General features: G+C 48.1%; 52 protein-coding genes and 1 pseudogene (1 of these 53 running past the window's edge). 14 read left to right on the top strand and 39 right to left on the bottom strand.

What is annotated here, in order from left to right:
• The 11 genes from ndk to trmJ all read right to left on the bottom strand — a co-directional run.
• Window positions 1-429, bottom strand: partial view of a nucleoside-diphosphate kinase gene (gene ndk, locus K0504_RS17020; RefSeq protein WP_220105362.1) — the 5' portion only. Its footprint begins 3 nt before the window's first position; 429 of the gene's 432 nt are visible here — the first part of the coding sequence; its start codon is at window positions 427-429; the stop codon falls past the left edge of the window.
• A gap of 205 nt (window positions 430-634) precedes the next feature.
• Window positions 635-835 carry a Fe-S cluster assembly protein IscX gene (iscX, locus tag K0504_RS17015; RefSeq protein ID WP_220105361.1) on the bottom strand — a complete coding sequence of 67 codons (201 nt, stop codon included), beginning with the start codon at window positions 833-835 and terminating at the stop codon, window positions 635-637.
• A gap of 17 nt (window positions 836-852) precedes the next feature.
• Complete coding sequence (fdx, locus tag K0504_RS17010) at window positions 853-1,191, bottom strand: ISC system 2Fe-2S type ferredoxin (protein ID WP_220105360.1); 339 nt, start codon at window positions 1,189-1,191, stop codon at window positions 853-855.
• Window position 1,192: 1 nt separating this feature from the next.
• Window positions 1,193-3,061 (bottom strand): Fe-S protein assembly chaperone HscA, encoded by a 1,869-nt coding sequence (hscA, locus tag K0504_RS17005; protein WP_220105359.1) that lies wholly within the window; start codon window positions 3,059-3,061, stop codon window positions 1,193-1,195.
• Window positions 3,062-3,091: 30 nt separating this feature from the next.
• Window positions 3,092-3,619 (bottom strand): co-chaperone HscB, encoded by a 528-nt coding sequence (gene hscB, locus K0504_RS17000; protein WP_220105358.1) that lies wholly within the window; start codon window positions 3,617-3,619, stop codon window positions 3,092-3,094.
• A 31-nt stretch (window positions 3,620-3,650) separates the two neighbouring features.
• Entirely contained in the window at window positions 3,651-3,974 is a 324-nt protein-coding gene (iscA, locus tag K0504_RS16995; protein WP_220105357.1) for an iron-sulfur cluster assembly protein IscA, read from the bottom strand.
• Window positions 3,975-3,992: 18 nt separating this feature from the next.
• Complete coding sequence (gene iscU, locus K0504_RS16990) at window positions 3,993-4,376, bottom strand: Fe-S cluster assembly scaffold IscU (RefSeq protein WP_220105356.1); 384 nt, start codon at window positions 4,374-4,376, stop codon at window positions 3,993-3,995.
• A 30-nt stretch (window positions 4,377-4,406) separates the two neighbouring features.
• Complete coding sequence (locus K0504_RS16985) at window positions 4,407-5,621, bottom strand: IscS subfamily cysteine desulfurase (protein ID WP_220105355.1); 1,215 nt, start codon at window positions 5,619-5,621, stop codon at window positions 4,407-4,409.
• Between the two features lie 42 nt (window positions 5,622-5,663).
• Window positions 5,664-6,143: a Fe-S cluster assembly transcriptional regulator IscR gene (iscR, locus tag K0504_RS16980; protein ID WP_220105354.1), complete on the bottom strand. Its 480-nt coding sequence runs from the start codon at window positions 6,141-6,143 to the stop codon at window positions 5,664-5,666.
• Between the two features lie 104 nt (window positions 6,144-6,247).
• Entirely contained in the window at window positions 6,248-7,057 is an 810-nt protein-coding gene (gene cysE, locus K0504_RS16975; protein ID WP_220105353.1) for a serine O-acetyltransferase, read from the bottom strand.
• A gap of 14 nt (window positions 7,058-7,071) precedes the next feature.
• Window positions 7,072-7,848 carry a tRNA (cytosine(32)/uridine(32)-2'-O)-methyltransferase TrmJ gene (gene trmJ, locus K0504_RS16970; RefSeq protein ID WP_220105352.1) on the bottom strand — a complete coding sequence of 259 codons (777 nt, stop codon included), beginning with the start codon at window positions 7,846-7,848 and terminating at the stop codon, window positions 7,072-7,074.
• A gap of 148 nt (window positions 7,849-7,996) precedes the next feature.
• Between trmJ and suhB the strand changes: the two genes are divergently transcribed.
• Window positions 7,997-8,800, top strand: a complete 804-nt coding sequence (gene suhB / locus K0504_RS16965; protein WP_220105351.1) for an inositol-1-monophosphatase — start codon at window positions 7,997-7,999, stop codon at window positions 8,798-8,800.
• A gap of 508 nt (window positions 8,801-9,308) precedes the next feature.
• Here the strand turns inward: suhB and secF are convergent.
• The 6 genes from secF to K0504_RS16935 form a co-directional block, all read right to left on the bottom strand.
• Window positions 9,309-10,256: a protein translocase subunit SecF gene (gene secF / locus K0504_RS16960; protein ID WP_220105350.1), complete on the bottom strand. Its 948-nt coding sequence runs from the start codon at window positions 10,254-10,256 to the stop codon at window positions 9,309-9,311.
• 10 nt (window positions 10,257-10,266) lie between these two features.
• Window positions 10,267-12,117 carry a protein translocase subunit SecD gene (gene secD / locus K0504_RS16955; protein ID WP_220105349.1) on the bottom strand — a complete coding sequence of 617 codons (1,851 nt, stop codon included), beginning with the start codon at window positions 12,115-12,117 and terminating at the stop codon, window positions 10,267-10,269.
• Between the two features lie 21 nt (window positions 12,118-12,138).
• Window positions 12,139-12,474 carry a preprotein translocase subunit YajC gene (gene yajC / locus K0504_RS16950; protein WP_220105348.1) on the bottom strand — a complete coding sequence of 112 codons (336 nt, stop codon included), beginning with the start codon at window positions 12,472-12,474 and terminating at the stop codon, window positions 12,139-12,141.
• Between the two features lie 17 nt (window positions 12,475-12,491).
• Entirely contained in the window at window positions 12,492-13,637 is a 1,146-nt protein-coding gene (gene tgt / locus K0504_RS16945) for a tRNA guanosine(34) transglycosylase Tgt (RefSeq protein WP_220105347.1), read from the bottom strand.
• A gap of 56 nt (window positions 13,638-13,693) precedes the next feature.
• A complete protein-coding gene (gene queA / locus K0504_RS16940; RefSeq protein WP_220105346.1) occupies window positions 13,694-14,755 on the bottom strand; it encodes a tRNA preQ1(34) S-adenosylmethionine ribosyltransferase-isomerase QueA in 1,062 nt (353 codons plus the stop codon).
• 201 nt (window positions 14,756-14,956) lie between these two features.
• The gene (locus K0504_RS16935; RefSeq protein WP_220105345.1) at window positions 14,957-16,570 is read right to left on the bottom strand and encodes a trypsin-like serine protease; all 1,614 of its coding nucleotides are present in this window, start codon (window positions 16,568-16,570) and stop codon (window positions 14,957-14,959) included.
• Between the two features lie 136 nt (window positions 16,571-16,706).
• Between K0504_RS16935 and K0504_RS16930 the strand changes: the two genes are divergently transcribed.
• Together K0504_RS16930 and K0504_RS16925 are read left to right on the top strand one after the other, a co-directional pair.
• Window positions 16,707-17,135, top strand: a complete 429-nt coding sequence (locus K0504_RS16930; RefSeq protein ID WP_220105344.1) for a CBS domain-containing protein — start codon at window positions 16,707-16,709, stop codon at window positions 17,133-17,135.
• A gap of 514 nt (window positions 17,136-17,649) precedes the next feature.
• Window positions 17,650-18,237, top strand: coding sequence for an acyl carrier protein phosphodiesterase (locus K0504_RS16925; RefSeq protein ID WP_220105343.1), 588 nt, complete (start codon window positions 17,650-17,652; stop codon window positions 18,235-18,237).
• Window positions 18,238-18,337: 100 nt separating this feature from the next.
• Here the strand turns inward: K0504_RS16925 and aceA are convergent, their stop codons facing one another.
• The gene (gene aceA, locus K0504_RS16920; RefSeq protein WP_220105342.1) at window positions 18,338-19,645 is read right to left on the bottom strand and encodes an isocitrate lyase; all 1,308 of its coding nucleotides are present in this window, start codon (window positions 19,643-19,645) and stop codon (window positions 18,338-18,340) included.
• Window positions 19,646-20,306: 661 nt separating this feature from the next.
• Between aceA and ppk2 the strand changes: the two genes are divergently transcribed.
• Window positions 20,307-21,110, top strand: a complete 804-nt coding sequence (ppk2, locus tag K0504_RS16915; RefSeq protein ID WP_220105341.1) for a polyphosphate kinase 2 — start codon at window positions 20,307-20,309, stop codon at window positions 21,108-21,110.
• 96 nt (window positions 21,111-21,206) lie between these two features.
• On the opposite strand, the gene K0504_RS16910 is transcribed toward ppk2, so the two are convergent.
• The 5 genes from K0504_RS16910 to K0504_RS16890 all read right to left on the bottom strand — a co-directional run bounded on the left by K0504_RS16910 (window position 21,207) and on the right by K0504_RS16890 (window position 27,449).
• Complete coding sequence (locus K0504_RS16910) at window positions 21,207-21,728, bottom strand: DUF2846 domain-containing protein (RefSeq protein WP_220105340.1); 522 nt, start codon at window positions 21,726-21,728, stop codon at window positions 21,207-21,209.
• 205 nt (window positions 21,729-21,933) lie between these two features.
• On the bottom strand, window positions 21,934-22,653 hold the full coding sequence (phoU, locus tag K0504_RS16905) for a phosphate signaling complex protein PhoU (protein ID WP_220105339.1): 720 nt from the start codon (window positions 22,651-22,653) through the stop codon (window positions 21,934-21,936).
• Window positions 22,654-22,688: 35 nt separating this feature from the next.
• Entirely contained in the window at window positions 22,689-23,504 is an 816-nt protein-coding gene (gene pstB, locus K0504_RS16900) for a phosphate ABC transporter ATP-binding protein PstB (protein WP_220105338.1), read from the bottom strand.
• Between the two features lie 30 nt (window positions 23,505-23,534).
• Window positions 23,535-25,184, bottom strand: coding sequence for a phosphate ABC transporter permease PstA (pstA, locus tag K0504_RS16895; protein ID WP_220105337.1), 1,650 nt, complete (start codon window positions 25,182-25,184; stop codon window positions 23,535-23,537).
• 24 nt (window positions 25,185-25,208) lie between these two features.
• Complete coding sequence (locus tag K0504_RS16890) at window positions 25,209-27,449, bottom strand: ABC transporter permease subunit (protein WP_220105336.1); 2,241 nt, start codon at window positions 27,447-27,449, stop codon at window positions 25,209-25,211.
• A 282-nt stretch (window positions 27,450-27,731) separates the two neighbouring features.
• Between K0504_RS16890 and K0504_RS16885 the strand changes: the two genes are divergently transcribed.
• The 3 genes from K0504_RS16885 to K0504_RS16875 all read left to right on the top strand — a co-directional run bounded on the left by K0504_RS16885 (window position 27,732) and on the right by K0504_RS16875 (window position 31,875).
• Window positions 27,732-28,235 carry a glycine cleavage system protein R gene (locus tag K0504_RS16885; protein ID WP_220105335.1) on the top strand — a complete coding sequence of 168 codons (504 nt, stop codon included), beginning with the start codon at window positions 27,732-27,734 and terminating at the stop codon, window positions 28,233-28,235.
• Between the two features lie 75 nt (window positions 28,236-28,310).
• Window positions 28,311-30,386: a polyphosphate kinase 1 gene (gene ppk1 / locus K0504_RS16880; protein ID WP_220105334.1), complete on the top strand. Its 2,076-nt coding sequence runs from the start codon at window positions 28,311-28,313 to the stop codon at window positions 30,384-30,386.
• Window positions 30,376-31,875, top strand: a complete 1,500-nt coding sequence (locus K0504_RS16875) for a Ppx/GppA phosphatase family protein (RefSeq protein ID WP_220105333.1) — start codon at window positions 30,376-30,378, stop codon at window positions 31,873-31,875. Before ppk1 ends, K0504_RS16875 begins: the two co-directional genes overlap by 11 nt.
• A 6-nt stretch (window positions 31,876-31,881) precedes the next feature.
• Here the strand turns inward: K0504_RS16875 and K0504_RS16870 are convergent, their stop codons facing one another.
• From K0504_RS16870 to K0504_RS16835, 8 genes are all read right to left on the bottom strand, one after another.
• Complete coding sequence (locus K0504_RS16870) at window positions 31,882-32,199, bottom strand: hypothetical protein (protein WP_220105332.1); 318 nt, start codon at window positions 32,197-32,199, stop codon at window positions 31,882-31,884.
• A gap of 306 nt (window positions 32,200-32,505) precedes the next feature.
• Entirely contained in the window at window positions 32,506-33,474 is a 969-nt protein-coding gene (locus K0504_RS16865) for a PstS family phosphate ABC transporter substrate-binding protein (protein WP_220105331.1), read from the bottom strand.
• A 121-nt stretch (window positions 33,475-33,595) separates the two neighbouring features.
• Complete coding sequence (gene phoR, locus K0504_RS16860; RefSeq protein WP_220105330.1) at window positions 33,596-34,897, bottom strand: phosphate regulon sensor histidine kinase PhoR; 1,302 nt, start codon at window positions 34,895-34,897, stop codon at window positions 33,596-33,598.
• 17 nt (window positions 34,898-34,914) lie between these two features.
• Entirely contained in the window at window positions 34,915-35,604 is a 690-nt protein-coding gene (phoB, locus tag K0504_RS16855; protein WP_220105329.1) for a phosphate regulon transcriptional regulator PhoB, read from the bottom strand.
• Between the two features lie 270 nt (window positions 35,605-35,874).
• The gene (locus K0504_RS16850; RefSeq protein ID WP_220105328.1) at window positions 35,875-36,843 is read right to left on the bottom strand and encodes a porin; all 969 of its coding nucleotides are present in this window, start codon (window positions 36,841-36,843) and stop codon (window positions 35,875-35,877) included.
• A gap of 137 nt (window positions 36,844-36,980) precedes the next feature.
• Window positions 36,981-37,940, bottom strand: coding sequence for a porin (locus tag K0504_RS16845; RefSeq protein ID WP_220105327.1), 960 nt, complete (start codon window positions 37,938-37,940; stop codon window positions 36,981-36,983).
• Window positions 37,941-38,256: 316 nt separating this feature from the next.
• Window positions 38,257-39,432, bottom strand: a complete 1,176-nt coding sequence (locus K0504_RS16840; protein ID WP_220105326.1) for an ABC transporter permease — start codon at window positions 39,430-39,432, stop codon at window positions 38,257-38,259.
• Window positions 39,432-40,205, bottom strand: coding sequence for an ABC transporter ATP-binding protein (locus K0504_RS16835; RefSeq protein ID WP_220105325.1), 774 nt, complete (start codon window positions 40,203-40,205; stop codon window positions 39,432-39,434). Before K0504_RS16835 ends, K0504_RS16840 begins: the two co-directional genes overlap by 1 nt.
• A 120-nt stretch (window positions 40,206-40,325) precedes the next feature.
• Between K0504_RS16835 and K0504_RS16830 the strand changes: the two genes are divergently transcribed.
• Both K0504_RS16830 and rdgC read left to right on the top strand, forming a co-directional pair.
• The gene (locus K0504_RS16830) at window positions 40,326-40,955 is read left to right on the top strand and encodes an MBL fold metallo-hydrolase (protein ID WP_220105324.1); all 630 of its coding nucleotides are present in this window, start codon (window positions 40,326-40,328) and stop codon (window positions 40,953-40,955) included.
• Between the two features lie 104 nt (window positions 40,956-41,059).
• Window positions 41,060-41,977, top strand: a complete 918-nt coding sequence (rdgC, locus tag K0504_RS16825) for a recombination-associated protein RdgC (protein ID WP_220105323.1) — start codon at window positions 41,060-41,062, stop codon at window positions 41,975-41,977.
• Between the two features lie 43 nt (window positions 41,978-42,020).
• Here the strand turns inward: rdgC and K0504_RS16820 are convergent, their stop codons facing one another.
• Window positions 42,021-42,863 carry an HDOD domain-containing protein gene (locus tag K0504_RS16820; protein WP_220105322.1) on the bottom strand — a complete coding sequence of 281 codons (843 nt, stop codon included), beginning with the start codon at window positions 42,861-42,863 and terminating at the stop codon, window positions 42,021-42,023.
• Window positions 42,864-43,053: 190 nt separating this feature from the next.
• Between K0504_RS16820 and trhP the strand changes: the two genes are divergently transcribed.
• Window positions 43,054-44,442, top strand: a complete 1,389-nt coding sequence (gene trhP, locus K0504_RS16815) for a prephenate-dependent tRNA uridine(34) hydroxylase TrhP (RefSeq protein WP_220105321.1) — start codon at window positions 43,054-43,056, stop codon at window positions 44,440-44,442.
• A 193-nt stretch (window positions 44,443-44,635) separates the two neighbouring features.
• Window positions 44,636-46,633, top strand: a complete 1,998-nt coding sequence (locus tag K0504_RS16810; RefSeq protein WP_220105320.1) for a GumC family protein — start codon at window positions 44,636-44,638, stop codon at window positions 46,631-46,633.
• Between the two features lie 13 nt (window positions 46,634-46,646).
• Here K0504_RS16810 and K0504_RS16805 read toward each other — a convergent pair whose 3' ends face one another.
• Window positions 46,647-47,870, bottom strand: coding sequence for an EAL and HDOD domain-containing protein (locus K0504_RS16805; RefSeq protein WP_220105319.1), 1,224 nt, complete (start codon window positions 47,868-47,870; stop codon window positions 46,647-46,649).
• A 168-nt stretch (window positions 47,871-48,038) separates the two neighbouring features.
• Window positions 48,039-49,406, bottom strand: coding sequence for a DNA repair protein RadA (gene radA / locus K0504_RS16800; RefSeq protein WP_220105318.1), 1,368 nt, complete (start codon window positions 49,404-49,406; stop codon window positions 48,039-48,041).
• 84 nt (window positions 49,407-49,490) lie between these two features.
• On the opposite strand from radA, the gene K0504_RS16795 reads away from it, so the two are divergent.
• Window positions 49,491-51,950, top strand: coding sequence for a PilZ domain-containing protein (locus K0504_RS16795; RefSeq protein WP_220105317.1), 2,460 nt, complete (start codon window positions 49,491-49,493; stop codon window positions 51,948-51,950).
• A 5-nt stretch (window positions 51,951-51,955) separates the two neighbouring features.
• Here K0504_RS16795 and serB read toward each other — a convergent pair whose 3' ends face one another.
• Window positions 51,956-53,008: a phosphoserine phosphatase SerB gene (gene serB / locus K0504_RS16790; RefSeq protein ID WP_225918201.1), complete on the bottom strand. Its 1,053-nt coding sequence runs from the start codon at window positions 53,006-53,008 to the stop codon at window positions 51,956-51,958.
• 94 nt (window positions 53,009-53,102) lie between these two features.
• Here serB and K0504_RS16785 point away from each other — a divergent pair, with 94 nt between their 5' ends.
• Window positions 53,103-53,744, top strand: coding sequence for an AhpA/YtjB family protein (locus tag K0504_RS16785; protein ID WP_220105316.1), 642 nt, complete (start codon window positions 53,103-53,105; stop codon window positions 53,742-53,744).
• Here the strand turns inward: K0504_RS16785 and K0504_RS16780 are convergent.
• The 4 genes from K0504_RS16780 to K0504_RS16765 all read right to left on the bottom strand — a co-directional run bounded on the left by K0504_RS16780 (window position 53,741) and on the right by K0504_RS16765 (window position 56,719).
• Window positions 53,741-54,241, bottom strand: coding sequence for a GNAT family N-acetyltransferase (locus K0504_RS16780; RefSeq protein WP_220105315.1), 501 nt, complete (start codon window positions 54,239-54,241; stop codon window positions 53,741-53,743). The two genes, K0504_RS16785 and K0504_RS16780, sit on opposite strands and share 4 nt — an antisense overlap.
• 1,085 nt (window positions 54,242-55,326) lie before the next feature.
• Entirely contained in the window at window positions 55,327-55,740 is a 414-nt protein-coding gene (locus K0504_RS16775; RefSeq protein ID WP_220105314.1) for a hypothetical protein, read from the bottom strand.
• On the bottom strand, window positions 55,737-56,270 hold the full coding sequence (locus K0504_RS16770) for a hypothetical protein (protein ID WP_220105313.1): 534 nt from the start codon (window positions 56,268-56,270) through the stop codon (window positions 55,737-55,739). The genes K0504_RS16775 and K0504_RS16770 overlap by 4 nt, the downstream gene beginning before the upstream one ends.
• 17 nt (window positions 56,271-56,287) lie before the next feature.
• Window positions 56,288-56,719, bottom strand: coding sequence for an outer membrane protein assembly factor BamE (locus tag K0504_RS16765; protein WP_225918200.1), 432 nt, complete (start codon window positions 56,717-56,719; stop codon window positions 56,288-56,290).
• Between the two features lie 546 nt (window positions 56,720-57,265).
• Here K0504_RS16765 and K0504_RS16760 point away from each other — a divergent pair.
• Window positions 57,266-57,671: pseudogene (locus K0504_RS16760) on the top strand (IS4 family transposase); the annotation flags it as partial.

The raw sequence follows: 57,671 nt of genomic DNA, 5'->3' as shown, positions 1-57,671 counted from the left end.
GCGAGTGCGTGGGCAAACTTCATCATCAGTGAAGAAGTAAGCAATTTCACGCGCAGCCGACTCTGTGGCATCTGAGCCATGAACAGCATTTTCGCTAACTTCCGTGGCGTAGTCGGCACGAATGGTACCGCGAGCCGCATCAGCAGGGTTTGTGCTGCCCATGATTTCACGGTTGGCAAGCACGGCATTTTCGCCTTCTAACACCTGAACCATAACAGGCCCAGACGTCATAAACGCGACCAAGCCATCGAAGAATGGCTTACCTTTGTGTTCAGCATAAAAGCCTTCAGCTTGCTCTTGGCTCATGTGAATCATTTTTGAAGCCAGAATAGTCAGGCCTGCTGATTCGAAACGGCTGTAAATAGCACCAATTAAGTTCTTAGCTACAGCATCAGGTTTGATAATAGAAAATGTGCGTTGAATCGCCATCTTTCAGCTCTCCTTGAGAAGGTACGTAGGTTCCTGTTGTTGTCACAGGTTGTTCTTGAGGTAATTATCGGGGCGCATTATACGCAACCAATAAGCTGAATGAACAGCGCTAAAAACTCATCAGATGTGACTTACCCATCATAAAGCTAACGGCACATAGAAATTAAGTCATCAGCCAAAAAAAACGGCCCAAAGGCCGTTTTAATTAATCTGCTTCGTCAATCCAGTGTTGCTGAATCGCTTCTAGAATGCGTTCTCCGCAATGGTCAGGATCATCATCAAATTCATCTAAATCCATCACCCACTGCATTAAGTCGGTAAAACGCACTTTGGTAGGATCTTCATCCGGAAAGGTATCGATGAGCGCCAAAGCAATCTCTAACGAGTCGGTCCATTTTAATGACACCTTGCATCTCCTTCAGGTTAATGTTGTTCAGACACCATATTGAGGGTGTACTTGGGGATTTCTACCACTAAATCTTCGTCTTCTATTTTAGCCTGACATCCTAATCGAGACTCGGGCTCTAAGCCCCACGCTTTATCCAGCATGTCATCTTCGAGCTCGTCGCTCTCTTCAAGCGAGTCAAACCCTTCGCGCACCACCACATGGCAAGTTGTACACGCGCAAGATTTTTCACAGGCATGCTCAATGTCAATGTGATTGCGCAGCGCCACATCTAATACTGTTTCGCCTTCGGCAGCCTCAACCACCATCCCCTCTGGGCATAATTCTTCGTTCGGCAAAAATACGATCTTCGGCATGTTACACCTCATCCACTTTGTGACCTGCTAACGCCGTTCGGATCGATAGATCCATCCGCCGTGCGGCAAATTGTTCTGATAATTGATTCACTTGTTCAATAGCTTGTTCGATGGCTTTGTCATCATCACCATCGGCTATTTGCTTAAGCTCAAGCATGCCGGCTTCTAATGCTTCTCGTTCGCTACAGCTCAACAGTTTGTCACCATCAGCGGCCAACGCCACGATTAGCGCCTCAAGCACACGATCAGCCTCAACCCGCTGCTCTGCCAGCATGCGCGCGCCCATATCTTGCTCGGCATGGGTGATTGACGACTTAATCATGTGAGTAATTTCATCTTCGCTCAACCCATACGAAGGCTTGACGTCGATAGAAGCGGAAACGCCCGTTGACTTTTCCATCGCGGAAACACTTAACAGCCCGTCTGCATCGACTTGAAATGTTACTCGAATATGAGCTGCGCCAGCTGCCAGCGGCGGAATATCCGTTAAGGTAAAGCGCGCCAGAGAACGACAGTCATCAACCAATTCACGCTCGCCTTGCAGCACGTGAATCATCATTGCCGTTTGGCCATCTTTAAAGGTGGTAAATTCTTGCGCCTTGGCAATCGGAATGGTGCTATTGCGCGGAATAACTTTCTCGACCAAACCACCCATGGTTTCAAGGCCAAGCGACAGAGGGATGACATCGAGTAACAACATGTCATCAGCACTTTTATTGCCAACCAATACATCGGCTTGAATAGCCGCACCAAGTGCTACCACTTGGTCTGGATCGATCGTCGTTAACGGTTGCTTGCCGAATAATTCGGCGACATCAGCTCGAACCTTAGGCACACGAGTTGAGCCGCCAACCATCACCACTTGCAAAATTTCATCGAGATTAATGCCGGCATCTTTAAGAGCCCGCTTACTGGCCCGTAAGGTTTTACGCACAAGGCTATCGATTAAACTTTCAAAGTGCTGACGCGATACGTCTATTTGATACTTTCCGGTCGACAACATCAGCTCGGCAACCACACTGGCGGCGTCACTCAATTGTTCTTTGGTTTGGCGCGCAACATTCGCCAAGTGGCGGACGTCTGATGAAGATAGTTGGGCCGTAGTTAAACCAGCACCGCGAATAAAATCGGCAACAAGAAGCTGATCAAAATCATCACCACCGAGGACCGAATCACCGCCTGTTGCTAGCACTTCAAAAATGCCTTTTTGCAAACGCAATACCGACACATCGAAGGTGCCGCCGCCAAGATCGTACACCACAATCACGCCTTCATCGCCGCTATCGAGGCCATAGGCCAGCGCTGCTGCTGTCGGCTCATTGATTAACCGAAGAACGTTCAAGCCAGCGAGCTCTGCAGCATCTTTGGTTGCTTGGCGCTGAGCATCATCAAAATACGCCGGCACGGTAATAACCGCGCCATCGATGTCGCCACTTAACGCGCTTTGTGCGCGTTGTTTCAACTGGGACAGTAGCTCCGCCGACACTTCAATCGCATTCACTTTACCGCGCGGGGTATTGAACGCCACCAAACCATTGTCAGTCGTCGTGAAGTTATATGGGAAAGATTGCGCGCGTGCTTTAACGTCAGCCAATGAACGGCCCATAAAGCGTTTGACCGACACGATAGTGTTGGCCGGATCTTGCTCGCTGTTAGCCAGCGCATCGTAACCGGTCAGCACTTGCTCGGTTTGATACCCTACCACTGACGGTAAAATGGCACGCCCGTGTGAGTCGAGCAAGGTTTCCGACTGGCCACTACGAACCGTCGCTACCAATGAGTGCGTGGTGCCTAAATCAATGCCAATGGCGAGTTTCTTTTGGTGGGGAGCGGCACTCTGGCCGGGCTCAGCTATCTGCAGCAATGCCATGTAATCTGCCTGAATTCTCAGTAAATAAAATTAGTAATCGAGCGCGTCTTCAGCTTGCGCGATTTCCGTTAGCAACTTATCCATAAACGATAGTTTACGCACTTCATTCGCCCAGGTCTGCACGTCTTGTCGATGTTCGCCAGCATCAAAAGCACTGGCGATGTTGCTATTTAACGCCGCTCGCTCAGCGCTAATGGCGTCAGAAAACGCCTCTAGTTTATCGATATCTTGCGAGCGCTTAAGATCGTCTAACTCTTCACGCCATTCCATTTGCTGCATTAAAAACATTGGGTCGCGCAGCGTTTGCTGTTCGCCTTTAAGCTCAACGCCAACTAACAGCAGCATGTATTGCGCGCGCAGCAATGGGGACTTTAGTGTTTGGTAGGCATCATTAATTTGCGCCGACTTTTGCACAGCCAAACGCTGAGCCTGTTGGCCCTGATTAGCGTAGTGATCCGGATGAACCGATTTTTGTAAATCGCGGTAGGTTTGCATCAACGCTGCTTGATCGAGGCTGAATTGCTCAGTCAAACCAAACAGCTGAAAGTAATTGTTCATTGATTATGCTTGGGCCTTCGCGAACCAGTCGCTAAACAGTGAAGCTCTCGCCACAACCACATTCGTCTTTGACGTTCGGGTTGTTGAACTGAAAGCCTTCGTTAAGGCCTTCTTTGACAAAATCGAGCTCAGTACCGTTGAGGTAGACCAAGCTCTTACCATCAATGATGATTTTCAGGCCGCGAGTTTCAAAAACTTCATCGCCATCTTCCAAGTCATCAACAAATTCCAAGACATAGGCAAGGCCGCTACAACCTGTGGTGCGAACGCCCAGACGCAAGCCAACGCCTTTGCCTCGGTTTGCCAAAAATGCACTGACTCGTTCGGCTGCTGCGTCAGTCATTGTTACTGCCATGTCCTAAGTCTCCTGAAATTATGCTGGTTGCTTGCTTTTGTAATCTTCGATAGCGGCTTTAATCGCATCTTCTGCCAAGATAGAACAGTGGATCTTCACTGGCGGCAGAGCAAGCTCTTCGGCGATGGTCGTATTCTTAAGTGCCGCAGCCTCATCAAGGGTCTTACCTTTAACCCATTCGGTCACCAGTGATGATGACGCAATTGCGCTACCACAGCCATAAGTTTTGAATTTTGCATCTTCAATGACACCTTCGTCATCAATTTTCAGCTGCAACTTCATCACATCACCACAAGCTGGTGCACCGACCATGCCAGTAGCGACCTGTGGATCGTTTTTATCAAATGAACCAACGTTGCGAGGGTTCTCGTAGTGATCGATTACTTTTTCACTGTAAGCCATGTTTTATTACTCCTACTTATCCGAACGCAATTAGTGATGGGCCCACTCGACTTTGTCGAGGTCCACGCCGTCTTTAAACATTTCCCAAAGCGGCGACATATCGCGTAATTTGCCGATCGCGTTTTGCAGTAAGTTAATGGTGTAGTCCACTTCTTCTTCGGTAGTAAAACGACCGATACTGAAACGAATTGAGCTATGGGCCAACTCGTCATTTAATCCTAAAGCACGTAACACGTATGACGGCTCTAAACTGGCCGAGGTACATGCTGAACCCGAAGAAACGGCCAGATCTTTTAGCGCCATGATTAACGATTCACCTTCAACGAAGGCAAAGCTTACGTTGAGGTTACCGGCAACACGCTGCTCCAGATCACCATTGACATAAACTTCTTCCATGTCTTTGATGCCATTCCACAAGCGCTCGCGCAACGCCAGCACACGTTCATTTTCCTGCGCCATTTCTTCTTTAGCAATGCGAAATGCTTCGCCCATACCCACAATTTGGTGAGTCGGTAAGGTGCCCGAACGCATACCACGCTCGTGACCGCCGCCGTGCATTTGCGCTTCTAAACGAACCCGAGGTTTACGGCGAACATACAAGCCACCGATGCCTTTAGGGCCATAACATTTATGAGCAGAGAAGCTCATCATGTCGACTTTTTGCTCAACAATATCAATTGGCACTTTGCCCGCGCTTTGCGCTGCGTCTACATGAAATAACACTTTACGCTCACGGCACAATTCGCCAATTGCAGTAATGTCTTGAATCACGCCAATTTCATTATTCACGTGCATGATGCTGACGACGACTGTGTCGTCGCGGAATGCCGCTTCAAGTTTCACTAAATCAATCAGACCATTGCTTTCTGGTTCTAAATAAGTGACTTCAAAGCCTTCACGCTCAAGTTGGCGGAATGTATCAAGCACGGCTTTATGCTCAGTTTTACAGGTGATCAGGTGTTTGCCTTTCTTCTGGTAGAAGTGAGCGGCACCTTTAATGGCCAAGTTGTTTGACTCAGTCGCACCTGAGGTAAATACGATTTCACGTGGATCGGCATTGATCAGATCGGCAATCTGATTGCGGGCAATATCAACTGCCTCTTCCGCTTGCCAACCAAATTTGTGCGAGCGTGAAGCAGGGTTACCAAACACACCATCGGTGGTAAGGCATTGCATCATTTTGTCGGCAACACGCGGATCAACCGGGGTTGTTGCTGAGTAGTCCAGGTAAATCGGAAGCTTCATTGGTTACTCCGTAAAAATCTCGTCTTATGCCTTAGCAGGCAATCAACCAACCATGTGGAGCGGTATGTTGATTTTGTCATTATTTAATTTTGCATCTTGGCGTTCGGTAATACCTTTTACTTCATGCTCTTGCATCAAGTCGGCCAGTGAAATTCCCGCCAAGAAATTTTCGATTCGCTCACTCAACCCAAGCCACAGGGAGTGCGTTAAACAGCGATCGCCACTTTGGCAATCGCCTTTGCCTTGGCAGCGAGTCGCATCAATCGACTCGTCAACCGCCGCAATCACCATATTCACGGAGATCTCTTGTGACTCTTTGCCGAGTCGATAACCACCGCCGGGACCACGTACACTAGAAACCAAACCTTGCTTACGTAAACGCGAAAACAATTGTTCTAGGTATGACAAAGAAATGTCCTGTCGCTCAGAAATATCGGCCAAGGGTACGGGGCCATTTTCTGAGTGCAATGCCACGTCTAACATGGCGGTTACCGCGTAGCGGCCTTTCGAGGTCAATCGCATTTTTATTATTCCGGTATCTCTCAGCAATACTGGAATGGTCACATACCCGACTAAAACAGTCAAGTAAATAACATACCATTTTACTCAAGTTTAATCGGCGCGGATCAGATGCTCGGATCAAACGCGTCTTGATCGCGCTGACGGGCCCGTTCGGCTTGCTTCTCAGCTTCGGCCAATTCGATAACATCGAGCTCTGGAATGTCACCGCAAACCTCGCCACCTAAGTTGTTAATCGCACCACACATGTCGTTGACCCGGGCATCCATTAAATGAATATGATCAACTAACTGGCCAATGGCCTGAGCAACAGGATCAGGGTTGTCTGGTGACACCGCATAGGAATTAAAGCCATATTTTTTTGCAAGCGCATCACGATGCTTGCGCTGTTCGTCACTGGTGGCTTGTGCTTTGACAATACGGCCGGGAATACCCACAACCGTAGCGCCTGGCGGCACTTCTTTAACCACCACAGCATTGGAGCCAATGCGGGCATTTTCACGCACTGTAAACGGCCCTAATACTTTAGCGCCAGCGCCGATCACCACACCATTTTCTAGCGTAGGGTGACGTTTGCCCGGATCCCAGCTCGTGCCGCCTAGCGTGACGCCGTGATAAAGCGTTACATCATCGCCAATCTCTGCGGTTTCGCCAATGACGATTCCCATACCGTGGTCAATAAAAAAGCGGCGACCAATGGTTGCGCCCGGATGAATTTCAATGCCGGTCATCCAACGGGAAAATGCCGACACCAAGCGCCCTAACCATTTCAGGTGGTTACGCCAAAATACATTAGCCAAGCGGTGCAGCCAAAGCGCATGCAGGCCTGGGTAACAAGTTAATACTTCCCAAGTATTACGAGCCGCGGGATCGCGGCCAAACACGCAGCGGATATCTTCTCTCATGCGACTAAACATTCGTTTGACGCTCCTTAATCCTGGTTATCCTTGCCATCATCGTTGGATGCCTGCTTTGGTGTTGGTCGAAGTACGGAGCTAAGCATGCCGCGCAAAATATTCAATTCGGTCATTTCCGGGCGCGCCCGGTTAAACAGCCGACGTAATTTAGTCATTACCGCGCCCGGATGTTGCGGAATGATGAAGCCGGTTTCACGAAATGTTTGTTCTAAATGCTGATAAAACTGCTCTAACTGGCTTGCAAGCGGATAGTCCGCAGCCTCACTTTGTTCAGCTTCACCTTGCTGATCGCCGTCGTTTTGTTGGGCTAACCAAGCCATTCGCACTTCATAACATAAGGTTTGGACGGCAGCGGCTAAATTCAAGGAACTATATTCGGGATTCGCCGGAATACACACATGAAAATGACATTGTTGCAGCTCTTCGTTACTGAGCCCGTGGGCTTCGCGGCCAAATACCACAGCAACGGGGTAATTAGGCGCTTCAGCGATCGCCTTCTCGCCACATTGGCGCGGATCTAACATCGGCCAACTAAAGGTGCGGTTGCGCGCACTGGTCCCTACAACTAGACCGCAGTCAGCGATAGCTTCTTGCAACGAATCGCAAATTGTCACATTTTCCAGCACATCGACAGCACCGGCCGCCAATGCCACAGACTTACCATCGACCACGGCTTGCGGATCGACTAAGTACAAATGACGCAAGCCCATCGTTTTCATGGCGCGTGCGGCTGAGCCGATATTTCCCGAGTGAGTAGTGCCTACCAGCACAATTCGTACTTGATCTAACATCAGAAGAGGGTTCGCTTTTTTGCAGGGGCAAGGAGTTTATCACGGCAAAACAAACTTTTTAAAGGCAAGAATGCTGGAATAATAACCGCACTCTGTGTATACTCCGCCGCCGACCTAGTTCTTTAACAAAACATCGAGTGGTAGTGGAATGCATCCAATGCTGAATATCGCCGTGCGTGCAGCACGAGCGGCAAGTCGTGTGATCCTTCAGGGTTACGAAAAACTGGACCGTCTTGAAACAGAGACAAAAAGTGCGAATGATTTCGTCACAAATATCGACAAGGATGCTGAACAAGTCATTATCGAACATCTGTTGAAAGCTTATCCGGACCATAGCATTGTGGCCGAAGAAAGCGGCATCAGTGGCGCTGACAACAGCGACTACCAATGGATTATCGACCCACTCGATGGCACCACCAACTTCATGCGTGGTGTGCCTCACTTTGCAATTTCAATTGCATTGAAATACAAAGATCGCCTAGACCAAGGCTTGGTTTACGATCCAATCCGAGATGAATTATTTACTGCAAGTCGTGGTGCTGGTGCTCAGCTCAACGGCTATCGTATTCGTGTCACTGACAAACCAGATTTAGCCGGCAATGTTCTTGCCACTGGCTTCCCATTTAAAGCCAAACACCACTTGCCTGCTTACACGGCAATCTTTACTGATTTGTTTTCACAAGTTGCCGACATGCGCCGTGCTGGCTCTGCCGCACTGGACTTAGCTTATGTAGCAGCTGGCCGTTACGACGGTTTTTGGGAAATCGGCTTGAAGCCTTGGGATATTGCCGCTGGCGAACTCATCGTTCGTGAAGCCGGCGGTTTAGTCTGTGATTTCACCGGTGGCCACAACCACCTGAAAAGCGGCAACGTTGTTGCAGCGAACCCACGCATCACCCAACGTTTGCTGAAAACTATGCAACCGCATTTGGGCGAAGCGCTAAAACGCTAAACTAGTCGCTAATCGACACAACCACTGCACAACCAAGTGCGCGTGGTATACAGGCCGCCCAAGGCCACAAAAAAACCGGCCAATTCGCCGGTTTTTTTATGCTTAAAATGTTCACCCAACGATTGCCGCTGCGCGTCTTCAATCAACAGACACTCGCGGCTTTTTGCGTCATTGTTTACTTTGTTTCCTATCCGTTGCGTCACGTCTTAGGCGCAAGCGCGGCATAGAAGGCCAGCTACTGCTGCTATAAACTAGTCACCCGCCTGGCGTTAATCTCGGCCGGAGCAGCCTGCAAGGGTCCCACTAAACACCGGAACGCTTTAAGAGTTTATTGGGTTCACAAATCAAAGACGAAGTTGCCAGCCAGCACAACCAATCGAGCGTTTTATCACCTAATTGTCGCGTCCAAACAACGGTGTACACTCATCAGTGCCTTACTAAATTCGTCAAAAAAAAACGGCCACATCTTGTGGCCGTTTTCATTTATCAGCTGCGCTCAAGCGAAGGCTTACAACATAGGTTGTTGATCAGCACCTTCTTTCTCAATCTCTTCTGGAATTAGTGACTCGCGAGTCAAACCTAAGCCCAGTGCAGTTGTTGTCGCGATGTAGATAGACGAATAACTACCCACAACCACACCAACAATCAACGATGCAGAGAAGGTCGCCAGCAATTCACCACCAGCAAAATACAGCGCAAACAAAACCACCAACGTTGTGAACGAGGTGATCAAAGTCCGGCTCAGGGTTTGCGTTAGCGATGCGTTGGTAATGGCAATCTCTGCTTGCTTACGCACTTTGCGGAAGTTTTCCCGAATACGGTCAAACACCACAATGGTATCGTTCAGCGAGTAACCAATAACCGAAAGCACACCGGCCACGGTGGTCAAGTTGAACTCCAGTTGCGATAACGCATAAAAACCGAAGATCAACGACACATCATGGAACAAGGCCGCCACAGCACCGGCACCTAAACGCCATTCAAAGCGGAACGCCACGTAAATCAAAATACAGATTAGCGCCACCACCATCGCGAGCAAGGCTGATTCCATCAGCTCTTTACCAACGACAGGGCCAACGAACTCAGTTCGTTTGATGACAACCTGATCATCCATTTGCGTTTTCAGCACTTGCGTGATCTTGTTGTTGAGCGTCTCTGCAGAAGCTTGTTCAACGGGCGGTAAACGCACCAGCATATCGGTGCTTGAACCATAAGCCTGAACCGTTGCCGACTCAAAGCCTTCTTGATCCAACACGGCGCGAATATCCGAAGCCACGACTGACTTAGAAAACTCAAGCTCAACCAGCGTACCACCGGTGAAGTCGAGCCCCATATTCAGGCCACGAACACCAACCAATGCCAGAGAGGCAATCACCAAAATGATGGAGAAAATGCCTGCCGGTCCACGCCAGCGCATGAAGTTAATGTCACTGTCGAGTTTTAAGATCTGAAACATGACTGACTCCTTAAATCGGCAGTTTTTCGAGACGGCGACCGCCCCAAACTGAGTTAACTACCAAACGCGTACCGACAATGGCGGTAAACATCGACGTAGCAAGACCAATGGCCAGCGTTAAGGCAAAGCCTTTAACTGGGCCACTACCGATGGAGAACAGAATCACAGCCGTAATGAAGGTCGTGATGTTGGCATCAGCGATGGATGACAATGCGTTGGAATAACCCATATGAATCGACTGTTGGACCGATCGCCCTGCCCTGAGCTCTTCCCGTATTCGTTCAAAGATCAGTACGTTGGCATCCACCGCAGTACCAATAGTCAGAACAATACCGGCAATGCCAGGTAGTGATAATGTAGCGCCCGGCAGCATCGACATGACACCAACAATCAGCACCAAGTTCATCACCAAGGCAACATTGGCAACCAGACCAAAGCCGCGGTAATAGAACAACATAAAGGCAACGGTTGCGCCTAAACCATAGATGATGGAGGTTAAACCACGCTGGATGTTTTCAGCACCCATGCTTGGGCCAACGGTACGTTCTTCAACAATTTGAATTGGCGCAATCAACGCACCAGCACGCAAGACCAACGCAAGGTTATGCGCTTCGGCTTGAGAATCGATACCGGTAATGCGGAAGCTACGACCCAAACGCGCTTGAATCGTGGCCACATTCACCACTTCTTCGTGCTTGTCGAAAATAGGTCGGCCATCGGCGTCACGCTTGCCCGTTGGCTTGTATTCGATGAATACGGTTGCCATCGGTTGGCCTACAGCATCTTTTGTTGATGCCGCCATCTTGTTGCCACCCTTGCCATCAAGCGAGATATTCACTTGCGGACGAGAGTATTCATCAAAGCCAGATTGAGCACCAACGATATGGTCACCGGTTAAGATCACGCGATTTTTCAGCAGCACTGGACGGCCATCACGGTCATTAAACAAACGGCTTCCTGGTACCGCGCGGCCAGCAACAGCTGCGGCAACGTCACCTTTGGTATCTTGCATGCGGAATTCAAGCGTTGCTGTCGCACCTAGAATTTCTTTCGCACGTGCAGTGTCCTGCACACCCGGCAATTCCACCACAATACGGTCAGCGCCTTGGCGTTGTACCAATGGCTCCGCCACACCCAGTTCGTTAACCCGGTTGCGGATAATAGTGATGTTTTGCTGAACGGCGTAATCACGTGTTTCTTTGAGCTTCTGCTCGCTCATCGTGACTATCGTATCGGTGTCGCTGTCGGTATCAGTGAACACAAGATTCGGGTATTTGCGCTGCAGCACGCGTGTACCATTATCTCGGCCATCTTCGTCGCGAAAACGCAATTCGACACCACCTTGAGAGCGTTGACGAATGCCTTTATAACGAATGCCTTCTTCGCGCAAATCAGAACGGAAGTCCTGCACCATTTGCTCTTCAGATTTAGCAACCGCTGCGCCCATATCCACTTCCATGAGGAAGTGAACACCACCGCGCAAATCCAATCCAAGCTTCATCGGACCCGCGCCGACGCTTTCTAACCAAGACGGCGTAGCCGGAGCTAGGTTCAATGCAACAACAAAGCGGTCACCCAATGCTTCGGCAACCAGTTCACGAACTGGCAGCTGTTGATCGGAGTCGTTGAGGCGTAATTCAATTTGATTGTCCTCTAAGCTCAGGCGTTTGTATTCAACCCCTTCTGCGTCAAGAACCTGTTTTACTCGATCCAAGGTTTGCGTTTCTACCGTGGCACCACGTGCCGCAGAGATCTGCACCGCTGGATCTTCACCGTATAAATTCGGCGAAGCATATAATGCGCAAATGGCGACCACGAAGATCACCAATACGACTTTCCAAATAGGGTTAGTATTTAACACAATCGGCTCCTGCCGAGTTTATTACAGGGACTTCATTGTGCCTTTTGGCAGCACCGCTGAAATAGCCGCTTTTTGAGCTGTCACATCAAGGCCTTCAGCCAAAGAGATGACAACGAAATCTTTCTCGTCGCTCACTTTTGCAATCTTGCCAACCAGACCACCGTTGGTCAGTACTTCGTCGCCTTTCTTCAGCGCGCTAACCAGAGCTTTATGATCTTTCACACGCTTAGATTGTGGGCGATACACCATGAAATAGAAGATCACGGCGAACATCACCAGCATGAAAATCAACTCCATACCACCGCCTTGTGCGGCTTCACCTGGTGCGGCCCAGGCATCTGCAATAAACAGACTCATTACTACTTCCTTAACAGTTAGTCAGTTGTGGATTCAGTTGTTGGCTCAAGCGACGGCACTGGTAGCCCCCGGCGAGCATAAAAATCAGTTACAAAGTCGGATAATTTACCCTGCTCGATGGCCCCTCGCAAACCTTCCATCACACGCTGATAAAAACGCAGGTTGTGAATGGTGTTCAAACGAGCGCCTAAAATCTCATTACACTTGTCTAAATGGTGCAAATAAGCGCGGCTGTAATTGTTACAGGTATAACAGTCGCATTCAGGGTCAAGCGGCCCAGTATCTAGCTTATGTTTGGCGTTGCGGATTTTTACCACGCCATCGGTCACAAACAAATGACCGTTACGCGCATTTCGGGTCGGCATCACGCAATCAAACATATCAACGCCGCGACGCACACCTTCCACCAAATCTTCTGGCTTGCCGACTCCCATCAGATATCGGGGCTTGTCGTCAGGAATCAAGGGGGTGGTGTGATCCAATATGCGGATCATGTCTTGTTTCGGTTCGCCCACCGATAAGCCGCCGATAGCATAGCCATCAAAGCCAATATCAGTCAGCCCATTGAGTGACACTTCGCGCAGTGATTCGTACATGCCGCCCTGAATAATACCGAATAAGGCATTCGGGTTTTCAATTTTGTCAAAGTGAGTACGACAGCGCTCGGCCCAGCGCAATGACATTTCCATTGACGTTTTCGCTTCATCGAATGTCGCTGGGTACGGCGTACATTCGTCGAAGATCATCACAATGTCAGAGCCCAGCGAGGTCTGCACTTCCATCGACTCTTCTGGTGTTAAGAAGATCTTGTCGCCGTTGACTGGCGAGCTGAAGCTCACCCCTTCTTCGGTGATTTTACGCAAAGCCCCTAAACTGAAGACTTGGAAACCACCGGAGTCGGTCAAGATTGGACCTTGCCAATTCATGAAGTCATGCAAGTCGCCATGCTTCTCCATGATTTCCATGCCCGGACGAAGCCATAGGTGGAAGGTGTTGCCCAGCAAAATTTCTGCGCCTGTGCCCGCTACTTCTTCTGGCGTCATACCTTTCACAGTGCCATAGGTGCCAACCGGCATAAAAGCAGGGGTTTCAACAGTGCCGCGTTCAAAATGCAGACGGCCGCGACGGGCTTTGCCGTCGGTCTTGATCAATTCGTATTTCATAGGTCCTCGCTAACCGGAAAAACAGTCCGGTGCTGACTCGTTGCAATAGGTGGTGATTAGCTTTTGTTACCGGTAATGAACATAGCATCGCCGTAACTAAAAAAGCGGTATTGGTTGTCAACAGCTGCTTTATAGGCAGCCATGACATGATCATAGCCAGCAAACGCACTGATCAGCATGATCAGTGTTGATTGTGGCAAATGAAAGTTGGTGACCATGGCGTCAATCAATTGAAATTGATAACCAGGGAAAATGAAAATACTGGTGTCTTGGCAAAACGGCTTGAGTTGCTGCTGATTCGGATCCTTGTTCTCAACAAAACAAGCTTGTGCGGCAGATTCCAAAGAACGAACCGATGTTGTGCCGACAGCAATCACTCGCCCGCCGTTAGCACGAGTTTGATTGATTTTATCAACGGTTGCTTGCGGTACATCAGCCCACTCAGCGTGCATCACATGATCTTTGACATCATCAACGCGCACCGGCTGAAAGGTACCTGCACCAACATGCAAGGTGACAAATGCAATATCGGCGCCCTTTGCCTTTATTGCGGCCATAAGCTCATCGGTAAAGTGCAAGCCCGCCGTTGGCGCAGCAACCGCGCCCGGCTTATCGTTATAAACCGTTTGATAGCGTTCCCGATCAGAATCTTCATCGGGTCGATCGATATAAGGTGGTAGTGGCATGTGGCCAATGTCATCAAGGACATCAAGCCAGTTTTGCTCGCCACTAAGTTGCAACTCGAACAAAGCATCTTGTCGGCCAGTCACCGCAACTTCGACTTTATCTTCCAGAATAATCTGGCTACCGGGTTTAGGGGCTTTGCTGCATCGCACATGAGCCAATGCTTGCTGAGGCGACACGATACGCTCAATGAGCACCTCTAATTTAGCGCCCGTGACCTTGCGGCCATAAGCACGAGCAGGGATCACACGGGTATCATTAAACACCAACAGGTCACCGGGGTGAATTTGATCAATGATGTCGGTGAACTGACGATGCGCTAACGCGCCGCTATTACCATCCAAACACAATAAACGGCTGCTACTGCGATCAGTCTGAGGATAACGGGCAATCAGCTCATCCGGTAATTCGAACGAGAAATCAGCTACTTTCATCCGGCTCTCCGGCGCTAACTAGGCGTCTTATACATAATGGGGTGGAATGATACCAATCCGTTTCGATAGTTACTCAACGCAGAAGCGTTCTGCGGGATGAAAAAGGCTGGAAGGCTAACTATTGAGGCGGACTCATCATAAGCGGCGGCTAGTCTAGAGCCCAGCCGCCAACGGATCAAGTAGATCTCACGCGATGCTTCATTAAAGCCTGTAATGCATTAATCGGCGACGCAAGCCAACCAAGAATAGTAGGCTCAATAAGCCGCCCCATTGTATTGCTCCGCCGCCGCCACTGCTGGACGAATCAGCGCTAGAGCCACCAGAGGAGGCTTGGTCGGCTTCAAAGTTAATATTCGACAAGGTCGCAGTGCCCACAGAGCTGACAGAATACTCAAGATGAATCACATCGCCCGCTGCTAAGCGGTAACTAAAGTCGTTAGCACTCGAGTCAGGATAGTAAGTGGCAAGCACCTCTCCGTTGAGCTCACTGACCCATAGGCTTTGCCCATCTTCGTCACTCAAATCAACATCAAAGCTCAACGTGCCATCTTGTTCAGCCTGCAATAACAAGTCGGTGGTTTCTTGTAACGACTCACTCAATGACACCTTTAACTCGCTACCGTCTTCACCAAAAGTGATTTGGCCATAACTGAACGCCGCTAATTCCGTTGGCACAACCGTGCTGGAAAACGACGCTTGAGCCGCAACGTCAGCAGTCAAGTTGATGGTCAGCGTGGTTAAGGCAACCGAATCCAGAGCGTTAGGCACACTAATAACGCCTGCGGTTGAATTCAGGCTTTGGGCATCAAACGCCACTTCCAATACACATTCACTTTGTGCCGCCAATGTTTGCGACGAACAGTCATCCGTTACCAGGCTATACGCGCTGCCAGCAAGGCTAACTTCGCCAATGGTAATAGTCGCTGTCGGCGAATGATTGGTCACGGTGAGTGTTTTCATCGCTCCTTGGCCAAATGGCACCAAGCCAAAATATTCCGGTGAGGTTGCCGAAAGCCCTGCCGTGATTTGTTCAATCCAAGAGCTGTAATTTGCCACTCGGGTATAACCAGAAGGGTATTCACCGGCACATTCAACGCCCCAGCTGGTAATGCCGTGCACCGCGAGGTCAGCATCCATGAGCGGCCCTCCACTGTCGCCAAAACAACTATCGGCGTCATAATTGCCGCCAGCACAGATCATGTTGTCAGTAACGTCCAAGCCCGTGCGGGAAAAAGCCGCTTGGCATTGCGACGGGCCAACATAAGCCACATTGGCTTGCATCAGTTGATCAACGGGGCCTTCTTCATCTTCGGTATCGCCCCAGCCGATAATGATCAGCTCCTCACCATCATCAAGCGCTGAGGTTTGGCTGTCAGATGCCAATGTTGCATAACCACTCAGTTCATTGCTTTGCTCTAGCTTGAGCAAAGCAATGTCGTTATCACTCAATACATCGTCGTAATCTGGGTGGACAATGATCTGCGACACCAACACCAAGTCACTTGCATCAATATCGCTTTGCTGCTCAATACCGATTGCCACACCTATGTCGGACGGCGTCATGCCCCAAGCTTCAGTACAATGGGCAGCCGTCACCACCCAGCTTTCGCTAATTTGCATGCCTGCGCAGAAATGCTGAGATTGCTCGATAAATTGTCCGTTTGGACCAATGTAATGCAGTGATGCAAGCCAGCCATAGTCATCAACGCCAATTGGATCGCCGCCAATAATTTTGACGGTAAGGCTGGTTGCAAAACTCTGGGCACTAAAAGCCAACCAAGCGAACACTACAAATAAAGCTAAATATTTTCTCATTTTATGATCACTGATACACATCGAGGTTTTGTTACCGCTCAATTGAAGCTATAGCGGGTTTTATTGCATCAAATCAAACTTTGCCACAAAGCTCAGTCATAATCTTGAACCTGTAACGGTTTACTGGGAGAACCTCATGACTATTCAAGTTAATGAAATCATGAACACGAATCTGTTTACCTTGAATCCCGAAGCATCAATCGCAGAAGCTAAAAAGCTAATGGCGGCGCATCCGATTCGCCACATCCCCATCGTTGATGCTCAAAATCGGCTATTAGGCGTGGTGAGTCAACGTGACGTATTAAGTCATGGTGCCATGCAATCTAACGACCGAGATCAGGCCAATATCGCCACCATCATGACGGATCACCCATACTCAATCAGCCCGAAGACTGGCGTCATTCAAGCCGCTCGATTACTAAAACGAGAACGATTCGGCTGCCTACCCGTTGTCGAGCAAGATATCCTCGTTGGAATGGTAACAGGCTCAGATTTCGTTGAGGTTGCAATTCAATTGATGACTATCGCAGAAGAAACAACACCTGATCCCATCGACGACCTTTAAAGTAAAAAACTTTCAATAATCAACATGAAAGAGTGACAACAGTCACTATTTTTTCGTTTTTACACGAAAAAACCAGCCTCACACTGTAATTAAATTACATAAAATAGTTGACGCGTGACCTGCGTCACATTATTATTTCCCCATTGACGATTCACGCAGTTCCTCAGGAGGACACAATGCGACCATTAGTAAAACTGTTCAGCAAGGTGCGCTCTGGCAACCAAGCAACTGTTACAGAAGTTTCCAACGGCCTAGCTCCGGCCACTAAGCGATACAACTTCGCTTACGCAAAGAGCAAGTAAATTGTGCGTGCTGGTGACCACCTCGCCGGTTCGCCTTTTCCCCCCAATTGATTCGCTGAATCATAGTTATTGAAGCCTTTTCTGGTTTGCCCGCAACGGAAGTCGCGGGCTTTTTTTTGTCTTTATTTTGTCATTCAGCTGCAACGTCTTTGCCAACGCAGACCCACACAATTTATGATGATTAGCATCGTTCCCTTGCTCAACGCTGCTGCATGAATTTTCTTGCCCATTTTCATCTTGCCAGCCTCACTCAAACGAGTCTCACCGGCGCACTGATAGGCGATTTTGTTCGCGGCCAGCAACACATGGCGCTCGATGAAACTGTCCGATTTGGTGTGATGATGCATCGCAAAGTCGATGTATTCAGCGACAAAATGGCTAGCGTTCAACAACTGCGGCAACACTTTGAACAGGGGCAGCGGCGCTATATTGGCATTGTTACCGACATGCTATTCGATCACTTGCTAAGCAAGCACTGGCACCAGTTCTATCCGCAGCCACTACCGCAATACGCCCAAAGTGTTTACCAACAACTGCAATCATTTGCTGGCACATTTTCAAATTATGAGCGCGTGCGTGTTGCCATGAGTGAAGGCAATTGGTTAGCGCGTTATGGTACTGAGCAAGAAATAGTGCACGCCCTCTCACGCATTAGTTTGCGGTTAAAAAAGTCCGCTCCGTTGGCTACCATTGGTCAACAATGTTTAACCCATCACTACTCGCTGTTAGAACAAGCGCTATTTGAAGATTACCCGCAACTACAACAACAGCTGCAAGACTGGCTGTCGACCGCCCAGTAAAACGCAAAAACCACAAAAAAGGGTGGCTGTGAAGCCACCCAAAGTGCACGAGATGAACCGCTTGAGGCCTTAAAGAAACCTCAGAGCTGAACGAGGTTGCTCAGCTAAACTGAGCTTCTTCAGTGCTGCCGGTCAATGCTGTTACAGATGACTGGCCACCCTGAATAATGTTAGTAACTTTATCGAAATAGCCTGTGCCCACTTCTTGCTGATGCGCAACAAAGGTGTAGCCCTTATCAGCAGCGGCAAACTCCGGCTCCTGAACCATTTCAACGTAGTGGCGCATGCCCTCGCCCTGAGCATAAGCGTGAGCCAGTTGAAACATGTTGAACCACATATTGTGGATCCCAGCGAGCGTGATGAATTGATATTTGTAGCCCATATCCGACAGCTCTTGTTGGAACTTGGCGATGGTTGCATCATCGAGGTTTTTGCGCCAATTAAATGATGGCGAGCAGTTGTACGCCAGAATTTGATCTGGGAACTTAGCTTTCATGGCTTCAGCAAATTTCTTGGCCTCTTGCAAACAAGGCGTTGCCGTTTCACACCACACCAGATCGGCATATGGTGCATAGGCTAAGCCTCGGGCAATCGCTTGATCGATACCTGGCGTTACCTTGTAAAAGCCTTCACTCGTGCGTTCACCGGTAATAAATGGCTGATCGTACGGATCTGAATCAGAAGTCAGCAAGTCGGCAGCATTAGCATCGGTACGAGCAATCACCAAGGTTGTGGTGCCCGCAACATCAGCAGCAAGTCGCGCCGAAATTAGTTTTTGCACCGCTTCTTTGGTCGGAACCAAAACTTTACCGCCCATGTGGCCACATTTTTTAACCGAAGCGAGCTGATCTTCAAAGTGAACCCCAGCGGCGCCCGCGCTAATCATGTTTTTCATCAGCTCATAAGCATTAAGTACGCCACCAAAGCCAGCCTCTGCATCCGCGACAATTGGCAAAAAGTAGTCGATGCCAGTTTCCGGGCTTTGACCATTAGACCATTGGATCTGGTCGGCACGGGCAAACGAGTTGTTAATGCGTTCAACAACGGCAGGCACTGAGTTGGCAGGATACAGCGATTGGTCTGGGTACATGCTCTGAGCAAGGTTGGCATCGGCAGCCACTTGCCAGCCTGATAGGTAGACGGCTTCAATACCCGCTTTGGCCTGCTGAACTGCTTGCCCTCCGGTTAATGCGCCAAGGCAATTAACGTAGCCTTTCTTGGCATCACCGTTTATCAATTGCCATAATTTATTGGCGCCGCGCTCGGCCAGATCGTTACGCGGTACAAACGAACCTCTCAGGTTGACCACATCTTCAGCACTATACGTGCGCGTCACGCCTTTCCAGCGAGGGTTGGTGAGCCAGTCTTTCTCAATTGATGCGATTTGTTGTTCACGTGTCAAAGACATGATGCGTCCTCATTATTTGTGTTGTACATGCCTCTAAACTGGGCATTCGAGTACTGAGTATTTATCGTCGCGTCAAAACATTTGTAACCTTACAACTACAAAATTGCCGATAAGCCTAATTTATGCCATTAGTCTTTAGTCGAACAACCTAAAGAGTTACAACAACAGAAATGTCGATTTAATTTATTATTTTTCACTCACATATATATTTTCACGTGCGAGTTAAAATCAATTTCCTGTTGCTCAAAGGTTATAAGTTGGAAGAATTACGCTGGCAAGAACTTTGTTAAAATTAAATTAAATTACGTAATTAAATTACAGTGAGAGATTTGTGCGTTGTCATTTTCAAACGCTTACTCGATCATGATGATTGTCTGAATGCACTCAAGTCGCAGCCTATAGTCAGCTGGTTTTATTGGTATTAATGCGTTTTATCGCTTCAACAAAACAAATTAGAGTAAAAAATCTAAAACAATAATGAGCTCATCCTTTTTGACAAGTTACACATGTAAAATTTTACAGACGTTGTATTTTTATGCCGCAGCTCTCAGCATGTGGTTGTAACAGGCGGCAATGTATCAGTGGCAACTACACTGTTATAAAGCGTGATTTAACCATTTTAGAATTCAACTTCAGGGTTTGATTTGCAGGAGAAATAGAGATGGAAGGCGATAAAAAGCAGAAGCAAAAACCAAAAGTCGACAAAAAGAAATATGAAGAAGAGCTTGCTCGCTTGCAGGTTGAGCTGGTCCATTTGCAAGAATGGGTCAAAACACAGGGTTTGAAAGTGGCGGTGTTGTTTGAAGGTCGAGACGCTTCAGGTAAAGGAGGCACCATCAAGCGTATTACCGAAAAGCTCAACCCGAGGGTTTGCCGCGTGGTTGCACTTGGGGTACCGACCGAGCGTGAACGCTCCCAGTGGTATTTTCAGCGATACGTATCGCACTTACCTGCCGCAGGTGAAATCGTGCTGTTTGATCGCTCTTGGTACAATCGTGCCGGCGTTGAACGTGTGATGGGTTTTTGTAGCGATGACGAATACGATGAGTTCATGCGCTCATGCCCTGAGTTTGAACGGATGTTGATTCGCAGCGGCATTATCCTCATCAAGTACTGGTTTTCGGTGTCAGATGACGAGCAAGAAAAGCGCTTTCAAGAACGAATTGCCAACCCCATCAAGCGTTGGAAGTTTTCGCCTATGGATTTAGAATCTCGCGCTCGCTGGGCCGAATATTCAGCGGCGAAGGACGCCATGTTTAAGTACACAGACACCAAGCAATCCCCTTGGTTTGTGGTGCAATCTGACGATAAGAAGCGTTTACGGCTAAATTGCATCAGCCACTTCATCCAGCAAATTCCCTATAAGAAGCTTAAATACGACGACATTAAACTGCCTAAAATCGATAAGAGTGGCTATGTGCGGGCACCACACGACGATCAAACTCTAGTGCCAGATGTGTGTTGATTGCAGATTTCATGCATCAATAAAAAAGCCCGCAAGCGGGCTTTTTTATTGGCTATCTATCAGTTGAACTCAGCGCAACTGAGGCAACCGTAACGATTAATCAAATTCTATAATTTTCTGGCATTCGAACAATATAGGGTGTGCTTGCTCAGCTTCGATGGGGAAGACACCAACGCCGGTAAATGATTGCGATAACTCGTAATACTCGCCAGTCCATACTTCTGTTGGCGGCTCAGCCACCACTTCATAATGAATGTAATAGACCTTATTTGCTTCGACTTTCAGCTTGACGTGCTTGTCAGCAAATAGATGCATGCCAATGATTGGCCGCTCTAACAAAGGAACGCTAAAGGTTAAGTCATACGTTGCCGGCGAAATGTCGTAAACGAAATACGATTTTTCATAGAGTTCACCGATCCATTGGCCATTCACAGACACTTCAACGTTTGAACCAGCGTAGTTAGGCAGCGCATTCTCGCCATGCTTTAAAAAGACGATTCTTGCCCGACCATCCGTGGCGCCTTCAAAATCGTCAACCGAGAAAAAGCCGCCCAACTCAGGTGTGCCGCTGCAGCCGGTCAAAAATAAAAAGACGATTAGGTAGAGTTTTTTAGCCATGGTTGTTCCCTGCTAGCCATTAGCTTAGTGATATTAACAACTACTATACCAAATGATTACAGCTTGGTATAAAAGCAAAGTCTTACTCGATTACCAAAACCATTCAGTAACCAATTGATTCTGTTGCATACTACACCATTTATCAGAGCCTGCACGCAAAAAGCCCCGCATTAGCGGGGCTTTTTTGTAGTTTTGTCGCTTACAGTTATTCTGCGCGCGATTTAACGACTTGCTCAATTTGAGCCGCCGAAGTATGACGAATGTCTTTACCGGTAACGTTATAAATCACGTATTCAGCAATATTGGTACAGTGATCGCCAACACGCTCGAGTGAACGGCTCGTTGACAGTAACTCAAGCATGTCTGGAATTGAGCGCGAATCACCCATCATGTAGGTCAATAATTGACGCACAATACCTTCGTGCAACGAGTCTACTTTACGGTCACTTTGATGAACGTCCCATGCCGATTTAAGATCCATGCGGGCAAACGCGTCGAGGACGTTACGCAGCATTTTAACAATCTGCTCTCCCATCGCCTCTAGGTTAAATTTAACCACGTCAGGCACGCTTGATTGATTGCGCAACACAGCACGAGCAATGGACTCAGCCAAATCGCCAATGCGCTCTAAATCGGTAATGGTCTTGACGATGGTCATCATCAACCGCAAATCGCTCGCTGTCGGCTGACGCTTGGCGATAATGCGTGTGCATTCCTCATCAATTTCCATTTCAAAGTTATTGACCTTGTCGTCGGTATTAATGACGTCTTGGGCTAACTCGGTATTTTTGTCACGCGCAGCGGTCAGCACATCCATTAACTGTTGCTCAACCAAACCACCCATCGCCAAAATTTTACTGCGGACGTTTTCTAGCTCGTCATTAAACTGGCCAGAAATGTGTTTATTTAAATTACCTGTATCCACGGTATGTCCTCTATTCTGCAAAACGGTTACGGCGATTAACCGTAACGGCCAGTAATGTAATCTTCAGTTTTCTTTTTCTCTGGTGTCGTAAACAGCGTATTAGTATCTGAATATTCAATCATTTCGCCCATGTACATAAAGGCGGTTTGATCCGACACACGAGCAGCCTGTTGCATGTTGTGCGTTACGATAACAACGGTAAATTGCTTTTTCAGATCATTGATCAATTCTTCGATGGTTAACGTCGAAATTGGATCCAATGCTGAAGTTGGTTCATCCAACAATAAAACTTCCGGTTCAATAGCAATTGCGCGTGCGATGACGAGACGCTGCTGCTGACCACCAGAGAGGCCAAAGGCGTTGTCATTTAAGCGGTCTTTCACTTCATCCCACAACGCGGCGCCACGCAAAGAACGCTCGACGGCTTCATCTAGCAAGCGGCGATCTTTAATGCCTTGCAAGCGCAAGCCGTACACGACATTTTCGTAAATGCTTTTCGGAAACGGGTTCGGGCGCTGGAATACCATACCAATGCCGCGGCGTAACGATGCTACATCGACCTTGCGGTCATAAATATTCTGGCCGTGTAATAAGATTTGACCTTCAATACGGCAGATATCGACCAGATCATTCATTCGGTTTAAGCAACGCAACAGCGTTGATTTACCACAACCCGATGGGCCAATGAATGCCGTGACCTGATTCTTAGGAATCTTCATGCTGACGTCATACAACGCCTGCTTGCTACCGTAATACAAATCTAAATTTTTAATTTCCAACGCAGTTTCGGCGTCAGTTAAAGCCGATAAATCTCGGGTCGCTGCTGAGCCAGTTGGTGTTACTGTGATCATCAGATGATGTCCTCTAATCAAATACTGTTCTTAGTGCTCAAGCGAGCGGAATTTTTCACGTAAGTGGTTACGAATGCCAATGGCGGTGATGTTCAATCCAACAATCACGGTCACCAACAAGAACGAGGTGGCGTACACCAGCGGTCGAGCGGCTTCAACATTGGGGCTTTGGAAGCCAACATCATAGATGTGGAAGCCCAAGTGCATAAACTTACGGTCTAAGTGAATGAATGGAAAGTTGCCATCAACCGGCAGAGTCGGTGCCATTTTCACTACACCGACCAACATTAGCGGAGCAACCTCACCGGCGGCACGAGCAACCGCCAAAATCAAACCTGTCATAATTGCTGGTGATGCCATCGGCAAGACGATACGCCACAGTGTCTCGGCTTTGGTTGCCCCCAGCGCCAAACTACCCTGACGGACAGTTGACGGAATACGAGACAAACCTTCTTCGGTTGAGACAATAACCACCGGCAGGGTCAAAATAGCCAGCGTTAATGCCGACCACATCATGCCTGGCGTACCAAATGTCGGTGACGGTAAGGCTTCCGGGTAAAACAGCTGATCGATGCTGCCACCCATCACATACACAAAGAAGCCTAAACCAAAGACACCATAAACAATGGATGGCACACCGGCCAAATTAATCACGGCCGTACGAATAATTTTGGTGAGGGCATTTTTGCCAGCATATTCATGTAAGTAAATAGCGGCAACCACACCAAATGGGGTGACCACAACAGCCATCAACATCACCATGAACACGGTACCGAAAATAGCCGGGAATACGCCACCTTCAGTATTGGCTTCACGTGGCTCATTACTAATGAACTTGCCAACTTCCACAAACCAATGTGCTGCTTTTGAAAACACACCCATGCGATTTGGAAAGGTCACATCCAACACATACTTCATGGAGATGGTGACCAGTTCACCGCGCATGTCTTTCACCACAACTGCGTCACGAGTGGTTTCATCGCGCAGCGCAAACAACTTCTTTTCATAACCCAGATACTCATTGCGCAGTGCTTCACGCTCGGCGTTGTAGCCATCGATGCGCTCTTGCGTCAAGCGATCACGGATCTCATCGCCACGCTCGCGCAGACGAATTTTCTCCAGCTTGTAGTTGATGCTACCAATGTCACTGTGTTGAATCGCTGCCATCTGACTATTTAAATCAGCCACCCGGTCAATGCGCTCAAATAACACCTCCATGAGATCGCCAGCAATGGGTTGCCCACTGTCGAGCACCTCAACAACTTCACCATAGAAGTTACCGTTTTTCTGACGCTCTACTTTGGCCAGATTTTCCGGCGTGCGGCGCTCGATAATGTCGGTTTCCAATATCCAGCGAAAGTCCAACTCAACAAATTCGCGGTTACCCGTTTTTACCAAGTAACGCGTCACCATATCGGTTGGTTCGCCTTCAATCTCACGGCCAGATTCGCGCAACTGAACCACACTCACTTGCTCACGATCGTGAATCTCACCGACCACGGTATTGATATTGCCGAACTGGTCGCGCACATCAAATTCGTAGATGGTGGCAGGCCAGAAGTAAATCAGGCCACGCCAAGCAATTAATAACAGCAAGCCAAGTACAGCAACCAAACTGATACTTACCGTACCCGCGGTCATCCATATCCAAGGCGAACCAGACTTGAACCAAGTTTTCATCTAATAAATCTCCGTCTGGTCAGCTTACATATTGCTGTATTTGTCGCGCAGACGTTGGCGCACAAATTCAGAAATCGTGTTGAAGAAAAATGTCACAATGAACAGCACAAATGCTGACAAGAACAACACTCGGTAATGCGAACTACCCACTTCAGACTCAGGCATTTCCACCGCAATGTTAGCGGACAAGGTACGCATGCCCTGGAAGATCGAGAAGTCCATCAGCGGGGTGTTACCCGTTGCCATCAGTACGATCATGGTTTCACCCACAGCACGTCCTAAGCCCATCATCACGGCCGAGAAAATACCTGGACTCGCCGTCAATATGACGACCCGAGTCATCGTTTGCCATGGCGTTGCACCCAGTGCTAATGAACCATTCGACAAGTGGCGCGGCACACTAAATACCGCATCTTCCGCAATGGAGAAAATGGTTGGAATAACCGCGAAGCCCATCGCAATACCGACCACCAGCGAGTTACGTTGGTCGAAGCTAATGCCTAATTCGTTGGTAATGTAGCTGCGAGCATTGCCGCCCATTAACCACACTTCTAACGTTGGGCTAATGGCAAAGCTGAACCAAGTGAGGAAAATAACCACCGGAATGAGAAATGCAGCGTCCCAACCTTCAGGAATCTTTTGCTTCAGCCGTTTTGGCATTTTATGGAAACCATAAGCTGCAGCCAGGAACCCAGTAGGAAGGACAATCAACAAGGTCATTACGCCCGGCAAATTGTTTTCCATTAATGGCGCTAACCACAGGCCTGCCAAGAAACCCAGAATAACGGTCGGCAGCGCTTCCATGATTTCGACGGTTGGTTTCACATAAGTGCGCATTTCCGGCGCCATGAAATACGCCGTATAAATTGCACCGGCAAGCGCCAACGGAACGGCAAAGAGCATGGCGTAGAAGGCGGCCTTGATGGTACCGAATGAAATCGGCACCAACGACATTTTGGCTTCAAAGTCATCACTACCAGAGGTGGACTGCCAAATGTAGTCTGGCTCGCTGTAACCTTCGTACCAAACCTCAGTCCACAACGCATTCCAGGTTACTTCTGGGTGCGGGTTGTAGATTTCCACATAACTAATCTGACCGGCTTCTTCCACGAGGACGGAATCAGCCCGTGGCGAAAACACAATTTGGTCGATCGCGTCATTCGCCAACTTTTGGGTCACCAGCCGGGTGTCACCGGTGGAATGAAATAGCGACAGTTTACCGTCATCCGTTCCGGCCAAGAAGCCACGGCGGAAAAACTCAGAGGCCAACACACTGACATTGGCGCCAGCATCAAAATCACGAATACGAGTGAATTCACGGCCGTTTTCAGTCCGCACCTGGAACCACTGGCTGATAATACCACCCTGCTCCGCAATCAAGATGGACGAAGCGCCCGACAGCAAGCCCATTGCGGTCAGTTGTTTCTTACCAAAGTCCAAGGTTTGAATGCGGCTAATGCCTGATTCAGGCTCGCTGATATCGTATACGTCAACGCGATTGTCATGGCGAACAAACATCATCCGGTGATCGGGTGTGATCTTCAGCTCGTCAATATTCTGCGCTTGTGCACGAACGGCATAGTGCTCAGCAGTCCACTCCACTTCTTCGGTCATGAAGTTTTCTTCGCCAAGCAGGCGCGTCACAATCAAGCGCTCATCGGCAGTTACACCAGCAAACGTTGCTTGTTCTTCGCCTCGCTCAAACACAAACAGCTTCAGCGATTGACCTTGTTGGTCAACCACAAAGGGTTCTTCACCCAGCGGGTAACCAATGTAAGGCGTCAACTTGCGTACGTCATTTGGGAAGCTGGTACGAAAATCAGGCCGTACCACCATTGCCTTACCGGTTTCGTCGGCAATAGCATAGGTCTGCATCGCAGGCGTGGTGGACGCTAAGACCAACTCACCTTGCAGCTGCGGTAACGCTTCTGTAGCAATGATTTCGCCACTATCAAACCCTTTATTGGCTTGGCGTGCAGCGAAAAACACAACGTCTGCATTCGACGTCAAACGGAATCCAATTTCATTTTGCTCTTCAATACCTAGGGCCAGCGTTTTACCAGCACCAGGAATCGCAAATGTTTCATGCTGTTCCAGCGTAACGGGCCGGAACACCGGGAAAACAACATAGAGCAAATAGAAGAAAATCAGCAGTAGTGCCACCAGAACCATTACACCGCCAGCGGTAACACCGTAGCGAGCGATTTGGTCTTTTAAAAGGCGCACACGACTGGCCGCTAACAAGTTATGAGCGGAGTCGGCCATCTTAAACCTCAAAGTGAATAAAGCTGCGCAGATTATATTTTTGCAATATGACAGATTTGTTACAAAGAGGGGTGTAATAGAAGTTTATTACGAGTTACTGCAATCACATCAAATAGAATGCGAAATCATGCTGATTTTATTACAAAATCTATTAGACTGAAATCGTTGTTCAGTCAGCAGATCGTTAGCAAATCATGCTGTCACCACCCGAACACTGTAATATTTGATGGCTAATTCGATGCAATTGGCCACAACCCGAACAAAAGTGCCGGAGAAATCGCCATGAAAACTATCGTTATTTCAATTTTAGGGCCAGACCGAGCTGGCATCGTTGACGACATCTCTCAAAGCTTAATGGCGCACCATGGTAATTGGCTCGGCTCCAGCATGAGCCTTATGGCGGGTCACTTTGCCGGTATTGTTGAAGCAAATGTGCCAGAAGCAGAGTTAGCCTCGTTGCAACAAGCGCTGGGCCAACTTGCCAACTTAACCGTTCATGTTGCCGACGGTTGTGCCGAGCCAAGCTCAACAACCACGTCACTTGAATTTGTCGTTACGGCCAATGATCGCCCCGGCATTGTTCAACAAGTTTCCGCTTGTTTAGCCCAGCTCAACGTCAACGTGCTGTTACTCGAAACCGAATGCCAACCAGCGGCTCATTTTGGTGGCAATTTATTTCAGGCGCGCATTGTTGCGGCGCTACCCGAAGGCGTGGATGAATCTAGCGTCTGGGATGCGCTGGAGTCCCTATCAGATGATCTGATGCTCGATAAAGATCGACCGTGACACATAAGTGTCACAAAACTAGCGCTGGCTCAGCGTAAAATACGCCGGTAATTTTTGCTACATCAAGAGGACGTTATGGATACCCCTAAGCTGCACGTTGAAAAGGAATTAAGTTGGCTGTCATTTAACGAGCGGGTTCTGCAAGAAGCGGCCGATAAAAATGTTCCTATCATTGAGCGTGTCCGATTCCTGGGTATATTTTCCAATAACCTCGATGAGTTCTTCCGAGTTCGAGTTGCCAATGTGCGTCGCCGGATTTTGATTGAAGGCCCCGGCGCCAAAAGTGACAAGACCAAGCAACTGCTTACCGCCATTCAAGACAAAGTCCTCAAGCTCAATCAAGCGTTTGATGAAATCTACATGGATATCATCATTGGTTTAGCACGCCACAATATCTTTCTTATTAATGAAGAACAGGTCTCCGATCAGCATGGCCGTTGGTTACGCAAATACTTTCGCGATAACGTGTTACCGCAAATTGCGCCCATTGTGGTGACCGACAAAGTCGATCTGACGCAGGTATTGAAAGACGACCTCACGTATTTAGTCGTGTCATTAAAATCGTCAGACTCAACGCAATATGCACTAATTGAAGTCCCATCGGATCGTGTCTCGCGCTTTGTTAACTTGCCGCACGAAAAGGGCCGTAAAAAGAAGAGCATGATCTTGCTCGACAATATGATTCGCTATTGCCTTGATGATATTTTCCAAGGCTTTTTCGAATATGACTCGGCTCAAGCCTTTTCCATCAAAATGACGCGCGATGCCGACTTTGATTTGAGTGAGGATGTTGATCAATCGATATTGGAGCAAATGTCCGGCGGCTTAAAACAACGCTTAACCGGCAAGCCGGTGCGTTTTGTTCATGACCGCGAAATGCCCATGTCGATGGTGGAATTCATTAAATATCGTTTGGGTATTTCCTCGTTTGATTCGGTGATCCCCGGTGGCCGGTACCATAACTTCCGTGATTTCATTGGCTTTCCGAATGTTGGCCGAGCCTACTTAGAAAACCCTAAACTGCGTGCCTTAGATAGCGCTGATTTCGATCGCCACACCACGGCTTTTGAAGCCATCAATGAAGGCGATATTTTGTTGTACTACCCGTACCACAAATTTCGTTACTTCACGGAATTCCTCCGCCAAGGCGCGTTTGATCCCGCCGTCAAATCAATCAAGATTAGTATTTATCGAGTTGCCAAAAATAGTCAGGTCATTAAATCGCTGATTGACGCGGTGGAGAACGGTAAGCGAGTCACCGTCGTTGTTGAGCTGCGAGCTCGATTTGACGAAGAAGCCAATATTGATTGGGCACGCACCCTGACCGAGGCCGGTATTAAGGTTGAATTTGGCATTGCGGCACTCAAGTGCCACACCAAGTTATGCCAAATTACTCGGCGCGAAAACGGCAAAGATGTCCGCTACTGTCACATCGGTACCGGCAACTTCCACGAGAAAACAGCCCGGATCTACACCGACTTCAGCCTGTTTACCAAGCATCAAGAAATTAACGATGAAGTTAACAACGTCTTTGATTTCATTCTTCATGCATATAAGCGTTACCGCTTTAAGCACCTGATCGTCAGCCCCAACGATACGCGCCGCAGGCTGTATAAGCTGATTGATCAAGAAATTGAGTTTGCCCAACTCGGCAAGAAAGCTGAAATCTTCATCAAGATTAACAACCTGGTTGATGTCGGCATCGTCAATCGACTGTACGCAGCGAGCAATGCAGGCGTCAAAGTTCGCATTATTGTTCGCGGCATGTGTTCGTTGATACCTGGCCTGCCCGGCTACAGTGACAACATTCAGGCCATTAGTATTGTCGATCGGTTCTTAGAGCACCCTCGGGTATTTAGCTTCCGCGCCAATGGTACTCACGAAACCTTTATTTCATCGGCGGATTGGATGACTCGAAATATTGAAAATAGAGTTGAGGTCGGTGTACCGGTTTATGATCCGCGTCTGAAAAAACTGATTCTAGACATTCTTGAGCTGCAGTGGTCGGACCGAACCAAGGCCCGCGTGATCGACATTGAGCAAACAAATCCGTATAAACCTAGAGGTAACAAGAAGAAAATCCGCTCGCAAATTGCGACGCACGATTTCCTAAAGCTATACGAAGAGAAGTCTAAAGGTCGTGGAAAATAACTCAATTACTACTGACAGCCCGGACAATGTATTAGTCGCACTTGATCTGGGTTCCAACAGTTTTCATATGGTGATTGCCCGTATTGTTGAGGGCAATCTACAAATTCTTTCTCGCCACAAAGAAAAAGTTCGCCTTGCCGCCGGCCTTGATGAACACAATCATCTCGACGATGCCGCCATGCAACGAGGCTTGCAATCGTTAAGCCGATTCAATGAGCGGCTTCAGCCATTCGACACCACCAAGGTGCGCATTGTTGCCACCCACACCCTTCGCAAAGCCAGCAATGCTCGAGACTTTCTCCGTCAAGCCGAAACCGTACTGTCACACCCGGTTGAAGTAATTTCTGGTCACGAAGAAGCCCGTTTGATTTTAAAAGCCGTGGCACATGCAGAAGTAACTGAGGACAAAACGCTCATCATTGATATTGGTGGCGGGAGTACCGAGTTGGCGCTGGGCTTACAGCAAGATGTATTGCAACTGGCTAGCCGCACCATGGGCTGCGTCAGTTATACCCAGCAATTTTTTGCCGACGGCATTAGCAAAAGTGCGTTCAAAAAAGCCATCTTAGCGGCACAGCAGCAGCTTGAGCCCGTTATCGATCATTACAGGCGTACCGGTTGGTCGCAGGTTCTCGCTACTTCTGGCACCGCGTCAGCGTTGGCGGCTTGCGCACAGGAAATGGGCTTTGGCGACATCTCCTCCGACAGTCTTAAAGAACTGCAAAAGGTGCTGATCGATCAACAAACGGATGTAACTATCAAAGGTGTTTCCGCCGATCGCATGCAAGTATTGGCCGGCGGCCTTGCCATTATGTCAGCCATCGTCGCGGCACTAGGAATTGAGTCGGTTCGATATTCACCTGCAGCTTTGCGAGAAGGTGTACTGTATGAGATGCATGGTGGCATGGAGCACAGTGATGTGCGCCGTCGCACTCGCGAGAGCTTAATGGCGCGCTACACCGTTGATCAGCAACAAGCTGAGCGCGTTACTGAAGTTGCCATCTGGCTGTGGCAGCAAGTCAAACAAGACTGGTCATTGCCGGATTCATCGTTAAGTTTAATTCGGCATGCCGCTTATCTTCATGAAATTGGCTTGAATATCAACTCGTCGGCTATTCAGCGACACTCGGCCTATATCATTGAAAATACCAACCTGCCCGGCTTTAACCGCGATGAGCAGTTAGTGCTCGCAAATCTTGTCCGATTCCACCGCAAGCGTCTACAACTGAATCAATTGCTGCCAATAGAGCAGTTAATGAAGGACAAAACACTCGTTCGCTTGATTCGTCTGTTACGGATAGCCGTGCTACTAAACCTTGGTCGACAAGGCTATGCACAACCTAGCAACGTGGCTGTGGATGGTAAGAGCATGACGCTGACTTTCGCTCAGGAAACCTTGGAAAGCCAGCAACTGTTATGCATGGATCTTGATCGGGAAGTCATGCAACTCAGCGCTGCGGGCTTTTCCCTCAATTATCTCGCTGGTTAAGCAACCTCAAGCGGCTTCGTGATTATGGTGCTCAATCTGCTCGTTGAGTGCTCGCCGAGCCGCTCTCAAGCCGGCAACCATCGAAAACTTGTCGGCCTGCAAATAGCTGTTTTCTAACGTCCACAACGCATTATCCAGGTGAACTTGCTCGACGGTTTCTAACGCCGTGAAGATACGGCTGATTTGGCTACATTGGTGGGCTAAAGGCAAATTGGGTAACGCTTGCTGCGGTGAAACATAATGCTCGCGGCAGCTCCGCATAGACTCAAATATTTCAGCCAGTTTCACGAGTTGTGGCAATAGTTCTTGTGGTGGCGTGTGCATGGGTGTGTCCCCTATTTTTTTATATTTAGCCGAACTGAGTACATTGGCATGGTTGATGTTCACCTGCCTATTCAAGCTTGGTGAAACAACGTCTAGCAGTTCGTGTATTGAACATAGAAAAGAGGGGTTTCTTACACCAGTCGACCTAATTGATCCCGATCAAATCGAACGAAATTGGTCAGACAGGTTGGGCCAGCAAGTTGAAACTTGTGATCTGAACGTATTACGACTACCGCATTCAGCTAAAACATAAATACAAAAAAACCGGCCGAAGCCGGTTTTTTCAATTTAACCCGAGCGGGTTAATTACAGCAGACCCAACTTTTTCAGGTCGGCATTTGCCACTTTAGCAGGTACAGGAATGTAGCCGTCTTTCTCAACAACAGACTGACCTTGCTTAGACAACATGTACTTGATGAACTCAGCTTCCAAAGGCGCTAGATCGCGGTTCGGGTGCTTGTTCACGTAAACGTATAGGTAGCGAGATAGAGGGTACTCACCAGTCAAGGCTTTTTCCATTGTCGCAGGAACGAAAGGACCACCTTTCTTAGACAGAGGAACAGCTTTAACACCTGAAGTCAGGTAACCGATACCTGAGTAGCCAATGGCGTTCAAAGAAGCAGATACAGACTGAACAACAGAAGCAGAACCTGGTTGCTCATTTACAGACGACTTGAAGTCACCTTTACACAAGGCTTTGCTCTTGAAGTAACCGTAAGTGCCCGATACAGAGTTACGACCGTACAATTGGAAGTCACGTGAACTCCAATCGCCGCCCAGATCCAAATCACCCCAGTTTTCAACCTCAGAACCACCACACTTGCCAGTGCTTGAGAAGATGGCGTCAACTTGCTTGATGGTCAAACCGTCGATTGGGTTATCTTTGTTGATGAATACAGCCAAGGCATCAATCGCAACGCGAACCGGCGTTGGCTTGTAGCCGTATTTTTTGTCGAATGCTTCGATTTCACCGGCTTTCATCTTACGGCTCATTGGGCCGAAGTTTGAAGTACCTTTCTCGAGTGCTGGTGGAGCAGTAGAAGAACCTGCCGCAGTCACTTCAACGGTAACGCTTGGATAGAAATCATCACGGAATTCTTGGGTCCACAATGACATCATGTTTGCCAGTGTGTCAGAACCTGTTGATGAGATCTTGCCCGAAATACCGCTTACTTGTTTGTAGTCTGGTAAGTCTTTATCTAGAGCAACAACGTTAGCCGAGAATACTGCAACAGCAGTTAGGCCAAGTGTTGCAGCAACTTGTTTGAGTTTCATAGGGACTCCGTCTGGAAATGTTCCATTTGAAAAAATTCGGGCTCAGTATTACGCGGCGCCATGACAGTTAGATTAACCTTTTATGACACTTTTGTTTCAGTGAAAAATATAGCCTAACTTGTTATTTTTTAAAGGTAAGAGAAGCTGGAATGACAAAGCTAAAGGTGGTTCCAACGGTTAATTCAGACTCAATATCAAGACTAGAGTCATGATGACTTAAGGCATGTTTAACAATAGCTAAGCCTAAACCTGAACCACCCGTTTTACGCGAGCGAGCCTTATCAACCCGATAGAAGCGTTCGGTAAGTCGCGCTAAATGCTTGGGCGCGATACCGTCGCCATCATCGGTCACCGAAAACTTTGCGCCGGTAGGTGTTGATTGCCAAAGAACATCAATCTGGCCACCATCAGGGGTGTAATGCACCGCATTAAAAATAAGGTTCGAGAAGGCGCTGCGCATCTGCATGAGATCACCGCGCATTATCAAGCCCGGCTCAGCATTTAGCTGAATCGACAATTTGTGCTCATCGGCTAGCGCTGTCGCCTCCTTGGCGATGACCGCAAGCAACTCCGGCACATCAATATCATGGCTGGTATCAGGCCGATCGTTGGCTTCAATCTTTGATAGCGTTAATAGTTGAGAGACCAACGAGTCCATACGATGCGTTTGCTCTAGCATCATTGACTGCGCTTTTTTCCACATTTCCGGTGACATGGTTTGCGGATCTTCAAGCATTTCAATGTAGCCCTGCACCACCGTCAGCGGTGTGCGCAATTCATGGCTGACATTGGCAACAAAGTCGCGGCGCATTTGCTCTAAGCGAAGCCATTGGGTGACATCTCGTACCACCAGCAAGATCTGCTTCTTGTCGTAGGGCATGCGACGAAACTCGATCATCCGCATTGGCTCCGCCGGTGACGGAAATACCATCAGATCGGGGCCATCTTTCGAATTGATGTATTCGATAAACTCAGGATTACGGATCAAGTTATCAATGCGCTGTCCCGCATCTTCCGGCCAACGGAGGCCAAGCAGGCGCTGCGCCAGTTGATTCGACCAAACAATCGAGCGGTCTTTGCGGATCACCACGGCGCCATCAGGCAGCGCTTCTGCACCGCGGCGGAATCGTTTGAGTAAGCGAGCTAAATCTTTGCGGCGGCGGCGATTACGTTGCTGTAGTCGATAGAGACCATCATAAATAACTCCCCAAGAGCCAGAGCCAGCCGGAGGAGCAAACCGTTTGTCGCGCCAAAGGTAAGAAGATAAGCGCTTCATATGGCGGTAATGCCAAACTAACAGGCCAAGTGCAGTGCAGCCTGCCAGCACTCCAGGCGCATCAAACAGCAAACCGAAGAGCGCAGCCACTGCAAGCATTAGCAATACAGTGCCCAGCGTTCCCCAGCCAATTGAGCGTTCTCTCATTAAGAATCCGTCGTGTGTTAAACGCGCGCTGAAAAGCGGTATCCCGCGCCACGAACCGTTTGAATCATTTTGTCGTGGCCATTGTCTTCAATCGCTTTTCGCAAACGACGAATATGAACGTCTACGGTACGATCTTCAACATAAATATTTGTGCCCCAAACCTGGTCGAGCAGTTGCTCACGGCTATAAACCCGTTCAGGGTGAGTCATGAAGAAGTGCAGCAGTTTAAATTCCGTTGGCCCCATGTCCAGCGCATCATCACCACAAGTCACTCGGTGACTAACAGGGTCTAGGCGTAGCCCTTGGATTTCCACCTGCTCATCGAGGCCAGTTGGATTGACCCGACGGATCACGGCTTTGATTCGCGCCATCAGCTCGCGTGGCGAAAAGGGTTTGGTGACGTAGTCATCCGCGCCAACTTCCAAGCCGCGGATCTTATCCTCTTCTTCACCCCGAGCGGTCAGCATGATGATTGGGATATGACGCGTGAATTCGTCTTTTTTCAATTTTTTGGCAAACTGAATACCGCTACCGCCGGGTAGCATCCAGTCGAGTAACACAAGATCCGGGTAGGGCTCTGTTAACTGTTGCAGAGCTTCATCAAAGTCTTCTGCTTCAACTGCTTGATATCCATGCTGATCCAGTACAAAAGTCAGCATTTCTCTGATAGGTGCTTCATCTTCCACTACCAGCACTCGTCTAGCCATAATATGTCACTTAGCCTCAGCAATTACGCTCGCGTACCGAATATAGGTAAGCGGCAATCTATAAATCTTGCCGTATTATTCGGTTGAATAATGTCACTTTTATGACAGTTGTTACAGATTTTAGCGATATTCAAAACCACTTGAAGGAAAAATGATGAAATTGCACCGCTCAGACGCCAAGTCAAAGTCGCGCTGTATTGCAGATCTCAAACACAAAAAAGCCCCGCAGAATAAGGTTTCAGCGAGGCTTTCGGGCAACGATGGCTCGATTTAGAATAGGTGAATTAGACCTACACCAAAGTATTCGTCATCATTTTTCTCTTCGGCATCAAGATCGAATGAAGTACCGAAGGCGTACAGTGTTGTGCTTTTCGCTAGCTTGTAATCAACGCCAACATTGATTGCCTCACCGGCAGAACCTTTGCCAGCTAAGTCCATATCAGAATCTTGGTATTGAACCTTGAACAGTAAGTCATCACTAGCCTTGTAGCCTGCGTTGAACAGATAGCCATCGCCATCTTGGTCAACTTTGTCAGAACGATCTGACTCAGAATCTTGATACATGGCACCCAGCTGAATGTCAGCCCATTGACCGTATGCTGCAACACGGAAGCTCGTTACACCAAAGACTTCGGCATCATAGGCAGCAGACGCATACCAGTTACCATTCTTCCAGCCTTTGTCACCGTAGCTAACGGCCAAAGAGAACGCATCACTACTCGCGCCGTTGTCTGAGGCATCAGATTGCTTCGAGTTGCCTTCGAGGATGTAAGTCGCTGCAAACTGCGCTTTACCCCATTTAGGAGACGTGTAGTGCAAGCTTTCTTCGACGCGGTTTTCGCCAGCGAACAGACCTGCAATATCGCCATTGATGTCGCCAAAGCGGTCAATCTTGCCTTGAGCGGTTTTAAAAGCACTGTCTTTACGGCCTAACAGTAGCTCACCCATTTTCTTGCTACGCAAGCCAACGTATTGGTTACGCGCTTTAATGTTGTCTTCATCTTCATCAATGTTTACTTTGAATTCCAGCAAGTAAACGGCAGACAAATCGTCGTTCACAGGCGCGACGCCTTTGAGGCCAAAGCGCGAGTGGTGACTTTTTACTTCAGTAGTAGAGCTACCTTCATCAGTCGATTGAACGGTTACGTTGATTTTGCCATATACGGTTGGCATTAAATCAGCTTGAGCCGCCACTGCAAGAGGGCTCATGAGCATCAGGGCGCTGCAAAGTGTTTTCATAATTATGTTTCGCTTTTGTTAAAAGTGCGCACAGTGTATCTCGGCTAAGCTTCGTTTTCATTTGACAAGTATCAAGCGAACACAAAAAAGCGGAGCCTTAGCTCCGCTTGTATTTATCTGCTTTCTAGGCCTTTGGCTTAGAACTTATGTTCAATACCTAAACCCACATAAGTTTCTTCATCGATCGTTTTGCCCGCATCGTTGGTCGCGTCTTTATCGAGATCACGCAGCGTTGCATAGGCAAACAACTTGGTAGGCTTAGCCAACTTGTAATCGGCACCCAAGCTGATTGATGTTGGATCGGCACTCGCCTCTTCCATGGTTTGGTATTGAGCTTTGAATGTCCATGCATTCATGTTGTAGGCAACACTGGCCATGTAGCCGGTGTAGTCGTCATCACCATCAACTGGCTCTTCGTTCTGAACCATAGCGCCCAATACGAAGTTACCAACTTTACCTTGGATGGTACCGCGGATGACGTCGTGCGCATCGATTTCACTGTCGTACGCAACAGAGGCGTAGAAGTTAGACTTCTTCAGCGACGAATCACCGTACATCACGGCTGTAGAGAAGCCCGTTTCGTCGTTTTGCTTGTTGGAGTTTTCAGTCGCGTAGGTAACGCCAAACTGGAAGCCATTATACTTAGGCGACTTGTAAGTCACGGTTTGGTCTAAGCGGTTTTCGCCTTCAAACAACGATTTGATATCCGCGTCCAAATCACCGAACAAATCCACTTTACCTTGCGATTGCTTCAACATGGTGTCGTTTCGGCCGACGAGCAGTTGACCGAAGTCACCTTGAATACCAACCCATTGATTACGCGCATCAATGTTATCGCCTTCAGAGTCAGCAATATTGACTTGGAATTCCAAGGTGTAAATAACGTCTAGAGAGTCGTTGACCGCAGCTCCGCCTTTGATACCGAAGCGAGAAGCATTTGATTTCAGCTCAACTTCACTGCCATCAGTGCCCTTGTCATCTGCAGATTGAACAGAGGTATTGATTTTGCCGTAGACCGTGATCGGCTCCAGGGCAAACGCAGGCGCAGCCAAACCGGCCGCAACGGCCAAAGCCGCAGAGGTTTTGATTAGATTCATCGCACATACTCGTTTGTTGTTCGTCAAAAAAAGAAGAAGAGTTCCAAGTCGAAACTCTAACTTGCGGCAGATAGTCGCAGAGTTATGTGACATTTTTATTTCAACAGAGTGAATAAAAACCAACACGTTGACATTCAACAAAAACAACAGCAATTGATAACCTGCTGTTATCAAATTGGCTTCAGAAACCGGCAAAAATACTGACCGGTATAGTAAAAGGCCCTATCTGCGAATGAGATAGGGCGAGAAGTTGCTTGCGATCGCACTGCTGCCCAGTGCGATCGGTATGGCGTGATGGCTAACGTTTACACTAGCCCTATCGGAATAAAACCTGCTCGCGCTGACACCATCCGATGGTAAGTTTTGCTAGCACCCAAGCAATGAATCCGGCGTTTAGCCAAATGAGTACCAAGTAACCCCAGTTCATCGTGCCCTTGGCCAATTCCTTAATAGCGAGCGCAACGTTCGACAATGGAATCATGGCCCAGACGAAGTCCATTTCAATGCCCGGCAAAGACGCCAACAGCAGAGGTAAAAATGGAATCGTGAAAGCAAATCCCATGTAGTTCTGCGCTTCTTTAAAGCTGCGCGCATAAAATGAAATCGCCATCATCAACGATGCGAAGATGACGCAGGCGGGCATGACGGTCAGCAGGATCAACATCAGATCGACAATCTGAAAGCTTTGCATTGCTTCCTGCACAACTTCTATGCCCAAACCATAAGCCGCAGCGGCACTCCAGCCCGTCAAACTAATCAACATCAACGCCGCGGCAACAAAAGCCGTGGTCGCCACCAACGCGATTTTGGCAATCACCAACTCAGCGGTGGTTAATGGCAGCATCAATAAGGTTTCGAGGGTTCCGCGCTCTTTCTCACCAGCACCAATATCAATGGCCGGATAAATCGCGCCCGATAAGGCAACAAGGAGCATGATGTAAGGCAAGATGCCTCCAATAGCTTCACCAATGGTTTCGCGTTCATCAGCAATGGACTGCTTTTGCAACTTAATGGGCTCAAGCCATTGATCCTGTTGATCATCGGTCATGCCTTGCTGAGCCAATTGCTTACGATGCCAGCTTTTGGCTAAATCAGCCTTGACGCGTTCTACCAGCCGTTCGCCACGAGAAAACACTTCTGCGCCGTTGTAATGCAATAACCAAGTGGCATTCGGCATTTCCCCAGACACTTCCAATACGATATCGACCGTACCTTGCTGCAGAGCTTCTTGAGGCGATAAATCTGGCGCTAAGGTTTGCCGCTGCAAGCCCTTCTGTTTGTTAAGCGCAGCCACCACGGAATAACCGTCAAGCTCACCCCGCACTTCATAGTTGATGGCCTGCTGTTGCTTTGAACTCGCAATTGCTGCAGTTGCACCGGCACCTATGGCCATTAAAGCCGGCATAATCACTAACGGCGTGAGAATCATGGTCATCATGACGCGGCGATCACGGGTTAGTTCAAGTAATTCTTTTAAGTAAAGCTGCCACATTATTTCGCTACTCCCAATTGCAAGCACCCACGAAGCGCCGCCACTAAGGAGTCGGCCTGATATTGGCTTAAGAATTCTGCTTCGGTACCAAAAAAATTACGCTGACCCTGATGAATCACCAAAATGCGGTCGCACAAAAGTTGCACTTCATCCATGTGATGGGTGGCAAACAGCACGGTTTTACCGGCCTGTTTTTGCTGCTCAATGCAAGACAATACTTGTTCAGTGGCAACAATATCTAAACCCGTGGTGGGTTCATCAAAAATAACCAGCTGCGGATCGTGCACCAACGCTCGGCCAATGGCGGCTCGTTGACGCATTCCGGTTGAAAGCTCGATGACTTTGCGATCGATAAAATCGGATAAGTTGAGTTGCTGGCTGAGTTTGTCGATCTGTTGATTGGTTTGCTCGCTTGTTAAACCATAGCTGCGGGCAAAAAAATTGAGGTTTTCACGTACCGTGAGGCGCTCATATAGCCCCTTACTGCCACTCAGAAAACCGAGCTGGCGGCGATAGTCGCGGCTGTCACCTTCCGCCGATGCTAAATCAGTTTCGATGTTGCCCGAATCGGCCTTTAATATGCCAGAAAGTAGCCGTAAGGTTGTTGTTTTACCAGCGCCGTTAGCGCCGAGCAAACCGATGACTTCACCAGATTTAGCATCAAAACTAATGTTGGACAGGGCCTGAAACCATTTACCATCAAGCCGATCCTTCGGCACATTTGCTTTTTTGTCGACCTTAAAGCGCTTCGACAAATTCTCTACTCTCATCATTCCATTGATCCTTGTCTTGAATTTTTAACTGCCAATTGATGCCGCCAGTCTACATAGACGGGTTGTTTTTGTTAAGCTGCCCTCACAACATCGGCTCGAACAACGTAGACCAATAACCTCATGAACTACCACATCATTCCAGTTACCGACTTTATGCAGAACTGCACCATTTTATGGTGTGAGCAAAGCAAAGATGCTGCCATTGTCGATCCCGGCGGCGACGCCCAAAGTTTAGTGGCCTATATCGAACAACAGCAATTAACTGTACGAAAAATTCTGCTAACCCATGCGCATATTGACCATGCGGGAGCAACAGCAGAGTTGGCAGCAAAGTTCGACTGTCCCATTGAAGGCCCTCACCAAGACGACAAGTTTTGGATTGATGCCTTACCCCAGCAAAGTCAAATGTTTGGTTTTCCGAAAGTCGATGGTTTTTCACCCACACGCTGGCTTAATCAAGGCGATGAGATCACGGTTGGCCAACACACATTAGAGGTGCGTCATTGCCCTGGGCATACTCCGGGTCATGTGGTGTTTGTCGATCAAGCGGCGAAGTTTGCCATTGTTGGCGATGTGATATTTAAGAATTCTATTGGTCGTACCGATTTTCCTAAAGGCGATCACGCCACCTTGATTAACGCAATCAAGCAGCAAATTTTATCGCTCCCCGATGACATGACCTTGTTACCAGGACACGGCCCAACCACCACGGTGGCTCGCGAGCGACAAAATAATCCTTATATTCGCTAGTGAGTTAGCTCTCACAACATCAAATCACTGGGTTGTATGCTTGTTACAGCAGCAACTTTGTGGCTCAATAACCGCCCTTTTTTGGCAACTGGCAAAGGCTCCTTATGTGGTTTAAGAACCTGATTTTCTATCGTTTTACCAAACCTTTTGATTTGTCAGATGACAAATTCGAACAAGCATTGAACGAATTTGCGTTTCACCCATGTGGCTCACAAGACATCAGCCAGTACGGTTGGACGTCACCGTTTGGCCAAAATCAAGATGCCTTGATGCATGTGGCCAACGATTGCTTTTGGATCTGCGCACGCAAAGAAGAAAAAATTATTCCAGCGTCAGTGGTGAAAGAAGAAGTAGAAGACAAAGCCGCTCAAATCTCAGATGCCGAGCAGCGCAAAGTCAGCAACAAAGAAAAGCAGCAAATGAAAGACGAGGTGATCACCACCTTGCTGCCACGTGCGTTTAGTCGCTTTTCATCAACCTCTGCGTTTATTGATAAGAAAGAAGGCTTGTTGGTCGTTGACGCCTCCAGCCATACAAAAGCTGAAGAGTTATTGGCACTGCTGCGCAAGAGTTTAGGTACGTTGCCAGTATTACCTGTCGAAGTGATGCAAGCGCCCGCCTACGTGATGACTCAGTGGCTAGAAAATGGCACCTGCCCTGCTCCACTTCAAGTCACCGAAGAAGCCGAGTTGTCAGAGATTGGCGATGAAGGAGCACTGGTTCGCTTCAAACGTCAGCCGTTAGATAGCGATGAAGTGAAGGTTCACTTAGAAGCAGGCAAGCAAGTGGTGAAACTTTCGTTGATGCTCGATGAGCGCGCTGAATTTATCATTCAGGATGATTTAACGGTCAAGCGCTTGAAGTTCACGGAAATCATCACCGATGAGAATGAAGAAGTCGGTACAGATGATCCGCTAGCGCGGCTAGATGCCGATTTTACCTTAATGTGCGCAGAGATCCGCGACTTAATCAAAGCCTTACTCAGCGCCATGGGCGGCGAATTGCTACCCGAGCAACGCTAAGACCAACAGCATGGCCGTTTGAGTAATTCAAACGGCCGGCATGTTATTCGTACAAGGTGCGCTCTTGCGCTAATTTAGTAACAAACTCAGGGCTTAGGAAAACGTCCGTCGAATTAATCACGCCCTTATCAACGTAATACTCTAGCTCTTCCTTCACATCGACCTGATGTTCGCTGTACTGCAAATACAAGTGTCCCAAACGGATAAAGTCTAAGTATTCAACCTCATCACTTTGGAAGCTCTGGTTACGCCACTGCCAAACCACACGAGCAAAATCTTCACCGAGATTCCAGTGACGCACAATATGGACACCCACCGTACAACTTAATTGTTCAATGGCGTTTTCCAAAAATGCGGTAGAAATCATGTCCGGCGTTTGAACTTCAATTTCAGTCAAAATCGGCAAAGCACCAATTTCGTGAAGCAAACCAGCTAGCGCCAATCGGTCACGGGAAATATGACTTTTCTTGTGGGTCGTGAGGTAATCTTCAGCAACAGCAACTGCGGCACAAGAGACGGAAATACTCTGATGCCAGACCTTACGCAAACAACTTTTTATGGTCTGATTTGACGAGATAAACAGTTGCTCAAGCGCCATGGCAATGGCGACATTTTTAATCGCCCGCAAGCCAATCCGAAATACCGCGGTAGAAACCGAGTCGATATTGGCAGAGCGGCTGTTATAGGCTGTACTCGCCACGCGAATGATTCGAGCCGACAACGCCGTATCAGTCGACACGACCCGAGCAATGTCATGCAACGTACTTGCAGGATCATCAGCAACATCTCGAATTTTTACCGCAACCTCAGGAAGAGTGGGTAACACTAGGGCATCCTGCCGAATCTTCTCGGTTAAAATACCGAGTAATGCACTTTCAGTAGACATAATTTCCTTTTTATCTTTTTTATCTGTCTGGCCAGTCAGTTGTGGACTGAACTCCGCTTGCTCTGTGATTCGAAGAGAAGGCTCACAGTGGTTAAACTATCATCAAATTTGCATGGCGACGGGTTCAGACGTAGAATCGCGCGCCGGTTTAATATAGTTCAATAGTTCAACTTTAATTGAGTGAGGCTCCATGTTCAGCCCTGAATTGCTTTCGCCTGCGGGCACCTTAAAAAACATGCGGTACGCATTTGCTTATGGTGCAGACGCAGTATATGCGGGCCAGCCTCGCTACAGTCTTCGAGTTCGTAATAACGAATTCAATCACGAAAACCTTAAAAAAGGTATTGATGAAGCGCACTCTCTTGGCAAAAAGTTGTATGTGGTAAACAACATTTCTCCACATAACACCAAGTTACGCACGTTTATTAAAGACCTCCAACCTGTTATCGACATGAAGCCTGATGCGTTAATCATGGCCGATCCGGGTTTGATCTCCATGGTGCGTGAACATTTTCCCGATATGCCGATTCATCTATCAGTGCAAGCTAATGCTGTAAATTGGGCCACCGTGAAGTTTTGGCAACAAATGGGGATCACTCGAACCATTTTGTCACGTGAGCTTTCACTCGATGAAATTGAGGAAATTCGTCAACGTGTGCCAGAGATGGAGTTGGAAGTCTTTGTTCATGGTGCATTGTGCATGGCTTATTCTGGCCGCTGTTTGTTATCTGGTTACATCAACAAGCGCGATCCAAACCAAGGCACCTGTACCAATGCTTGCCGCTGGAAATATGATGCCCATGAAGCCACCGAAAACGAAGTTGGCGATGTGGTTGCCGTTGATCCACGGGCTCAACAGCAAATTGAGCAACAACTTGAAAAAGTGCCAGCAACTCTAGGTGAAGGCTTACCGACAGACAAAATGTACTTGTTGCAAGAAGGCAATCGCCCCGGTGAATACATGCCAGCGTTTGAAGATGAGCATGGCACTTACATCATGAATTCAAAAGACTTGCGTGCCGTTGAACATGTAGAGCGATTGACCAAAATGGGCGTCCACTCGCTTAAAATTGAAGGCCGTACTAAGTCATTTTACTACTGTGCTCGAACCGCTCAGGTTTACCGTAAGGCCATTGATGACGCCGCTGCCGGTAAATCGTTTGATCCCAACCTACTGGCTTCGCTCGAGCATTTGGCACACCGAGGCTATACCGAAGGCTTTTTGCGCCGACATACTCACGATTCCTATCAGAATTACGACTATGGCTACTCCGTGAGCAACAGCCAGCAATTTGTTGGCGAAATAAAAGGCAGAATGCCAAACGGCTTGGTGGAAGTTGAAGTCAAAAACCGCTTCGACAAAGGCCACCGCGTTGAGCTAATGACGCCCAAAGGCAATGTCAGCTTTACCTTAGAACACTTGGAAAATAACAAAGGCGAAGCAATGGAAGTGGCACCAGGCAACGGTTATACCGTGTACTTACCGGTGCCAGAAGAAATTGATGTGAGCCATGGTTTGCTGATGCGTAATTTAGATGGCGACAGCAGCACCCGTAAGCCATTCGTTAACGCGGGTTAAGCCACACTGCTGACAACCCTTACGTGGCGCCGGCTCAACTGGCGCCACAATTTATAACCGCCCAGCCAACGCGTTATCATCTCCGTCCACCGCGACTAGCCACCTCTACCCCGAGCTGTTACATTCATGTTTTGTAATGAAGACTGATGCCTATCAGTCGACTTTAATGCGCTCAGACAAAGGGTTTAACTCAATGGCTTTCGGACCGGAAATCGACGTAACGGCCGCATCATCAAATCTCCAGCAACAACAGCATGAAGAAAATGACGCCCGTATGAGAAAACGGGTGCTAGCCATTAGTTTTGCCACCATCTTGTTGCTCGGCTTAGCCTTTGTTTGGCTCCGCTCGCCTGTTTACCAAAGCTCTGCACTGGTTCAGTTAACCTTTCCCGACGTGGGTACATTGGCGCCAGAAGCAATGGCCGAACGGGCATTTGCGGTAAGCGAGCGCAAACTGACGAGCGAAAGCGTACAAACCAATCTTCTCAATCGCCTGAACGATGGTGGTTTCGAGCTAAGCGGCGAACAACTTAATGCCATGCTGAGCTCGCACGGCGAGCCCGCCGACCGAATGCTGACCTTGTTTGTGCAAAGTGAACATCAAGATTTGCCACTCCCCGTTATTAATGAGTGGCTAGGTCTGTACTTGGCCGAATATCAGCAGCAACAAGGCGAACGGACCGACAAAAACCAGCAGCATACAAACGATAAATTGGCAGATTTAGAAGCACGGATCAGCAAGCAACGTGAGTCGATTCGCCAGTTCAGCGCCCAATATGACGTCAGCTCGATTCAACAGGAAGAGAATCGTGCCATCAACAAAATGAAAAACGTCACTTCGGCATTAAACGAAGCCGAAAAACAACAAATTCAAGCCGCTGCCCAATTGGATGCGATCAAAGAAGCTAAGCGCCTCGGCTCGCCGATCGCGAGTCCAGATGCAAAAGCACAAGCACAGCGGCTTCGTGCTTCCATTTTAAGCATCGAGCAAGAGCTGGCTGAACTCAGTGAGCGTTACACCGATAAGTACATGGCGCTTGATCCTGATATCGTCAAAAAAACGCGCAAGCGTGATTCGCAGCAGCAAGAATTGGATCAATTAACCACGCAAAGTGCAGCCCTTTACGAAACCGAAACCAAGCAAGCATTGCTTGACGCACAAGGCCGAGTCACCGCTCTAACAGCACAGCGTCAGGCGCTTCGGGATGAAACCATTGCCAGCAAAGAGCGTTTGAGCGACTACCGCAACCTTGTTGCCGAATTAGACATCTTGGAAAATCAGGCTCGCGCCCACAAAGCTAAATTGCTTGATATTGAAGTGGTTCAATCGGATGTACCTCGCATCGATGTGCTCGAATACCCTGCCGCTCCTACCTATCCGATTGGGCCTAATTACTGGCTTGATTCGCTGTGGGTGTTGCTGGCAGCAACACTCGGTGCGCTGCTGAGTTTTAAAGTACTCGCCATGGTATCGGTGCGTCGACCAACCGGTCCAACATCAGCCAACTACACCGTGGTACAAACAGGCAACGCCGCTCCGGGTTTAGGACAATCGACTAATCAACAACTTGAGCATCAACAGAATCAGTTGCTCGAGAACCAACACGTCACAACGCCAGCGATAGCACAAGCAGCCCCGCAACCGTCACAGCTTCCAAACGTGACGAGTACGCCACGACAACTATCCACGGTTGAGCTCAGCAATCTTTTCAGTCAAGCCCCAACCGATATCCAGCTGGCAATTGGTCTTATGTTATCAGGGGTCGCTCCGTCTGAATTTAGTGCGTTAAAAGGCTCACAATTCGACTCAGCGCAGCAGATGTTACATCTTTCAGGGCGATTCCAACGCTCGTTAACGTTGCCCGCATCGGTCATTGCGCTGTTACCCGAATCCTTGTCGCTTGAGGCTTCGTTATGGTTGCAAGAAGACGGTAGTCAATTAACGGTTGAAGACATTGATGCGATTTTACTCATCGCCGCCGAGGATGCAGCTCTCAGTAATCCGGCCGAAGTGACCGTCGCGGTCATTCGTCACAGCTACCTGTGCTTTATCGCGGAACAAGGGTTGAAACTTTCAGAAATGGAATCAGTCAGCGGCTACATTTCACCCAAACAATTGAGTTGGTATCGCGGCCTTAACCACACCGCCGTGCCTGAAGTGCAGTTGACGCACCCTGCGTTAGGCGCATAAACGCAGAGAAGACTTAATCAGCAGTCGATGTTCCTTTCAGCAAGGCATTGCTCCAACCAATGGCTTGCTGATAGAACTCCGGCAACTCTTTGTCGGAGATCCCTAATCGTTCGGACAGCTCTGGAATGCTATCCCAAACCGCACGCTCATAATCCACGGCGAGGTTCAGGTAAGGCGCAAGAGGACCTTGTCGGCTGACCGTCACTTCTTTGATATCTTGTGCCAGCGGTACCTTTTCCATGATGACATCGATCGGTTGGTCAAGGATCGCATCAATCAATGAGAACAACCCGGCTAAGAAAGCCCGCGATTCATGCTTAGGATTCATGGTGGCGGCAATGAGCTCACAAAAGCGAGCTCGGGTTATCGACAATCGCAACAACTCATCGGGTTTGTTTTCCGATAAGTTAGCAGCAGCGATCAGCGCTAAGAATTTACGCAACTCGGTTTCACCCAAATAGACCAACGCCTGCTTAATTGACGAGATCTCTTTTTGGTGTGAGAAAAATGACGAATTAACGAATCGTAGCAATTTATAGGTGAGCGACACATCGCGCTGAATAATGCTATTCAGCTCTGAAAAATCACAATCTTGCTGGGCAAGCTTGGCCAGTAATTCCACTAAATTGACTTGTGATGGATTCAAACCACGGCGTTGGATTACTTCTGGCCGGCTAAAGAAATAGCCCTGAAAGTAGCGAAAACCCATTTGCTTGAATTTCTCAAACTCTTCGTGGGTTTCGACTTTCTCCGCCAGCAAGTCAATATCAAAATCCAGCTTTAATTTTTTAATGGCGAGCACTTCTTTCGGCGAGCTCGCACGAATGTCGACTTTAATCATATCGACATAAGGCAGCACAGGACGCCATGCGTCCTTGTACGCGAAATCATCTAAAGCAATGCGATAACCGAGCTCTTTGAGCTTCTTACAGATTTGAACAAGCTTAGGGCCGGGTTCAATTTCCTCGAGCAACTCAATCACTACGCCCTCTTTGGGCAAAAGTTCAGGCACTCGTACGAGTAACGAAAGTTCAGGGAAATTTATAAATGCAGGGGCATCGCCAGTGATCTCATCGATCCCTAGATGCAGGTGACTACCGGCTACTAATTTGGATGTCGCTTCATGCGCATTAATTTGAGGGAATACATTGCTCAAGCTATCGCGAAACAATAACTCATAACCAACGAGATTACGCTCAACATCAACAATGGGCTGTCTTGCGACATAGATATACATAAATACGGCTACTTCAGCGGAGTGAGGGATTTTTAGCTACGTTCAGCACTTGTTAAATGTACTGATTAGCAATGGCGATAACACCTTCCGCCTGCCAGTTTAGTGACCTAACGCACTCGCTTCTAGTATTTAAACGGAAGTTTTCCCATTACTCTAGTTATTGTTGCTTTACACTTGTTCCAGTGCATCCGCCAAGTTTTTCACCGCCACCACTTCGATGCCAGCAATCGTCTGCTTAGGCGCATTGGCATAGGGCACAATCGCTTTGCTAAAACCGTGTTTAGCAGCTTCCTGAATACGTTCAATGCCGTTAGCAATCGGTCGAATTTCACCGGACAAACCAACTTCACCAAAAACCACCCAATCATGCGGGATCACGCGATCGCGAAAACTCGACACTAACGCCAGCAGCAATGCTAAATCAGCGCCCGTTTCAGCGACTCGCACGCCACCAACTACGTTCACAAAGACGTCTTGATCGGCCATTTGCAAACCACCATGACGATGCATCACCGCCAATAGCATGGCTAAACGATTTTGCTCCAAACCAACAGAGACTCGACGCGGGTTTGCCAGCGGTGAATTGTCAGCTAACGCTTGGATCTCAACCAGTAATGGGCGTGTTCCTTCCCAAACCACCATGACCACGCTACCTGCAGATTGTTCTTCCGCACGAGACAGGAAAATAGCCGACGGGTTCGATACCTCTTTCAAGCCCTGGCCGGTCATGGCAAATACACCAAGTTCATTAACCGCACCAAAACGGTTTTTAGTGCCCCGCAACGTCCGAAAACGACTGTCGGCCGAACCATCCAGCATGACCGCACAGTCAATACAGTGCTCCAGCACTTTCGGGCCTGCCAGTGCGCCGTCTTTCGTGACGTGCCCCACCATGATGATGGCCACACCCGATTGCTTTGCGTAACGAGTCAGGTACGCCGCTGATTCACGGACTTGAGAGACGCTACCAGGGGCCGATTGAATGTCGTCCAAATGCATCACTTGGATGGAATCAATCACCATGATGTCTGGCTTTTCTTCATTCGCTAAACGGCAAATATCAGCAACATTGGTTTCAGCTAACATCCGTAATTTATCGGCAGGCAATCCTAGGCGAGTCGCGCGCATGGCAACTTGTTGCAATGACTCCTCGCCGGTGACATACAGTGCATTGCGCTGTGTGGCAAGCTGACACATGACCTGCAACAGCAAGGTACTTTTACCGGCGCCGGGATTACCACCGATGAGGATGGCTGAGCCAGGAACAATGCCGCCACCAAGAACTCGGTCCAGTTCCGAAAAGCCACTACTAAAGCGAGGGACTTTTTGTAAATCGATGTCTGATAATGTTTGTACTTTAGCTGCAACCACACCCGCGTAGCCCTGCCGTGCTGCGGTTTTAGCACTGCTCGAAGCACCGCCTAAGCGAACTTCAGAAATGGTATTCCACTCATTGCATTCGCTGCACTGCCCTTGCCAGCGCGGAAAATCTGCCCCACATTCGGTGCAGACATAAGCAGTCTTCGATTTAGCCATGTGTCATCTCCGTTACGATGCTGGCATACTAAGTGCTTAGCTAATGAAATGACAACAGATTATTGACGCCCTAGGCACTGCTGGATGGACATAGAAGAATACCGCCCGATAATCGAGCAACTAAAGCCGCTGGTCAAAGATCCAGAGTTCGAGGAGCTACTGTCGCGCTTTCTGCGCTCAGAGCCCCCCCAAAAGCAATTCTTGATTAAAATGGAATTGAAGCGGTTGGCCGAGCCTTGTATTCGCGTCATTGATACCCGCAGCCGATCAGGCGAAGCCAGTCAAGAAATCAAAGCTGGTACCATGACCCACTATTTAGATGCCCCTACCCGTGCGATTTTTGATAGCCAACTCAAAATCTTTGGTCGCTATACCATGGGCGTTTATGAAGCCGTCATCGCAAAAGACAAAGCGCTCAAAGCATCAAGTAAAATGCAACGGTCTAGCGCAACCAGCGATGATGCCGTTGACGATCAACAACAGGCTATCTCGCCCATTTACAATGTACCCTTACTGCGCTTTGGTAAGAATATTAAGCGACAGTCTGAACGGCTAATCTTGTCTACAAAGGTGATGGCCATGCTCCCCGCCGACAGGGAAGTCGAAGCCTCCATCTCAGATTTTTCGATTCAAGGTCTCAAGCTAAGAGTTAATGCCAACATTTACATCATCGACAACGCAGAAATCCACATTGATTTGGGCTTTATGCGTGCCAGAGACGATCACAAACCAGGCAGTTGGCAAGCCACGTACCGTTTGTTAGGCGTACACAAACAAAATAATTTGTACAAATGGCTACGCTTAAAGCGCATCGATAACGATGCACAGTTGAGCGAGCGCATCCAACGCTACTTTGATGCCCAGCACCAGCGACTAACGGTTGATACTGACGCATCCGTAGAGTCCGTTCGAGCGCGCGGTTTTGAAGATGCTTATTTTCGACAGATGTCGGCGGCGCCGGTACTAATTGGCTTGGGCGAACATGGGTTAGAGCCACAAATCTCAATTCGTAGCGAAGCGAATAAAGCAATTTTTGATTATTGGCGCGGCCTTGATGGCAACGTCTGGTTGGGTGATGTGTTTACCCCTGCTCGCTTACGGGAAATGGCGGCTAATGCACGCAAAGGTCAAGCCACTCTATTTTTCTGCTTCAATCACTTATCAGCAGGCAAACTGAATTATTACTGTGCCAGCCATCAGCAGCTGCTCGATCATGGCCTTGCTGATTTGTTTTTAGGGTTTGCTAGTCAGCGTGATAGCTTTCGGGTGTTCTCTGCCACTATTCATACCTTATCGATTGATGATGCCGAGCGCCCCTTATCATTGCCAGATGATCAGCCCGATGTAGGTCATCGCCCAATTGATCGCATTACTCGTAATAAACTCAAGCCGCTCAAAGCGGTCATCTACCTGTTTGATGTGACGAGCCGCAGCGGCACCGCTTGCTATCGCAATAACTTCGACGCATCAGGTGGTAACCCCAACGATCTCAAGCGATATCAACTCCAAACCGGAAAAATCAATTTGCGCGAAGAGGCATTTGAATTTCGCCATCAACGCAGCGAAGTTCGATACCTCTATCGCACATCAGCCGAAGCAAAAATCGCTGAACGCGTGGCGAGCGGCACCACCCTAAATATGTCAGGTAAAGGTCTGCAAATACAGCTTAAAAAACCTTTACCCATGGCCATGGGTGACTTGATGAGGGTCAGCTTGCCACAGCTGCAAAAGCTTGATAGCAAAATCAAACTCACAGATATCCCTTATCGGGTCGTGGCGATGAACCAATCACAAACACTGATTAGTTTGCGGATTAACTCCGACACCGTGCATCCAACGGTGGTACCTTTTATGAAACGCCTGCTGAAAAACAATGCCAACAAACTGAAAAAAGCAGCTGAAAATCTCACTTTGCCCGAATACATCAGCAGCTTGCGTAATATGATGGTGCCAACACTGCCACACCCAGCCATGTTTGTCAGCCGAGTAGAAAAACGCGTCAGTATTAGCCACACCGCCAACAGTAATGATGACAATGGCTTGGTCAGCTTTTTACAGCAGTTGTTTTCGCAAACAGAACCTAAGTTTACTGATGGAGTGAACTTGACGTTTTTGCAGCGCGGAGAACGTTTTAATCAAACCATGCTCCGGCCATTGCGAGTACTTCAGGAAGGTGCGGGCATTTGCTATGTCGAATGCTTAGTCTCCGCGACGCGCAATTACCAAAGCCAAGTGGAACAAGTTAATTGCCTTTACATCATGCCCAACACGCCACCAGAGCAACTTAAAGCCTTTATTGAAGGCGCCAAAGATAAATCAGATATATTTGCTATTCGGCTTACCCTATCACGGTATAGCGATCCAGATTTAATGTCGATAAACCGCGAGTTGCACTACATCAGTGACTATGCCACGCACAAGGCTCAGGCATTAGAAAAGCAGTTAAGTGCCATCATGGGCGTTGGTGAGATCATTGATATTACAGATGAAATGTTAATCCGAGCAGGCTTACATCAACACAACTCGGATCAACAATCCGCATAACTTGACTAACTTGCTAGCAGGTAGAAAACACCTTCTAAACCATGGAATTTGATGGTCGTCGATGCCTGCTCAGCTACGACGGGCTTGGCATGGTAGGCAACGCCCATGGCTGCAGCATCCATCATCACTAAATCATTAGCCCCATCACCTGCCGCTACCGTTTGACTACTGGCAATACCAAATTGCTCAGCCAGCTCTAATAGCGTGGATGCCTTGCGCTGCGCATCAATAATGTCGCCCAAGACTTTGCCCGTCAGCTTGCCGTCAACGATTTCCAATTGATTAGACACCGCGGCGTCCAACGGTAACGTTTCTTTCAGATAATCAGCAAAATAGGTAAATCCGCCCGATGCGATGGCCACGCGCCAATTGTTGTCGGCAAGTTTTTTGACCAATTCAGGCAACCCTGGTGACATTGGTAATTCAGTCCGAACGGCATTTAATATCGACTCGTCAGCATCAGTCAACGTAGCAACGCGTGCGCGCAAACTCTCTGCAAAATCCAGTTTGCCTTGCATGGCTAGTTCGGTGACTTCAGCCACTTGCTCTCCCACGCCGGCCAACTTGGCAATTTCATCAATGCATTCAATTTCAATGGCTGTGGAATCCATATCCATTAGCAACAACCCAGGCTCGGTAATCGTAGGTGCCTGAGTGAGCAGGTTCAGTTCCCATTGCTTGCTATCAGCCAGCGTTTGCAGTTCAGTGATTGCATCGGGTTGTTCGGCTAAACCTAACACCAACGCCCCCATGACATTCGGTTGATACAAACTCGGAATCCAAGCCGTGCGAACCACTTGGGTATTCAGGCAACGATAAATATCAGCCATATCGGCAAACGATAACATTCCTTGGATCACTAGACGTGCTTGCTCAGCAGCAAGTTCAGCGGCCTCGGTAACGCCAGTGTGTTGCGGTACAACAGCAGACACGATCTCAACGTTTTCACGAGTACAAGCAACCACAGCACAAGGGCCGTATTGGTCAAGAACAGCGCTGAGACTGGCCGAGTTAGGCAATGTCGCCGGATCAATGGCGAGCTGGAAACGAAAATTCAAGAGTAGCTCCGCAGAAGATGATTTATTCAGTGGCGATATGGTAGTAGGCTTAACAAGGTGCGTAAACCTCTACGGGACAACAGATAAGGACAAAATGTCGCATTCGACCATTCGCTTAACGGCACGACGCAAAAGCCGCCTTTGGCAGCTCTTATTGGCGATCGTATTAATCATGGTGATCTTCCAAATTTTACGTTTCTATCAATTAGGACGTAACGACATGCTGCAATCTCAATCATTCAGCCTAACGCGGGCCATTGTTGAACAAAGTGCAACCGCGGCGCTACCCGCTCTGCGTAATGAAGATGACGACGCACTCCATGAAATGGCAAACACCCTCATTCAAAACCCAGCAATCTTTGATGTGGCGATTTATGATCATCAAGGGATTTTGTTAGCGACTAATACCGACTACACATCATTGCGAGAACGCTTACCGGAATTAACCACCACAGATAAAGAGACTCAACTGAGTAGCCGAGTGGCCCCCATTTATGACCAACAAGAAGTTGTTGGCTTCATTCAGCTGACTTTGTCATACGCCAGTTTACAGCGCGATACCCATAACCAAAGCCGGCAACTCGACGATCAAATTCGCCTAGCCTTACTATTTTCCGTCATTGCAGGCTTTTTACTGTCGAGCAGCATTCGGCGTGGAATTCGTGATGCAGGCCGCTGGCGCCCCAAATCACCAAACAAACAGGCCGAAAAAAGCCCGTCAGAAAACCCGGATTAGTCGCACTCTATCTCGGTTTTATAGACCGTCATGCCGCGAGCTTGGTAATTCGCTAGCGCGTTAGGATGGTCTAAATCACACGTGTGAACCCAAACCCGGTCGGTACCCCATTGCCATGCATGTTGTAGCGCTTGGGTAAGCAAGAAACCACCTAAGCCCTTGTCGAGAAAACCAGGGGCAACGCCAAAATAAGCAATTTGGACACTGCCGTCACGCTGCCGTTCGAGCTCAAAGTAACCAGCCGGAGAGCCTTGCCACAACAACATAAATAGCTTCAACTCGTCGCGCAGCGCATAGTCCCGCCATTGTTGTTCGGTCCAGTTGGCCTTATCAAACCACTGCCAAGCCGCTCCCACGTATTGGTAGAAAAATCGATTCAATTCAAATTGAGGCGACTGACATTCCACCACCAAGGCATCATCAGAAGGTGCTGGTTTGCCTTTTAATTGATCGACGCAGGTCATCTGTAAGTAGGAAACGGTTACTTGGTTACTCATTGAATTAGCAGGCTCATAACTGAATTTAGAGGCAATACCATCATCTGATGGCAACTTTTTCGGCGTTTATCTGACAATGGCGGCTCACCAGATTGAGGTTCAAGAAGGGGGCTGCAGACGACTTTTTGCAGATAGTCATAATTGATGCCTGTTTTGCCATAGCTTTTAAGCAGGCGCAAGCTTATGAAGGTGAGTCTTTCATTTAGCTCCCCCAAAAAACGAGAAAGCCCCGGCACCTAAGTGCCGGGGCTATTTACATCGTGTGCAAGTTCCTGCTTTGCTTGGCGATCCCTCTCACAGTCCATCGCGATGTTCGTCCGTGAATCATTCCTAGATTCGTCCCGAATCGTCCTAGAGTCCTTGCAAAGCTCCATCTAGAGCCAACATAATCCTACGCATCCTGCGGGCCATCCTGAGCCATATCCGTGTAAGCATCCTGCCAACGCTTATTAAGATACCTGAATGCCTTTTAGCTGCAATCGCCTCTCTAGAACAAAAAAACATGTCTTATAATTGAAATATCGCCAAATAAAACATAGCACCATGTTTTTTATAGATAAAAACATAATAGCAACATTTTTAATGCGACTTTTATGGTGAGTTTATCTCACATGCTTGTGAGACATATCTCACAAGTAAAGTGTCGATTTAGATCACATTTATGATTTTGTGTGTAGGGCCACTTAACTTGAGATTTGGCGGCAAGATGAGATTTTTTTGGGGCTGGCACTCAATTTGAGATTTATTTTGGTCAAGATGAGATCGTCAGCTCTCGACTAACGCTTAATCACACCTGATACAGGGACGCACTTGGGCTCACTAATAACTAGGTACTAACGCGGGAAGTTCTAGCGTGGGCTGTTTGAAACAGACCACCTCTAACACGTTTATGGACAAAACAAAGCTACGCCTGTAATCCCAATAAGTGTAAATAGTCCCGCACCTATTGAGCTACGGCCAACCACACATGTGAGCAGCGGAAAACTAATCACTGAAAAGTTATTGAACTCCCTGAGGAGCTAAGGCTTTAGTCCGTTGCCCTGAGTAGGTAGGTATAGGGCTACTCAGGGGAACGTACGACGGAGTTACAAATTCTCGTCTAAAAAAATCGCCTTATCTAACGCTGTAAAGAAGTTCTGGTAAGGCTCTCTATCCTCCACAGCTTGTAAGTTGTATTGAGCATTTGCCCTAACCTCAACACTTGAACTTCTTTCCCTAACAGAAACACTCATTTGAAGAGCATATCCATCGAGCTTTGTTGCAGACACAATTCCTATTACGTCATCAGCCTTGTCGATTACAAACCCCAAATCTTGCAAAGTAGCCATGACTGCTCGCATCGCCTTTAATTTCGATTCCGATTCATAGCTTCGAGTTTGGTAACTTCTTAACTCTACTTGGCTACCACCTTCCATTATTCGGGATTTGGAACTCGCACAACCACTCATTAGTAGAGCAATAAAAACTAAACCAGTAACTTGCTTAAATGTAATTCTCATGAATTCGTCTCCAAGAATAATGCCTTATTCATTTTTTCAAAGAATGCTTGGTATACCTCTTCATCTTTAACTGCTTCAATCTTCGAGAGTTGATTGTGAGAATTCCAAACAAGCCGCTGTATTGTTAATCGGGCAATCCAACGCTTATCGTCTTGACCAAGTTTTACAGGAGTTGTCACCAGAGAGAATTTGATTTTCTGATTTGTATCGTACGCTGCATTAACTCCCAACAAAGCAGCAAAGATTACAGTTGCGACTTGTCCAGCCTCCACTGCATCTCGATCTTTTTCTCCGACAATGAGTCCCAAATCCGTCTCAGTTTCGGTAATTTTTGCTCCCAAATCTTGAAAAATGTGAACCCCCGCAGACAAAACTTGTTGCTCGGTTACATCCTCATAAATTCGTGATTGCAGTTGTCTTTCCTCTAGAGACGATGATGTTAAAGCCAAAGCCTCCTTAGGTATCGTAGAAGCGCACCCATTTATCAAAATAATTGCGGAAATGGCTAAAATATACTTAATAATCTTCATATCAATCCTTGATCTAATTAAAATCTAGAAGTGTGGTACGCAAAGTCTCGGACAAGTCCTTCGTCGTCGAACTTAATAATTACAGTCAATGTTCGCTGGGTTTTAGACGAAGCACCAGAATCAGCTCCGACGCCTCCTAATCCACCTCCACTACCACCGAAGATCAAACCAACGACACTACCGCTACTTCTAGAATAAGAAACATCAGTGGCTATTTTATCGTAAACCCAAACCTCTCTGCGTTTGTCGTCTGTAGAGACAATGTTTGGTGAGCCCAATATGGCCGCGACGTCCCCTCCACTCATACCAATGGTAATTTCTTTTTGTACGACACCAACCGTTAAACGCTCACCTTCATTTTGCACTTGGTTTTTATGGTAGCCAGCGCTACAACCGTTTAACCCTAGAGCAACGATAATTCCAAACATTGGAGCTATGTATTTTTTCATAACTAAAAAAGCCTTCAAAAAGGTAAAGTTAGATTTCAACCAGAAAAGAGACGGAAACTGAGCAGTGTCACTCGCGAATTCCTTCCATCGATCGCAAGAAGCAGTTTTGAAGTAGTATCAATTCCTTTGAAACAGGCTCTAACACTATCCATTCGAAAAAACTAATTCTACGATCAGGGTCAAATTAACTGGTTACGACAAAATAAAGTGCCCATTTCCCCTAAAAGGGGTTAATAATCCAGCAATTTTTGTAGTGCGGGCTGAATTGACCAGTCTTTCGTAGACTACTCGTAAGTTGTAATTTCTAAGCTTTTCATAAGCCAGCTCAAGCATATCTAAAGCTTGGCTATGCTTGAGCTGGCACACTAAATTTCGGCTCTATTACAATAGCCAGCCTCTAATCCGCCCTTGTTTAACAACTCAGCAAAGATTAACGCAACTCTCTAAGGAATCCCCTCATAATATTGATTCCTTTCAATAAGATAGACACGCATGAGGCGATTTAATCTAATTACTTTCGCCAAAAAACAACAAGAACTACACCCCATGCGTGACACGCTTATCTTACATGATTTGCTTAAAAATCAATGCCCTTCAGTCCACAACAAGCGATTAAATTCGTTGATGATTGCCGTTCAATCTTTGTTAGACGGCCAGCAACTCTCACTGACCGAGCTTGGGCGCAATATCACGGGCGCTGTCGCCGCCAAGCACAACATCAAAGCGTGTTGACCGGTTGCTCGGAAACTCGGCACTTCACCAAGAGCGATTAGCCATTTACCGTTGGCATGCCAAGCTTCTGTGTGGCGCTAATCCTATGCCAATTATTCTGGTGGATTGGTCTGATGTTCGAGAGCAAATGCGCCACCAAACCTTGCGCGCTTCGGTGAGTTTTGAAGGCCGCTCGGTCACGGTTTACGAGCGTGTCTTTGCCTTTGCTGAATACAATTCA

The organism is Neiella holothuriorum (assembly GCF_019457915.1).
Classification (GTDB): Bacteria; Pseudomonadota; Gammaproteobacteria; order Enterobacterales; family Neiellaceae; genus Neiella; species Neiella holothuriorum.
Note: the sequence above shows the minus strand (reverse complement) of the source record. Positions and strands in the feature narration are given on the sequence as shown.

Coding starts and splice junctions, on each gene's coding strand:
- K0504_RS16890 (WP_220105336.1), bottom strand. CDS start 27,449: ATGGCCGACTCCGCTCATAACTTGTTAGCGGCCAGTCGTGTGCGCCTT.
- pstB (WP_220105338.1), bottom strand. CDS start 23,504: ATGATCACAGTAACACCAACTGGCTCAGCAGCGACCCGAGATTTATCG.
- K0504_RS16835 (WP_220105325.1), bottom strand. CDS start 40,205: ATGATGAGAGTAGAGAATTTGTCGAAGCGCTTTAAGGTCGACAAAAAA.
- pstA (WP_220105337.1), bottom strand. CDS start 25,184: ATGAAAACTTGGTTCAAGTCTGGTTCGCCTTGGATATGGATGACCGCG.
- K0504_RS16785 (WP_220105316.1), top strand. CDS start 53,103: ATGTCGCATTCGACCATTCGCTTAACGGCACGACGCAAAAGCCGCCTT.
- K0504_RS16770 (WP_220105313.1), bottom strand. CDS start 56,270: ATGAAGATTATTAAGTATATTTTAGCCATTTCCGCAATTATTTTGATA.
- K0504_RS16930 (WP_220105344.1), top strand. CDS start 16,707: ATGACTATTCAAGTTAATGAAATCATGAACACGAATCTGTTTACCTTG.
- K0504_RS16925 (WP_220105343.1), top strand. CDS start 17,650: ATGAATTTTCTTGCCCATTTTCATCTTGCCAGCCTCACTCAAACGAGT.
- phoR (WP_220105330.1), bottom strand. CDS start 34,897: ATGAGAGAACGCTCAATTGGCTGGGGAACGCTGGGCACTGTATTGCTA.
- K0504_RS16805 (WP_220105319.1), bottom strand. CDS start 47,870: ATGTATATCTATGTCGCAAGACAGCCCATTGTTGATGTTGAGCGTAAT.
- iscR (WP_220105354.1), bottom strand. CDS start 6,143: ATGCGATTGACCTCGAAAGGCCGCTACGCGGTAACCGCCATGTTAGAC.
- K0504_RS16830 (WP_220105324.1), top strand. CDS start 40,326: ATGAACTACCACATCATTCCAGTTACCGACTTTATGCAGAACTGCACC.
- secF (WP_220105350.1), bottom strand. CDS start 10,256: ATGTTTCAGATCTTAAAACTCGACAGTGACATTAACTTCATGCGCTGG.
- K0504_RS16845 (WP_220105327.1), bottom strand. CDS start 37,940: ATGAATCTAATCAAAACCTCTGCGGCTTTGGCCGTTGCGGCCGGTTTG.
- K0504_RS16985 (WP_220105355.1), bottom strand. CDS start 5,621: ATGAAGCTTCCGATTTACCTGGACTACTCAGCAACAACCCCGGTTGAT.
- K0504_RS16795 (WP_220105317.1), top strand. CDS start 49,491: ATGGACATAGAAGAATACCGCCCGATAATCGAGCAACTAAAGCCGCTG.
- queA (WP_220105346.1), bottom strand. CDS start 14,755: ATGAAAGTAGCTGATTTCTCGTTCGAATTACCGGATGAGCTGATTGCC.
- K0504_RS16820 (WP_220105322.1), bottom strand. CDS start 42,863: ATGTCTACTGAAAGTGCATTACTCGGTATTTTAACCGAGAAGATTCGG.
- K0504_RS16810 (WP_220105320.1), top strand. CDS start 44,636: ATGGCTTTCGGACCGGAAATCGACGTAACGGCCGCATCATCAAATCTC.
- yajC (WP_220105348.1), bottom strand. CDS start 12,474: ATGAGTCTGTTTATTGCAGATGCCTGGGCCGCACCAGGTGAAGCCGCA.
- K0504_RS16840 (WP_220105326.1), bottom strand. CDS start 39,432: ATGTGGCAGCTTTACTTAAAAGAATTACTTGAACTAACCCGTGATCGC.
- trhP (WP_220105321.1), top strand. CDS start 43,054: ATGTTCAGCCCTGAATTGCTTTCGCCTGCGGGCACCTTAAAAAACATG.
- K0504_RS16865 (WP_220105331.1), bottom strand. CDS start 33,474: ATGAAACTCAAACAAGTTGCTGCAACACTTGGCCTAACTGCTGTTGCA.
- ppk2 (WP_220105341.1), top strand. CDS start 20,307: ATGGAAGGCGATAAAAAGCAGAAGCAAAAACCAAAAGTCGACAAAAAG.
- phoB (WP_220105329.1), bottom strand. CDS start 35,604: ATGGCTAGACGAGTGCTGGTAGTGGAAGATGAAGCACCTATCAGAGAA.
- hscA (WP_220105359.1), bottom strand. CDS start 3,061: ATGGCATTGCTGCAGATAGCTGAGCCCGGCCAGAGTGCCGCTCCCCAC.
- aceA (WP_220105342.1), bottom strand. CDS start 19,645: ATGTCTTTGACACGTGAACAACAAATCGCATCAATTGAGAAAGACTGG.
- K0504_RS16780 (WP_220105315.1), bottom strand. CDS start 54,241: ATGAGTAACCAAGTAACCGTTTCCTACTTACAGATGACCTGCGTCGAT.
- K0504_RS16870 (WP_220105332.1), bottom strand. CDS start 32,199: ATGCACACGCCACCACAAGAACTATTGCCACAACTCGTGAAACTGGCT.
- K0504_RS16910 (WP_220105340.1), bottom strand. CDS start 21,728: ATGGCTAAAAAACTCTACCTAATCGTCTTTTTATTTTTGACCGGCTGC.
- trmJ (WP_220105352.1), bottom strand. CDS start 7,848: ATGTTAGATCAAGTACGAATTGTGCTGGTAGGCACTACTCACTCGGGA.
- iscA (WP_220105357.1), bottom strand. CDS start 3,974: ATGGCAGTAACAATGACTGACGCAGCAGCCGAACGAGTCAGTGCATTT.
- hscB (WP_220105358.1), bottom strand. CDS start 3,619: ATGAACAATTACTTTCAGCTGTTTGGTTTGACTGAGCAATTCAGCCTC.
- cysE (WP_220105353.1), bottom strand. CDS start 7,057: ATGTTTAGTCGCATGAGAGAAGATATCCGCTGCGTGTTTGGCCGCGAT.
- iscU (WP_220105356.1), bottom strand. CDS start 4,376: ATGGCTTACAGTGAAAAAGTAATCGATCACTACGAGAACCCTCGCAAC.
- suhB (WP_220105351.1), top strand. CDS start 7,997: ATGCATCCAATGCTGAATATCGCCGTGCGTGCAGCACGAGCGGCAAGT.
- K0504_RS16765 (WP_225918200.1), bottom strand. CDS start 56,719: ATGAAAAAATACATAGCTCCAATGTTTGGAATTATCGTTGCTCTAGGG.
- K0504_RS16885 (WP_220105335.1), top strand. CDS start 27,732: ATGAAAACTATCGTTATTTCAATTTTAGGGCCAGACCGAGCTGGCATC.
- K0504_RS16935 (WP_220105345.1), bottom strand. CDS start 16,570: ATGAGAAAATATTTAGCTTTATTTGTAGTGTTCGCTTGGTTGGCTTTT.
- tgt (WP_220105347.1), bottom strand. CDS start 13,637: ATGAAATACGAATTGATCAAGACCGACGGCAAAGCCCGTCGCGGCCGT.
- radA (WP_220105318.1), bottom strand. CDS start 49,406: ATGGCTAAATCGAAGACTGCTTATGTCTGCACCGAATGTGGGGCAGAT.
- fdx (WP_220105360.1), bottom strand. CDS start 1,191: ATGCCGAAGATCGTATTTTTGCCGAACGAAGAATTATGCCCAGAGGGG.
- ppk1 (WP_220105334.1), top strand. CDS start 28,311: ATGGATACCCCTAAGCTGCACGTTGAAAAGGAATTAAGTTGGCTGTCA.
- rdgC (WP_220105323.1), top strand. CDS start 41,060: ATGTGGTTTAAGAACCTGATTTTCTATCGTTTTACCAAACCTTTTGAT.
- K0504_RS16850 (WP_220105328.1), bottom strand. CDS start 36,843: ATGAAAACACTTTGCAGCGCCCTGATGCTCATGAGCCCTCTTGCAGTG.
- K0504_RS16775 (WP_220105314.1), bottom strand. CDS start 55,740: ATGAGAATTACATTTAAGCAAGTTACTGGTTTAGTTTTTATTGCTCTA.